The organism is Streptomyces sp. WZ-12 (assembly GCF_028898845.1).
Classification (GTDB): domain Bacteria; phylum Actinomycetota; class Actinomycetes; order Streptomycetales; family Streptomycetaceae; genus Streptomyces.
The window spans coordinates 8,856,863-8,912,141 of sequence record NZ_CP118574.1 but is presented as its reverse complement, the minus strand read 5'-3'; the positions used below and the strand labels follow the sequence as shown (position 1 = coordinate 8,912,141).

At 70.5% G+C, this 55,279-nt stretch carries 56 protein-coding genes and 2 riboswitches (2 of these 58 cut by a window edge); of the genes, 13 read left to right on the top strand and 43 right to left on the bottom strand.

The genetic code is table 11. The features are described from left to right. The 11 genes from PV796_RS39185 to PV796_RS39135 form a co-directional block, all read right to left on the bottom strand. On the bottom strand, positions 1-456 hold the 5' end (the start) of the coding sequence (locus PV796_RS39185) for an ATP-grasp domain-containing protein (protein WP_274918627.1). Its footprint begins 702 nt before the window's first position; the window shows 456 of its 1,158 coding nt (coding positions 1-456); the start codon lies at positions 454-456; its stop codon lies beyond the left edge, outside the window. After that, positions 453-1,115, bottom strand: a complete 663-nt coding sequence (locus PV796_RS39180; RefSeq protein ID WP_274918626.1) for a metallophosphoesterase family protein — start codon at positions 1,113-1,115, stop codon at positions 453-455. The genes PV796_RS39185 and PV796_RS39180 overlap by 4 nt, the downstream gene beginning before the upstream one ends. Positions 1,116-1,118: 3 nt before the next feature. Next, positions 1,119-1,403 (bottom strand): glutaredoxin domain-containing protein, encoded by a 285-nt coding sequence (locus PV796_RS39175; RefSeq protein ID WP_274918625.1) that lies wholly within the window; start codon positions 1,401-1,403, stop codon positions 1,119-1,121. Beyond that, positions 1,403-2,554 carry a pyridoxal-phosphate-dependent aminotransferase family protein gene (locus PV796_RS39170; protein WP_274918623.1) on the bottom strand — a complete coding sequence of 384 codons (1,152 nt, stop codon included), beginning with the start codon at positions 2,552-2,554 and terminating at the stop codon, positions 1,403-1,405. Before PV796_RS39170 ends, PV796_RS39175 begins: the two co-directional genes overlap by 1 nt. After that, positions 2,551-2,979, bottom strand: coding sequence for a YjbQ family protein (locus tag PV796_RS39165; protein ID WP_274918622.1), 429 nt, complete (start codon positions 2,977-2,979; stop codon positions 2,551-2,553). Before PV796_RS39165 ends, PV796_RS39170 begins: the two co-directional genes overlap by 4 nt. Beyond that, complete coding sequence (locus PV796_RS39160) at positions 2,976-4,088, bottom strand: hypothetical protein (protein ID WP_274918621.1); 1,113 nt, start codon at positions 4,086-4,088, stop codon at positions 2,976-2,978. The genes PV796_RS39165 and PV796_RS39160 overlap by 4 nt, the downstream gene beginning before the upstream one ends. After that, positions 4,085-5,014 carry an isocitrate lyase/phosphoenolpyruvate mutase family protein gene (locus PV796_RS39155; protein ID WP_274918620.1) on the bottom strand — a complete coding sequence of 310 codons (930 nt, stop codon included), beginning with the start codon at positions 5,012-5,014 and terminating at the stop codon, positions 4,085-4,087. Before PV796_RS39155 ends, PV796_RS39160 begins: the two co-directional genes overlap by 4 nt. After that, complete coding sequence (locus tag PV796_RS39150; protein WP_274918619.1) at positions 5,011-6,021, bottom strand: hypothetical protein; 1,011 nt, start codon at positions 6,019-6,021, stop codon at positions 5,011-5,013. Before PV796_RS39150 ends, PV796_RS39155 begins: the two co-directional genes overlap by 4 nt. After that, a complete protein-coding gene (locus tag PV796_RS39145) occupies positions 6,018-6,605 on the bottom strand; it encodes a thiamine pyrophosphate-dependent enzyme (protein ID WP_274918618.1) in 588 nt (195 codons plus the stop codon). The genes PV796_RS39150 and PV796_RS39145 overlap by 4 nt, the downstream gene beginning before the upstream one ends. A gap of 2 nt (positions 6,606-6,607) precedes the next feature. Then, complete coding sequence (locus PV796_RS39140) at positions 6,608-7,135, bottom strand: thiamine pyrophosphate-binding protein (RefSeq protein WP_274918617.1); 528 nt, start codon at positions 7,133-7,135, stop codon at positions 6,608-6,610. A 488-nt stretch (positions 7,136-7,623) separates the two neighbouring features. Then, positions 7,624-8,529: an EamA family transporter gene (locus PV796_RS39135; protein WP_274918616.1), complete on the bottom strand. Its 906-nt coding sequence runs from the start codon at positions 8,527-8,529 to the stop codon at positions 7,624-7,626. Between the two features lie 104 nt (positions 8,530-8,633). On the opposite strand from PV796_RS39135, the gene PV796_RS39130 reads away from it, so the two are divergent. The 8 genes from PV796_RS39130 to PV796_RS39095 all read left to right on the top strand — a co-directional run bounded on the left by PV796_RS39130 (position 8,634) and on the right by PV796_RS39095 (position 18,526). Next, positions 8,634-9,563 carry a LysR family transcriptional regulator gene (locus tag PV796_RS39130; protein ID WP_274918615.1) on the top strand — a complete coding sequence of 310 codons (930 nt, stop codon included), beginning with the start codon at positions 8,634-8,636 and terminating at the stop codon, positions 9,561-9,563. 442 nt (positions 9,564-10,005) lie between these two features. Next, positions 10,006-11,532: a PqqD family protein gene (locus tag PV796_RS39125; RefSeq protein WP_274918614.1), complete on the top strand. Its 1,527-nt coding sequence runs from the start codon at positions 10,006-10,008 to the stop codon at positions 11,530-11,532. After that, on the top strand, positions 11,529-12,821 hold the full coding sequence (locus PV796_RS39120; protein ID WP_274918613.1) for an ATP-grasp domain-containing protein: 1,293 nt from the start codon (positions 11,529-11,531) through the stop codon (positions 12,819-12,821). The genes PV796_RS39125 and PV796_RS39120 overlap by 4 nt, the downstream gene beginning before the upstream one ends. A gap of 6 nt (positions 12,822-12,827) precedes the next feature. Continuing rightward, a complete protein-coding gene (locus PV796_RS39115) occupies positions 12,828-13,595 on the top strand; it encodes a class II glutamine amidotransferase (RefSeq protein WP_274918611.1) in 768 nt (255 codons plus the stop codon). Then, on the top strand, positions 13,582-14,391 hold the full coding sequence (locus PV796_RS39110; RefSeq protein ID WP_274918610.1) for a 2OG-Fe(II)-dependent halogenase WelO5 family protein: 810 nt from the start codon (positions 13,582-13,584) through the stop codon (positions 14,389-14,391). Before PV796_RS39115 ends, PV796_RS39110 begins: the two co-directional genes overlap by 14 nt. Further along, a complete protein-coding gene (locus tag PV796_RS39105) occupies positions 14,391-14,960 on the top strand; it encodes a YbaK/EbsC family protein (protein WP_274918608.1) in 570 nt (189 codons plus the stop codon). Before PV796_RS39110 ends, PV796_RS39105 begins: the two co-directional genes overlap by 1 nt. A 410-nt stretch (positions 14,961-15,370) precedes the next feature. Then, positions 15,371-16,150, top strand: a complete 780-nt coding sequence (locus tag PV796_RS39100; protein WP_274918607.1) for an SDR family NAD(P)-dependent oxidoreductase — start codon at positions 15,371-15,373, stop codon at positions 16,148-16,150. A gap of 681 nt (positions 16,151-16,831) precedes the next feature. After that, complete coding sequence (locus tag PV796_RS39095; RefSeq protein WP_274918606.1) at positions 16,832-18,526, top strand: hypothetical protein; 1,695 nt, start codon at positions 16,832-16,834, stop codon at positions 18,524-18,526. A 100-nt stretch (positions 18,527-18,626) separates the two neighbouring features. Here the strand turns inward: PV796_RS39095 and PV796_RS39090 are convergent, their stop codons facing one another. From PV796_RS39090 to PV796_RS39015, 16 genes are all read right to left on the bottom strand, one after another. After that, entirely contained in the window at positions 18,627-20,096 is a 1,470-nt protein-coding gene (locus tag PV796_RS39090; RefSeq protein WP_274918605.1) for a cytochrome P450, read from the bottom strand. Next, positions 20,093-20,716 carry a GTP-binding protein gene (locus PV796_RS39085; RefSeq protein ID WP_274918604.1) on the bottom strand — a complete coding sequence of 208 codons (624 nt, stop codon included), beginning with the start codon at positions 20,714-20,716 and terminating at the stop codon, positions 20,093-20,095. The genes PV796_RS39090 and PV796_RS39085 overlap by 4 nt, the downstream gene beginning before the upstream one ends. Beyond that, positions 20,697-21,068, bottom strand: coding sequence for a DUF742 domain-containing protein (locus tag PV796_RS39080; RefSeq protein WP_274918603.1), 372 nt, complete (start codon positions 21,066-21,068; stop codon positions 20,697-20,699). Before PV796_RS39080 ends, PV796_RS39085 begins: the two co-directional genes overlap by 20 nt. Before the next feature lie 5 nt (positions 21,069-21,073). Beyond that, entirely contained in the window at positions 21,074-21,451 is a 378-nt protein-coding gene (locus tag PV796_RS39075; RefSeq protein ID WP_274919391.1) for a roadblock/LC7 domain-containing protein, read from the bottom strand. 50 nt (positions 21,452-21,501) lie between these two features. Further along, positions 21,502-22,992 carry a sensor histidine kinase gene (locus PV796_RS39070; RefSeq protein WP_274918602.1) on the bottom strand — a complete coding sequence of 497 codons (1,491 nt, stop codon included), beginning with the start codon at positions 22,990-22,992 and terminating at the stop codon, positions 21,502-21,504. Between the two features lie 769 nt (positions 22,993-23,761). Next, positions 23,762-24,214, bottom strand: coding sequence for a Fur family transcriptional regulator (locus tag PV796_RS39065; protein WP_274918601.1), 453 nt, complete (start codon positions 24,212-24,214; stop codon positions 23,762-23,764). Positions 24,215-24,239: 25 nt separating this feature from the next. Continuing rightward, a complete protein-coding gene (locus PV796_RS39060; RefSeq protein ID WP_274918600.1) occupies positions 24,240-25,097 on the bottom strand; it encodes a metal ABC transporter permease in 858 nt (285 codons plus the stop codon). Next, a complete protein-coding gene (locus PV796_RS39055) occupies positions 25,094-25,999 on the bottom strand; it encodes a metal ABC transporter permease (RefSeq protein WP_274918599.1) in 906 nt (301 codons plus the stop codon). Before PV796_RS39055 ends, PV796_RS39060 begins: the two co-directional genes overlap by 4 nt. After that, complete coding sequence (locus tag PV796_RS39050) at positions 25,986-26,927, bottom strand: metal ABC transporter ATP-binding protein (RefSeq protein WP_274918597.1); 942 nt, start codon at positions 26,925-26,927, stop codon at positions 25,986-25,988. The genes PV796_RS39055 and PV796_RS39050 overlap by 14 nt, the downstream gene beginning before the upstream one ends. 9 nt (positions 26,928-26,936) lie before the next feature. Then, complete coding sequence (locus PV796_RS39045; protein WP_274918595.1) at positions 26,937-27,872, bottom strand: metal ABC transporter solute-binding protein, Zn/Mn family; 936 nt, start codon at positions 27,870-27,872, stop codon at positions 26,937-26,939. Positions 27,873-28,247: 375 nt separating this feature from the next. Next, the gene (locus tag PV796_RS39040) at positions 28,248-29,393 is read right to left on the bottom strand and encodes an RNA polymerase sigma factor (RefSeq protein WP_274919390.1); all 1,146 of its coding nucleotides are present in this window, start codon (positions 29,391-29,393) and stop codon (positions 28,248-28,250) included. Positions 29,394-29,413: 20 nt separating this feature from the next. Continuing rightward, on the bottom strand, positions 29,414-29,821 hold the full coding sequence (locus tag PV796_RS39035) for a YciI family protein (RefSeq protein ID WP_274918593.1): 408 nt from the start codon (positions 29,819-29,821) through the stop codon (positions 29,414-29,416). Positions 29,822-30,103: 282 nt separating this feature from the next. After that, positions 30,104-30,481, bottom strand: a complete 378-nt coding sequence (locus PV796_RS39030) for a VOC family protein (protein ID WP_274918591.1) — start codon at positions 30,479-30,481, stop codon at positions 30,104-30,106. A 155-nt stretch (positions 30,482-30,636) separates the two neighbouring features. Then, on the bottom strand, positions 30,637-31,473 hold the full coding sequence (locus PV796_RS39025; RefSeq protein ID WP_274918590.1) for a class I SAM-dependent methyltransferase: 837 nt from the start codon (positions 31,471-31,473) through the stop codon (positions 30,637-30,639). 104 nt (positions 31,474-31,577) lie between these two features. Next, entirely contained in the window at positions 31,578-32,219 is a 642-nt protein-coding gene (locus PV796_RS39020) for a TetR/AcrR family transcriptional regulator (RefSeq protein WP_274918589.1), read from the bottom strand. A gap of 183 nt (positions 32,220-32,402) precedes the next feature. Further along, positions 32,403-33,164: a chitinase gene (locus PV796_RS39015; protein WP_274918588.1), complete on the bottom strand. Its 762-nt coding sequence runs from the start codon at positions 33,162-33,164 to the stop codon at positions 32,403-32,405. 480 nt (positions 33,165-33,644) lie between these two features. Between PV796_RS39015 and PV796_RS39010 the strand changes: the two genes are divergently transcribed. Continuing rightward, complete coding sequence (locus PV796_RS39010) at positions 33,645-34,172, top strand: hypothetical protein (RefSeq protein WP_274918587.1); 528 nt, start codon at positions 33,645-33,647, stop codon at positions 34,170-34,172. 48 nt (positions 34,173-34,220) lie between these two features. Here the strand turns inward: PV796_RS39010 and PV796_RS39005 are convergent, their stop codons facing one another. From PV796_RS39005 to PV796_RS38985, 5 genes are all read right to left on the bottom strand, one after another. Next, a complete protein-coding gene (locus PV796_RS39005) occupies positions 34,221-35,435 on the bottom strand; it encodes a cytochrome P450 (RefSeq protein WP_274918586.1) in 1,215 nt (404 codons plus the stop codon). A 31-nt stretch (positions 35,436-35,466) separates the two neighbouring features. Continuing rightward, entirely contained in the window at positions 35,467-36,837 is a 1,371-nt protein-coding gene (locus PV796_RS39000) for an NAD(P)/FAD-dependent oxidoreductase (protein ID WP_274918584.1), read from the bottom strand. After that, positions 36,827-37,036 (bottom strand): ferredoxin, encoded by a 210-nt coding sequence (locus PV796_RS38995; protein WP_274918582.1) that lies wholly within the window; start codon positions 37,034-37,036, stop codon positions 36,827-36,829. The genes PV796_RS39000 and PV796_RS38995 overlap by 11 nt, the downstream gene beginning before the upstream one ends. A gap of 565 nt (positions 37,037-37,601) precedes the next feature. Further along, a complete protein-coding gene (locus PV796_RS38990; RefSeq protein WP_274918581.1) occupies positions 37,602-38,036 on the bottom strand; it encodes a hypothetical protein in 435 nt (144 codons plus the stop codon). 383 nt (positions 38,037-38,419) lie between these two features. Further along, complete coding sequence (locus tag PV796_RS38985; RefSeq protein ID WP_274918580.1) at positions 38,420-38,710, bottom strand: hypothetical protein; 291 nt, start codon at positions 38,708-38,710, stop codon at positions 38,420-38,422. A gap of 423 nt (positions 38,711-39,133) precedes the next feature. Here PV796_RS38985 and PV796_RS38980 point away from each other — a divergent pair, with 423 nt between their 5' ends. The 3 genes from PV796_RS38980 (at position 39,134) to PV796_RS38970 (ending at position 42,071) form a co-directional block, all read left to right on the top strand. Beyond that, entirely contained in the window at positions 39,134-40,156 is a 1,023-nt protein-coding gene (locus tag PV796_RS38980; protein WP_274918579.1) for an ETX/MTX2 family pore-forming toxin, read from the top strand. A 51-nt stretch (positions 40,157-40,207) separates the two neighbouring features. Next, complete coding sequence (locus PV796_RS38975; protein ID WP_274918578.1) at positions 40,208-41,359, top strand: AAA family ATPase; 1,152 nt, start codon at positions 40,208-40,210, stop codon at positions 41,357-41,359. 97 nt (positions 41,360-41,456) lie between these two features. Continuing rightward, positions 41,457-42,071, top strand: a complete 615-nt coding sequence (locus PV796_RS38970) for a hypothetical protein (RefSeq protein ID WP_274918577.1) — start codon at positions 41,457-41,459, stop codon at positions 42,069-42,071. Between the two features lie 25 nt (positions 42,072-42,096). On the opposite strand, the gene PV796_RS38965 is transcribed toward PV796_RS38970, so the two are convergent. The 9 genes from PV796_RS38965 to PV796_RS38925 all read right to left on the bottom strand — a co-directional run bounded on the left by PV796_RS38965 (position 42,097) and on the right by PV796_RS38925 (position 52,262). Then, on the bottom strand, positions 42,097-43,230 hold the full coding sequence (locus PV796_RS38965) for a carboxylate-amine ligase (RefSeq protein WP_274918576.1): 1,134 nt from the start codon (positions 43,228-43,230) through the stop codon (positions 42,097-42,099). A gap of 344 nt (positions 43,231-43,574) precedes the next feature. Beyond that, positions 43,575-44,369, bottom strand: coding sequence for an enoyl-CoA hydratase (locus tag PV796_RS38960; RefSeq protein WP_274918575.1), 795 nt, complete (start codon positions 44,367-44,369; stop codon positions 43,575-43,577). Next, a complete protein-coding gene (gene mmsB, locus PV796_RS38955) occupies positions 44,366-45,265 on the bottom strand; it encodes a 3-hydroxyisobutyrate dehydrogenase (RefSeq protein ID WP_274918573.1) in 900 nt (299 codons plus the stop codon). Before mmsB ends, PV796_RS38960 begins: the two co-directional genes overlap by 4 nt. After that, the gene (locus PV796_RS38950; RefSeq protein ID WP_274918572.1) at positions 45,262-46,341 is read right to left on the bottom strand and encodes an enoyl-CoA hydratase/isomerase family protein; all 1,080 of its coding nucleotides are present in this window, start codon (positions 46,339-46,341) and stop codon (positions 45,262-45,264) included. Before PV796_RS38950 ends, mmsB begins: the two co-directional genes overlap by 4 nt. Beyond that, positions 46,338-47,486 (bottom strand): acyl-CoA dehydrogenase family protein, encoded by a 1,149-nt coding sequence (locus PV796_RS38945; RefSeq protein ID WP_274918571.1) that lies wholly within the window; start codon positions 47,484-47,486, stop codon positions 46,338-46,340. The genes PV796_RS38950 and PV796_RS38945 overlap by 4 nt, the downstream gene beginning before the upstream one ends. Before the next feature lie 5 nt (positions 47,487-47,491). Next, on the bottom strand, positions 47,492-49,015 hold the full coding sequence (locus PV796_RS38940; protein ID WP_274918570.1) for a CoA-acylating methylmalonate-semialdehyde dehydrogenase: 1,524 nt from the start codon (positions 49,013-49,015) through the stop codon (positions 47,492-47,494). A 215-nt stretch (positions 49,016-49,230) separates the two neighbouring features. Further along, positions 49,231-49,404, bottom strand: a riboswitch (cobalamin riboswitch). An 88-nt stretch (positions 49,405-49,492) separates the two neighbouring features. Then, positions 49,493-50,257: an ABC transporter ATP-binding protein gene (locus PV796_RS38935; protein WP_274918569.1), complete on the bottom strand. Its 765-nt coding sequence runs from the start codon at positions 50,255-50,257 to the stop codon at positions 49,493-49,495. Continuing rightward, positions 50,254-51,279, bottom strand: coding sequence for a FecCD family ABC transporter permease (locus PV796_RS38930; protein WP_274918567.1), 1,026 nt, complete (start codon positions 51,277-51,279; stop codon positions 50,254-50,256). Before PV796_RS38930 ends, PV796_RS38935 begins: the two co-directional genes overlap by 4 nt. Further along, positions 51,276-52,262: an ABC transporter substrate-binding protein gene (locus PV796_RS38925; RefSeq protein ID WP_274918566.1), complete on the bottom strand. Its 987-nt coding sequence runs from the start codon at positions 52,260-52,262 to the stop codon at positions 51,276-51,278. The genes PV796_RS38930 and PV796_RS38925 overlap by 4 nt, the downstream gene beginning before the upstream one ends. 37 nt (positions 52,263-52,299) lie before the next feature. Then, positions 52,300-52,469, bottom strand: a riboswitch (cobalamin riboswitch). A 30-nt stretch (positions 52,470-52,499) separates the two neighbouring features. Here PV796_RS38925 and PV796_RS38920 point away from each other — a divergent pair. Beyond that, positions 52,500-53,216, top strand: coding sequence for a ferric iron reductase (locus PV796_RS38920; RefSeq protein WP_274918564.1), 717 nt, complete (start codon positions 52,500-52,502; stop codon positions 53,214-53,216). A 55-nt stretch (positions 53,217-53,271) separates the two neighbouring features. Here the strand turns inward: PV796_RS38920 and PV796_RS38915 are convergent, their stop codons facing one another. Together PV796_RS38915 and PV796_RS38910 are read right to left on the bottom strand one after the other, a co-directional pair. Beyond that, entirely contained in the window at positions 53,272-54,099 is an 828-nt protein-coding gene (locus PV796_RS38915) for a dioxygenase family protein (RefSeq protein ID WP_274918563.1), read from the bottom strand. Between the two features lie 308 nt (positions 54,100-54,407). Then, a protein-coding gene (locus PV796_RS38910; RefSeq protein WP_274918562.1) for a LysR substrate-binding domain-containing protein crosses the window boundary here: on the bottom strand, positions 54,408-55,279 show its 3' portion. Its footprint extends 100 nt past the window's final position; 872 of the gene's 972 nt are visible here — the last part of the coding sequence; the start codon falls outside the window, past its right edge; its stop codon occupies positions 54,408-54,410.

Below are 55,279 nucleotides of genomic sequence, written 5' to 3'. Positions count from 1 at the left end.
GCCCGATCCCAGTACCGGTTTGGCGACGACCGGCCAGCCGGTGGTGCGCGCCGCGGTCGGTATCTCGTCGACGCTGGTGATCTGGGCGAAGTCCGTGACGGTCAGGCCGGCGGCGCGCAGTCGTTGCTTCATGGCGCGCTTGTGTGCCGACCACAGGGCCTCGTCGAAGGTGGGACCCGGGACACCGAGCAGGGAGCGGATCAGGCCGGCCGGGACGATGCTCTTCTCGGTGGCGGCGATGACGTGGTCGACGGGGGCGCCGCGGGTGAGGTCGTAGGCGGCCCGTTCGACCTGGGCGAGATCCTCGAAGCTGTCGATGCAGACGGTGTCGTGGCCGGCGTAGAGCGGTGCGTAGCTTTCCCGGGTGATCACCCGGACCCGCAGGTCGGGGCGGTGCGCGAGGGCTCGTAGCGCCTCGGGCTTGTCGGAGTTGAGCAGGAGGACCTGCCGGGTCATGCGCGCTCCGTAGGTTGTGGGGCGGGTCGGTGGTAGGTGACGGTCGCCGCCCGCTCGTCGATGACCGCCCAGTTCGGGTCGGCACCCCGGACCTGGCCGACGTTGACCAGGTAGCGGTGGCCGGCGGTGAGGGGCACCGGCTCGCCGTAGCGGAACGGCAAGGTGGTCACGTCCCGCCAGGCGCGCCCGGTGCCGGGCAGCCGGTGCACCGCGCTGCGGTGGTGGTGCCCGTGGACGAGGGCGCGCCCGGCGAACTCGGCGTCCAGCGGGCACCACTTGCCCGGTTCCACCTGCTGCCACGGCAGTGAGTGGCCGTGGCAGTAGGTGGCGAACGGGGTGCGGTGCTCCAGCGGGGCGCCGAGCACGGCGCGGGACCAGGCGGGCAGGGCGTGGTCCGGCACGAGGGAGGCGATCCGTTCCTCTTGGTTGCCGCGGACGACCACGGCCCCGTCGAGCCGTGCGACCAACTCCGGGACCTGGTCGAAGACCTCCGCGACGGACCCGAACGCGTAGTCGGCGCGGTCCCGTTTGCTGATGTGGCACTCGAAGACGTCGCCCAGGCACAGCACTTGGTCGACCTGTTCGCGGGCGACGTCGGCGAGGACCCGGCACAGGGCCGCGAGGTCGCCGTGGAGGTCGGTGACGATGGCGTAACGCAAGGGTCAGGTGGCGCTTCCCGGCTCGGCGGGGGCGTCGGAGTCCGGTGCGCCGAACCGCTTTTCCAGGTAGGCGATCAGGTCGGCGTTCTCCCGCAGCTTGCCCGGGATGACGGTGTCGCCGTCGATGAGTGCGGGGATGAACTTGCTGCCGGTGGCCCGGATCAACTCGTGCCGCTCGTCACGGGGCTTGGGCACGTTGATGTTGAGGTAGGAGACCTGGAGGCGGGTCAGGAGTTCGCGGACCGGCTTGCAGTCGGGGCAGGTCTCACGTTGGAACAGAACGAGCATCAGCTCTCCTCGTGGGGGAAGTCGGCCAGCGCGCGGATGATTTCGCCGGTGCCGGTGCCGGGGGTGAAGCGGTGCCCGAGTTCGAGCAGGGCCATCTCGACGGCGCCGAAGAGGGCGCACAGGTCCAGGGGGTCGGCGGCGCCGACGTGGCCGACCCGGATGAGCTTGCCCTTGAGGTGGGCCTGGCCGCCGGTCATGGTGACGCCGTGCCGGGTGGACAGGGTCTTCAACAGCTCGCCGGTGTCGATGCCTTCGGGCGCGAGCGCCGAGGTGATGACGTGGCTGCGCCGGTGTGGTTCTTGGATGAAGGGCTGGAAGCCGAGGGCCGTCAGGGCCCGGCCGGCGGCCTCGCCGAGTGCGGCGTGCCGGCGTTGGAAGGCCGGGAGTCCCTCCTCGTTGAGCATCTTCAGCGACTCGTGCAGGGCGAGCAGCAGTGAGACGGCCGGGGACGAGGAGGACATCGGGTAGAAGTGGCGCAGCCGCTCGAAGGACCAGTAGTAGGCGGGGCCCGAGCCGCGTTCCACGGCCGTCCACGCCTTGTCGGAGAGGGCGACGAAGGCCAGGCCGGGCGGGAGCATGAAGCCCTTGTGGGAGGCGGCGAGCACGACGTCCAGGCCCCATGCGTCCATCGGGAGGGGGTGGACGAGCAGGCCGCTGATCGCGTCGACGACGACGATGACGTCGGTGTCCCGGAAGATCCGGGCGATGGCCTCGACGTCGTTGAGGGCGCCGGTGGAGGTCTCGCTGTAGACGGTGAACACGCCGCGGATCGCGGGGTGTTCGGCGTAGGCGGCGGCCACCTGAGCGGGGTCGGCGCTGGTGCCCCAGTCGCTGCGCACGGTGTGGACGGTCAGTCCGTAGTCGGTGCAGATCGCCTCGAAGCGCTCGCCGAAGTAGCCGTTGGAGACGACGAGGACCTCGTCGCCGGGCGAGAAGCAGTTGGCGACGGATGCCTCCATCGCGCCGGTGCCGGAGGCGGCGATGGTGTAGACGGGGTGTTCGGTACCGAACAGCGGGGGCAGGCCCTCGTTGATCTCGTGGAGGAGACCGGCCATCTCCGTCGAGCGGTGGTGGATGATCTCGCGGGCGCCGGCGAGCAGCAGTCGCTGCGGGACCTCGGTGGGGCCGGGGGTGGCCAGGCGGAGCTTCATGCGGGGTCCTTCCGGTGCGGGCGGGGCGGGTCGAGGAAGATCCGGCGGGTGGCGGGCTTGAGGTCGAAGTCGAAGAGCACCACGCGGTGGGTCGGTGACATGGCGGGTTCACCGTCCCGGAACGGGACCAGCACGCTGGTGCCGAGCAGCGAGGACTTCAGGTGCGAGAAGCCGTTGGGGTCGCCGGTGGTGAGCTCGTGCAGATAGCGGTTGCCGTCGTCGGGCGCGATCCGCTCCAGGGTCCGCAACAGGTCGGTCACGGCGCCCTGTTCGTAGCGCATGATGGTCAGGCCCACCGTGCTGCCGTGCGCGAAGACGCCGGCCAGTCCGTCGCCGGCGTCGGAGGCGCGCAGGTGTGCGGCGATCTCGTCGGTGAGGTCGTAGTGAGAGTTCAGGCCGGTGCTGTCGACGGTGAGTTCGATCATGCCGCTCCCCCGTGTGCCAGTGGTCCGGGGGTGTTGTCGGGGGTGAGGTCGCCGGGGCCGGTGAGGGTCCAGGCCGGTGCCTTGGCGAGTTCGGCGGCGATGCGGGCGCGGCGTTCGGTGTGCTGGGCCCGGCCGTCGTCGAGGTAGTGGTGCCAGCCGGCGTTGGCGCCGTCGAAGGCCGATTCGATGTTGGCGGCCAGTGCCTCGGTGCGCTCGGCGGGGTCGGTCGGGAAGGGGGCGAGGACGGTGTGGTCGCCGGGGCCGATGTTGGGGTGGATGATGCCGGTGACCGGGACGGCGAGGCCGAGGGGGGCGCTGGGGAAGCGCTCGCGGAAGCCGTAGGGGTCCACGGCGAACTTGCCGATCGGCGAGAACGCCTGGCCGGCCGTGGGTTGGTAGTCGCCCGCGATGCCGGCGATCTCCTTCAGGCCCGGGTACTTGGCGATGGTGCCGTAGCCGAGGTGGGGGTAGTCGGGCCAGCCGGCGGCCAGGGTGGTCCCGTCGGGCTGTTCGTGCACGACGGTCTTGTCGCCGCTCATGATCCGGTAGCCGAAGTGCTCGACCAGTTCCAGCAGGATGGTGCTCTTGCCCGCGCCCTTGGCGCCGGTGACGAGCACGGCGGTGCCGTTCTTGACGGCGGCGGTGGCGTGCAGCACGGCGGCGCCGCGGTTCTCCTGGTCCTTGAGGACCAGGTCGCGGACGAGTTCGACGAGGTCCATGGCGCCGGCCGCGGTCACGGCGACGTCGATGGTGCGGGCGGCGCGGTCGAAGGCGAAGCGGGTGCCGGTCTTGGTGCACTCGACGTAGGTGCGGCCGTCGGCCTGGGCCCGGCGGGCCGGGACGGTGAAGAAGTCGCTGGCGCTCTTGCGGAGGTAGATGTCCTCCCAGTGCGTGCCGTCCGGGGGTGTGTGGCGGTCGTCGGGTGCCGGGGCGGTGCGGAGCGTGGCCAACGGGGGTTCGGCGTCCGCGGGTCGGGGGGCGAAGGCGACGTGGGTGTCGAGGAAGCGCAGGGCCTCGTCGATGGTGGCGCCGGGGGCCGGCTCGATGTCCAGGCAGGTGTCGAGGAAGGACAGGCGCAGTGCGGTGGTGGCACGGGGTGCGGTGGTCATCGGCCGGCCTCCGCGAGCTCGCGGCCCAACGCCTCGTAGTGGGCCTGCTGTTCGAGCATCTGCGGCATGTGCTGGAGGTCGAAGATCTCCTTCAGCGGTGCGATGCCGTCCTCGATGCCGTGTGTGGAGCCGTCCTGGATGATCTTGGTGAGGGTCTCCCGCATGGCGCGCAGCGAGCTGCGCAGTGCCTGGTTGGCGTAGATGGCCATGGCGAAGCCGCGCTGTTGGAGTTCCTCGATGGTCACCTGGTGGTAGGTGGTGGGGACGACGATGACGGGGAGGTCGCCGGTGTATGCCTCGCGGAAGGCGAACACCTCGCCGGGGTCGGAGATCTTGGAGTGGATCAACAGGGCGTCGGCGCCGGCGCGTTCGTAGACCTCGGCGCGGCGGAGCGCCTCGGCCATGCCCCGGCCGGAGATGAGCGCCTCCAGGCGGGCGACGACGACCAGGTCGCGGCGGACCTCGGTGGCGGCCTTGATCTTGGCGGCGAAGTCGTCCAGCGGTGCGAGGTCCTGGTTGCCCTCGATGAAGCTGTTGAGCTTGGGGAACTGCTTGTCCTCGATGCAGACGCCGGCGATGCCGCGGGCCTCGTAGGCGCGCACCATGTGGATCACGTTGTTGACGTTGCCGAAGCCGGAGTCGCAGTCGGCGAGGACCGGGGTGGAGACCGCCTGGGCGAGGGCGGCGGCGGCCTCCAGGCACTGCGGCATGGCCAGGATGTTGGCGTCCGGTACGCCGGCGGTGGCGGAGATCTCCAGGCCGCTGGACCAGATGACCTCGAAGCCGGCCTCCTCTGCGAGGCGGGCGCTGAGCGGGCTGTGGGCGCCCATGGCGCGGGCCGGGCGCTCGGCGTGCAGCGCGGCGCGCAGTGCCTCGGCGGGGGTGGGGCGGGTGCCGCGCGCGGTGGTGCGGTGTTGCTCGGTCATGCGGTGTGTCCTCCGGTCATCTCGTGGCAGACGTCCGCCACCACGTCGTCGAGCACCTTGCGGGGTCGGGTGGCGCCGATGCGGCGGCCGACCTCCCACGGGTCCAGCCCGTAGCGGGCACTGATCTTGTCGATGCGGTCTTGGTAGTAGTAGTGGTGGTCGTTGATGCCGGCGGCGATCTCCTGGCGGCGCACCACCATCGGCCGCGGCAGGACCTGTTCGGCGACGTATTCGGCGGCCTCGCAGACCTGGGCGAGGTCGGTGTGGGTGGCGTACTTGGGCCAGGCGGTGAGGAACGCCGCGGCCTGTTCGGTGGCGAGGTTGCCGGCGCCGCGGGCCATGGCGCACAGCGAGGCGTCCAGCCAGTCCACTCCGGCGTCCAGGCCGGCGAGGGCGTTGGCCGCGGCCAGGCCGAGGTTGTTGTGCGCGTGCAGGCCGATCGGGCAGTCGAGGTGTTCGCGCAGCACCGCGACGCGGGTGCGGACGTCGTCCGGGGTCAGAGCGCCGAAGGAGTCGGCGACGTAGCACACGTCGGGCTGTTCGGCGCGTATGGTGCGGGCGATTTCGGTGAGTTCGGCGGGGTCGGCGTAGCTGACGGCCATCAGGTTCACGCCGGTGCGCAGGCCGAGGTTGCGTGCGGCGCGGACGTACTCCGGTACGCCGGCGATGTTCCACGGGTACGCGGCGATGCGGACCATGCCGATGGGGCTGTCGGGGAGGTCGTCCATGGCCTGCACGGGGCAGACGGTCGGTACGACCATGACGGCCAGTTCGGCGTGGTGGACCTCGGGCAGCGCGGCGAGGAATTCGGGGGTGCAGTGGGCGGTGATGCCAGCGTCGGCGCTGCTGCGACTGCCGGAGCCGCCGCGGTAGCCGACCTCGATGACGTCGATGCGGGCGGCGTCCAGGGTGGTGACGAGGGTCCGCACGTCGGTCGGGGTGAATTCCCAGTTGTTCTGGTTGCCGCCGTCGCGCAGCGTGCAGTCGAGCAGGACGGGCTTCTTCACAGCGGGCTCCCTTCGACGGCGGCCGGCACGGGGGCGGCGGCCTCGGTGCGGAAGCGCGTCACGAGTTCCTGGGGCGTCAACTCGACGCGCCTGCCGGCCTTGTGGGTGCGCGGGTGGCAGCGCAGGTGCAGCAGCGTGGGGCCGGCGTTGCCGCGCGCGGGGTAGGCGGCGGCGAGTCCGTCGAGGGTGTCGGCGGTGTGGGCGGTGGGGTAGCCGGCGGCGCGGGCCAGGGCTGCGGGGTCGCCCAGTGCGGCGGTGCGCTGTCCGCCGGTGCTCTCGTGCGCACCGTTGTCGAGGACGACGTGCAGCAGGTCGGGGCGGTGTTCGGCGATCATCGGCAGGCAGCCGGGGTTCATGGCGAAGGACCCGTCTCCGTCGAGGACCACCACGCGGCGGTCGGGGCGGGCGAGGGCCACGCCGAGGCCGATCGGGGCCGCCATGCCCATCGAGCCCACGAGGTAGAAGTTCCCCGGGCGGTCGTCGATGTTGTAGACGTCGCGGGTGATGTACCCGCAGGTCGACACGTAGAGGGCGGTGGGGTCGCGGTCGAGGAGGGCCGTGATGGCCTCGCGGATGTCCAGCATGGTCACACCCCTTCCCGGACGACGAGGACGGAGGTGCGGCGGCCGCCGTCGTGGTGCGCCAGGCATTCCCGGACCGAGCGGCGGGGTGCCTGTGGGTCGAGCACGGTCCACGGTAGGTCGAAGACGTCCAGCAGGCGGGGCAGTTCGCGGCCGATGACGTCGTGCTCGACCGCGTCGTTGCCGTCGTGGCCGCGCCAGCTCACGACGAGCGGCAGGTGGACGTCGTAGATGAGGTTGAAGGAGGTGAGGACGTTCAGGGAGTAGCCGAGCCCGGAGTTCTGCATCAGGACGACCGGGCGTTCGCCGGCCACGGCCAGCCCGGAGGCGACGCCGAGCGCGCTGTCCTCGCGGGGTGCGGGCAGGTAGGCGGCGGGGCTGGCCGGGCTCTCCAGGTAACGGAAGATGCCCTTGAGCAACGAGCAGGGGACGCCGGTGAAGTGGGTGAACCCCTGGTCGAGGAATTCACGCACCACGGCCTCGGCGGCGTCGGCCGGCGCGGACACCGGCGGCTCGGCGGTCTTTACGGACATGGGTGGATTCCCCTCGATTGATGAGGTGCGAAACACCGGGGAAGAGAAATGTGCGCGGGACCTCGATGTCCCTTCGCGGAAATGCCCCCGTTGGCGCGTGCCGGCAATCGCCGCAGCTACGCCTGACGAGTCGGCAACTGAGGGCCGTGCTCGTCGAATTCCCGTAAGCCTGGCAGTCGGAAAGTCGCGACGTCAAGATCAATCACACCGAGTAATTGCGCCCGTATGCCCGGTTTTCCGGGGGTCAAGAACGGTGTTCCAAGGGCCCGGGAACCGGGCGTGAGACGGTCGTCACAACAACCACACTTCATCATTCACAGAGAGTGAACTCTCGCTAAACAAAAGGTAAATTCACTTCCCGGAAGGAGTCAATCGATTCCATCGAATTACCCAAGGCGGCCGGCCGGGGGCGCACACACGACGAGGACCGCCCCTGCGAAAGGGGCGGTCCTCGTGGTGCGTTGGCGAACTCGTCTGCGGTGGGGACCTCAGGGCGCCGCGACCGGGGCGGCCGTCGGCTCGCTCTCCACCGCTACCGCCCTCTTCGGGCGGCGCAGCATTCCGACCGCAATACCGGCGATGACGAGGCCGGTGGCACAGAAGGTCAGTGCCGTCATGCGCTCCCCCTGGAAAACCCAGGCGGAGGCCAGGCCGAATATCGGGACGAGCAACGAGAACGGCGCCACGGTCGGGGCGTCATAGGTACGCAGCAGATATCCCCATGCGGCGAATCCGAACAGCGTTGCCCCCCACGCCACATAGAGCGCGGCACCCACTCCGCTGACGTTGAGGTGCTGTAGCGCGCGGAGGTCCGCGTCCCAGCCCTCGAAGGGGATGGAGAGGAGCGCGAGCGGGATGGGCGGCACGACGCTCACCCAGACCATGAAGCGGAAGGTGTCCGGCGGACTGGCCCTGCGCATCGCGATGTTCGACAGGCCCCAGCACGCTCCCGCGCCCACGACCAGCAGGAATCCGCCGAGCGTGCCGGCCGTCGAGTCCAGCCCGGCGAGCACGATGCCCGCGGCGGCGATGGCCATGCCGACGATCTGCACCCGTCGGGGGCGCTCCTTGAGCAGGACGGCGGCGAACAACACGGTGAACACCGCCTGCCCCTGGAGCACCAGGGAGGCCAGGCCCGCGGGCAGCCCCTCGTGCATGCCGATGAACAACATGCCGAATTTCATGATGCCGAGCGCGACGCCGACCGCGATGACCCAGCGCCAGGGAACCCTCGGCGGTCCGACGAAGAAGACCGCCGGCAGGGCGGCCAACAGGAATCGCACCGCGGAGAAGAGCAGCGGGGGGAAATCGCGCAACCCCACGTCGATCACGACGAAGTTGACGCCCCATACGGCGGCTACGACCACCGCCAAGGCAACGTGTACGGGCTTCATGCCGATGGCTCCTGTGGACGTGCTCCTTCTGGACGCCCATCTCAACAGTCTTCGCACGTCAGGGCCAGCGAAGGCTGCTGAAGGTGGGGTATTAGCATCGCTTCATGTTCGACCTCAACCGCCTGCGCGCCCTGCGCGCCGTGGCCACCCACGGCACGATGACGGGTGCCGCCTCGGCACTGGGCTACACCCCGTCCGCCATCTCCCAGCAGATCGCCAAGTTGGAGCGCGAGACCGGCTCCGCGCTGCTCGACCGGCAGGGCGGCAAGGTGGAGCTCACCCCCGCGGCATGGCTGCTCGCGGAGGCCACCGATGAGGTCGTGGCGGTGTTGGAGCGGACCCGCTCGCGCCTGGAGGAACAGCGCGATCAGCCCACCGGGCGCCTGGTGCTCGCCGCCTTCCCCACCGCCTGCCGCGGCTTCGTCGCCGCCGCACTCGCCGGCCTGGCCGGGCGCTACCCCGCGCTGGACTGCCGGTTGCTGGAATCCGACCCCAACCGCGCCGTCAGCCTGGTGGTGCGCGGCGAGGCGGATCTCGCGGTGGTGCACGACTGGCACAACACCCCGCTGACGCTGCCGGCCTCGCTGTCGGTCGTCGAACTGGGCGAGGACATCGCCGACGTGGCGCTGCCGGCCGGCCACCCGCTCGCCGACCGGGCCGCGCTCACCCCGTACGACCTGCGGGAAGAGCGGTGGATCGGGCAGGGCTCCGGCGCCATGTGCCATGAGTGGCTGGTGCGTTGTTTCTCCGATCTCGGCATCGAACCGGACATTGCCTATCAGATCGAGGAATACGAGTCCCAAATCGCCCTTCTGACGGCCGGGTTGGGCGTGACGATGCTGCCCCGGTTGGGCCGCGGCGACCTGCCGTCCACCGTTCGCGTCGTCCCGATGCAGCCCCCGCCCCACCGTCGAGTTTCGGCCGTTTGGCGCTCCCAGGCCGGCCGTCGCCCCGCTCTCCACGCCGCATTGGCGGCATTGCGCGGGCGTTGGCCGGGAACTCATTCCGGCCAATCGGCCCGCGACGCCGGGTGAACAACAGGCCAACTCCCGCCGCCCTGTTCACGATTTAACGATTACTCGGACGGTCCACATCCTGAAACGAGATGATTGACAAGGCTGAGATTCGTGATCAAGAGTGGGCCCCGGACAGCAAGTCCGTAAGCACTGAAGTTTCCGGACGGGGGCACATTCCGGATGGCTTTCCTTTTCTCCCGCACACCTGATGGGGCGTCCCTACGGGACCGCACCAGATCCCCCGGTGTGTCATCGGGTGTTTCCCGTGCAGGCACCTGGCCGCGCTGAGCCGAATTCCCTTCTCTCAGCGTCGAGTTGACCGGTGATCCCGCCCGGCCACCTTGCTTTCCTCCCTTCTTCTGGCGCAACCGCCAGGCCATCAGACCAGTTTCTCCCTCACCCGCGCCTGCTCATGGTGCCGGCCCACCGTTAGTCCGGTTGAAAGAGGTGCTTGTCCGTCATGACGACTGACGTGTCCACGACCGCGCCCTCAGCGGCGCCCGACCATGCCACGGCCCTCCGGGAGCTGCGGGCCGTACTGTCCCAGGAGAACTACGAGGGCGCCGTCCGCTGCGCCGCCCGCCTCTACGACGCCCTCCCCGACAAGGCCCAACTCGCCCGCAATGTCGTCCTGGTGGCCTACGGCGGCGGCAAGGACAGCTCCTACACCCTCGCCTTCGTCCGGACCATGCAGCTCATCCTCTCCCAGGAGCACGGCCGGACCTTCACGATGCGGGTCGCCACCAACCGGCACGCGGGCATGCCGCAGGCCGTGATGGACAACATCGACCGGGCCTACCGCTCCCTGCACCTGCTGAACGACCCCGACTGCGAGCTGCTGTTGATCGACGGCCAGCAGGTGCGCCCCTTCGACGCCACGCTGCCGCAGACGGACGACGTCGTGGGCCGCAACCGCCTCGACATCCTGATGACCGGCCACCGCACGGCCGCGGACGCCCGCCCGACGTTCTGCAACGCCTGCAACCTGAGCATGGTCAACTCCTTCGGCCTGGCCGCGGGGTACGACGGCGGCGTCGACCTGATCATCACCGGCGACTCCCAACAGGAGCAGCGGGACTACTACCTGTGGGTCACCCGGCTCGCCCGGCGGTTCGGCCTCCAGCCGCCGCGCGACATGCGCGCCGGATTCCGGGGCTTCCTCGCCTCGCTCAACAACATCTCGCAGGCGTACTTCACCGACATCCACGGCCCCGACGCCCCGGAGGTCATCGCCGAGCACGCCATCACCACCGACGTCCGCACCGGCCTGCAGTTCTTCTCGATCTACGACGACACCGCCTACGCCTCCGGCGACCACTGGGAGCTGCTCACCGAGCACCTCGGCTTCCGCTTCGACGACATCGCCTTCAGCTTCACCGAGTCCGACTGCGGCAACCCCGCGCTGATGGCGCACCTGCGCGCCCTCAAGTGCGAGCACCGCTACGGCCAGTCCTACGCCGAAGGGCTCGCCGGCTACGTCGAGTTCGCCATCTCCCTCATGCACAAGAAGGAGTTCCCGCCGCAGCTCGTCACGCTCATGCGGGAGCGCTACGAGGGCCGGGCCGACCAGATGCGGGCCGCCATGGACGCCTACGCGGCCCAGGCATACGGCCTCACCGAGGAGCAGCTCGTCGCCATGGTCCACGCGCCGTTCACCGAGAAGGGCACGAACCTGGAGGCGTACCTCACCGCCGAGCAGCCGGACCTCCTCCCGCACGCCCCGCTCATCCACGAACTCCTGGGCGGCTCGACCCCGACCACCGGCGTCGCGGCGGCCCAGGTCACCGAACACCTGGAAGAAATCACGGGTTTGACGGTGGATCAGCTCAAGGTCCTGTACACCAGCTCGCTCCGTCTGCCCAGCCCCACCCCCGTCGGCGGCGAACTCATCGACGCCATCCTCGAAGGCGACCCGCACAAGCAGATCGTCCACACCCGGCACAGCGCCGACGGCCCCGTCGTGCCCGAACTGCTCTCCGGCCGGTGACCGTGACGACCGGCAATCCCCCGGGGGACTTCGTACAAGTAGGCGCCACCCGGGACGGCCTGGACCCGTACCTGGACTGCGCGCGCCGCCGCGGCATGCGGGCGGTGCTGGTCGAGACGCCCGCCTATCTGCGCTGGCGACGGCTGCTCGGCCGGCGGGAGTTCGACGTCGAGGTGGCTGTGGCCCGGCCGCAGGACCCGGACGCGATCCGCGCCGCACTCACCGCGGCCGGGGTGGCGCCCGGCCTGGTCCTGACCGGCTTCGAGCGCTACGTCTACGCTGGGTTCGCCCTGGCCGAGGCGTTGCGGGTGGCACCGTGGCCGGGCGCCGGCGTCGACTTCCGGCCGCTGGACAAGCGCGAGCAGCGCGAGGCCCTGCTGCGCGGCGCCCCTCAGGTGGCCCAACCCCGTTTCCTCTCACTGGACTTGGGCGACCAGGGCGCGGCCGATGGGCTCGGCTTCCCGCAGGTCATCAAGCCGGCGGACGGCGGTGGTGGGCTCGGCGTACTTCTCGTGGACGGCGCGGCGCAGCGCCGCCGCGCCCTGGACCGCATCCGCGCGCTGGCCAACTACGGCGGCGGCGCGTTCTCCGGCATCGTGGCGGAGGAGTTCGTCAAGGGCCCCGAACTCTCGCTCCAGGGCGTCGCCCACCAAGGCAGTGCCGTACTGCTGAGCGTCTGCGAGAAACTCACCAGTCTGGAGGAGGTGCCTGGCGAGCCCGGGCTGTCGGGCTTCCGGGAGGTCGGCCACGTGGCCCGGCCAGGCACGGACGCACCGCCCGAGCTGCACGCGCTGGCCCAGGCATGCCTGGACGCCGCCGGCTACCGCGCCGGCCCCTTCCACCTCGATGTCCTCCAGGGCCCGACCGGCCCGGTCTTCGTGGAGATGGGGTTCCGGCTCTCCGGCGGAGGGCTGGTGGCGCTCGTCGAGAAGGCGACCGGCGCCGACTGGGCGGAACTGGCCTTCGCCAGTCACCTCGGCGACGCGACACCGGTAGGACCGTCGTCACCGCCCGTCGGCACCGGTGGCATCGCCGGCCAGATATCGGCCGTGTCCGAAGCCGAACTGGCCGCCGCCGAGGCCCTCCAGGAGCCGGGCATCACGATCGAGATCCACCGCGCCGCTCCCCCGCCGGACCGCTCCGCACTGTCCGCGGACGACCTGCCGGCGCTCGCCTCCGACCTCGCCAGGCACACCGGCTCCGCCGGCCGGGTGGTCGTCAGCGGCGGCCCCGCCGACCGCGTCCCCGCACTGCTGCATTCACTCGTCGCCCACCGATTGCGAGGCTGACCCGCCATGTGCCGACTCATCGTGGCCACAGGGGACTTCCGCGCCGCGGACATCCTGGCCGCCGCCGAGGCGATGAGCTGTGGCCGCACCGCCGACCACGACGGACCCACCGACGTGCACCCCAACGGCTGGGGCGCGGTCTGGCGCCAGCCGGACGCCCCGTTCGGACTGGGGCGCCACCGGGACGTCCGTCCGCTCGCCGAGAGCAGCCACGAATCGCCCGTGCCGCACCTCTCCACCGACTTCCTGGCCGTGCACGCCCGGCACGCCACTCTGGCCAAGAACCACGGGCCGCAGTTCACCCACCCGTTGGAGCGCGCCGGCTCCTTCCCCTGGCTGTTCCTGCACAACGGCTTCCAGCCGACGGTCCACCGCCTGCTCGGCATGGAGGGTTCGGAGTTCGACTCCCGCGAGTACTTCGACTACATCGTCCCCGCCGGCACCCGCCGACTGGACGAGCAGGAGACCCTGGACCGCCTCAACGCCATTCCCCGGGGCGGGAGTTCGGGCAACGCCATCGCGGTGAACCCCTACGGGGCGTACGTCATCCACTGGACCTCGCCGGACACCATGGCGCCGCGCTACTTCGGCATGTTCCGGCTCCAGACCGCACGCTCGCTGGTGATCTCCTCGGAGGTGATCCCCGACCTCGCCCCCGCGGACCACTGGGAGCCGCTGAAGCCCGACAGCGTCACGGAGATCCCGTGGACCACGAGCTCCGGCCCCCGCAACCGTTACGACCTCGAAGGAGCGCCGATCCATGCCCACGACTGACACCTGGACCCGCGTCGTCATCGACACCGCCGCCGAGCGGCCCGACCCCGACCTGCTCCGCCAACTCGCCCACGGCGAGAGCGCGGTGGTCGTACTGCGCAACCTGCTGCCCGCCGAGGCGTTCGCCGACAACCTGACCCGCGTCGGCAAGCTCTTCGCCAACGCCTCCACCACGAGCTACGCCAACGGCGCCCTCACCACCATCGGCCCCTACCTGGCCAAGTACCTCAACGACCTGGACGGTTACTTCCAGGCGGCCGACGAGGCCCGCAACATGCTCGACTCCGCCGACTTCGACCTCGCCGGCCAGGTCCGCACCGGCCTGAAGAACGCCCTCGGCCTGGATGCGGTCTCCGTCGCGCAGGAACCGGACGGCCGCGACTACGCCGCCTCCGTCGTCCGCATCCACGCCGACGGCGTGCGCAACCCGCTGCACAACGACAACATCATGCGGGACGCCCGGGGCACCGGCATCGCCCTCACCGGCCTTGCCTACCAACTGAGTTGCGTGGTCTGCCTCCAGGAGTGCGACGAGGGCGGCGAGCTGCGGATGTACCGCAAGCCCTGGCAGCCCGCGGACGAGACGTACAAGATCCAAGGTGGCCTCGGGTACGACGAGACCGTGGTCGAGGGCCACCCCTGCCACGAGTTCAAGCCGCAGACCGGGGACGTGTACCTGATCAACCCCACGCAGTACCACTCCATCGAGCGGGTCACCGGCACCGACCGCCTCACCATGGGCTTCTTCATGGGCTTCGCCGACGAGTCGCTCAACTCCGCGGTGGTGTGGGGCTGATGGCGACAGACACGTTCTCCCCCGAAACCCACGCACCGGCCGACCCGACCCCGCCGGCGGACGACACCCCCGTCGCCACGTCGGACCGGCTCCTGGCCCTGCTCCAGGACGGCGGGGCCCGCCACCGCCTCATCGAACACGCCCCAGAGGGCCGCACGGACATCGTCAGCGAGCTCCGCGGGCACCCCCTGGACCAGGCGGCCAAGTGCATCGTCATGCGCGTCAAGGTCACCAAGAAGTCCTCGCGGTTCGCCCTCGCCGTCGTCCCCGGCGACCGGCGGGTGGACCTCGACCGGGTCAAGGAACTCTACGAGGCGCGCCACGTGTCCTTCGCCGACCAGGCCACCGCGGAACGCCTCTCCGGCTGCGTCAGCGGCTCCATCGTCCCCTTCTCCTTCGACCCCGAGTTGGAGTTGATCGTCGACCCCGCTCTCCTCGCCCACCGCGAGATCTTCTTCAACGCGGCCGCACTGCACCTGTCCCTCGCCCTGGACACGGAGGACTACCGCCGGCTGGCCCGGCCGCGGGTGGCGCCGGTCGCCGAGCCCCCGACGGGATCGGCACCGTGACCATGGCGCCGGTGGTCCGCCCGCGGTCCCGGGCCGCCCGGCACAGGGTGTACCGGTCTGGTGGGCGTGCCGGATGCCGGCGGCCATCGCCCGGACTCGCTGGGTAACCCTGTTCGTGACGCCCTCGAAGGTCAGCCCGCCATGGTGTTCCAGGTCGAGCTGGCCTTCGAGGGCGTCGCCGTCCGGCTCGATCGACTGCGGGCGTGGGAGGCGCAGGAGCGTAGCCGGCCAGCTATCGCGTTCCCCCGATCCCGTCGCCGGTCCTCACGTACAGTGCGGTCGAGAGGGTGTTCAGACCGGTCGTCACACACTGGCCTTGGACGCCTTCGTCCCTTTGGCAGCGCGGAACTTCGGACGTACGTGAGACCGGTCCCGGATTCGGCCGGGGCGGCACGAGGGGAGAGGCGATCGTGGGGGAACTGGACGGCAGGACGTCACTGGTGACGGGCGGCTCGCGCGGGATCGGGCGCGCGGTCGCCCTGCGGCTCGCCGCCGAGGGGGCGCTGGTCGCGGTCCACTACGGCGGCAACGACGCGGCCGCCGCGGAGACCGTGGCACAGATCGGCGGGGCCGGGGGTCGGGCGTTCGCGGTGCGGGCCAGGTTCGGCGAGAGCGGTGCGGTGGACTCACTGTTCGAGGGGCTCACCGCCGGATTGGCGGACCACGGGGCGGACGGCCTGGACATCCTTGTCAACAATGCGGGTATCCACTCGGTCAGTTCGATCGGGCAGCTCACGGAGGAGGAGTGGGAGCGACTTCTGGCGATCAACGTGAGCACGCCGATCTTCGTGGTCCAGCGGGCGCTGCCCCTGCTGAGGGACGGCGGACGGATCGTCAACGTGGGCTCGGCGGCCGCCAGGATCGCGAATCCACTCCAGATCGGCTACACCGTCACCAAGGCCGCGCTGGCTGCCCTCGGCCCGTCGCTCGCCAACGAACTGGGCCGGCGCGGGATCACGGTGAACACGGTCGAACCCGGGGTGGTGCTGACCGACATGACCGCCGAGTGGACCGGCGTTCCCGAGGCGGTGGCCGGACTTGAGTCGATCACCGCGCTCGGACGGATCGGCGAGCCGGGAGACGTCGCAGAGGTGGTGGGCTTCCTGGCGGGTCCGCGGGGGCGCTGGGTGACCGGGCAGACCATCGATGCCTCCGGCGGCACCTACCTCGGCCCGATCGCGGGCGGGTGATCCGTCGCCCGGGCAGGTACGGGAGCGTTGGCGTCGGGGCGGGGCGGAACCCGGGATCTCCTCGTCCAGGGCACCCGCCCCGCGAGGCGCGTGATGCCGGGTCCGCTCCCGCCCCGCACGGGCGTACCGGCCGTTGGCGACGCCCCGAACTCCCGCCCGGTGCCTCAGAGTAGAGCCGATCCCGGCTGAGCCACGCGGCACCACACCTGCTGCACTCCGCCCCCTCGTGCTCACAAATCGGCCAAAGGCGCGCATCGCTGACGTGCAGTGACTCGGGAAGCCCTCTGTACACCGGTGCGATGCTGCGCGATTCTGTCCCCTCGGACCAGGTGGCCGATTCCCGAGGCAAGTGCGCCAGGTGCTCTACCACGTTCGTGAGGAGCCTTGCTGTGTCGCATACCGCATCCCTGATGCACGTACTGGACGTGGCGCCTCATGATCGGCGCCGTCCGTCCTCGCCCGTGGGCTGCCAGGCGCGTCATGCGCGCGGAGCGGTGCGTCGTGATGTCCGACGCACCTCGCGGTCGGCTACGACCCGGGATCGCCCCCTCTCGGCCACGGCGGTGTTGCAGCCGGGCGGCTGAGGCCGGATCTGTGGGCTTCAGGCTTGTCGACTGTCGCGGACACGGCCTCGGTCCGACGGCAAGGTCTTCCTGTTTCTACGTCAGCGGAGGATTTGCGATGGCACGGAAGGACGCCCTGCGAGCATTGCTGGATGCCCCGGCCTGGCAGACCGACGGCACCCTCGTGCCCGACCGGCTGGCCTACGACCTCAATCTCTGTACGGCAACCCGGTTCGGGAAGGACGCGCCGTACAGCACCCACCCAGTCCGCTCCAACCACTCTGACGGTTGCCTGGTGTGTACGGGCATCCGCTGGATCGCGCGCTCCGGCGAACTTCTTCTGGGCACCGGCCCGGAGGACACCGCCCTCGACTTCGCTCTGCGCGACCTGTACGCGAGACTGCTGGGGAAGTCCCGTCCCACCGGCACCGATGCTTCCTGGTGGGGTGCCGATGACGCCCTGTCCCTCGAAGCCCACGGTGTGGTGCGCGAGGCGCTGGCCCGCAACGGTGACCTCGACGCCTGCCTGCGGCAGGGTCTGGCCGTGTGCGGCCTCGGGTACGCCGAGGGCGAGAGCGCACGCTTCGAGTGGGAGGTGCACAAAGGGGCGTGGTTCGCCACCGCCCTGAACTCGTGCGTCCACATCGCCCATGCACGACCGGACGACGCCCTCGCCCACAGCGACCCCACCCCTTGGAAGGAGACTCCGAGGATGGAGGACGGCAAGCCACGCACCAGCCTGTCCATCCACCTCGGTTGGGGTCTCACGTCACGCCTTGGACGACGGGGAGAGTCCGAGAACGTCCAGCAGCTCGCGACGCTGATCAACCTCTACTACGGCTTCTCCGACTATGGGGAAGGCAACTGGGACCAGGGCCGTGAGCTGCGGAAGCACATCGAGACGCGACTGCACGAGATCCCCGACGACGCCACGCACACCCTCGATGACCTGATCCTGCTGTGCCGGAGGATGCACCTGGTGCGCAACGCCTTGAAGGTCCGGGCCATCACGGATCTGGCTTGGGGGAACGTTCCGTGGTATCAGGTACAACTGCCGCCCGGTGCCCGGGAGTTGGTCAAGGCCACCGGGATGCTGAGCAACGTCATTGAGTGGGGGCCGCTCCCGGCTATGGAGGCGGACATCCCGGCCGTTCGACGCCGGTTACTGTCCAGCGGACACTCCAAAGCGGTCGCGGACATCTACGACCAGTTCATCGAAATGGACGAGACCGGGAACACCGCCCGCTGGATGGGCCCCGGAGTCGCCCTGATCATGGGAGTGCGCGGGCTGATCTGCGCAGCACGGGACTGGCCGCCGCGTCTCGTGCTACTGACCTCCGATATGTACGGATTGGTAGGAGAACGACACCGGTTCGCGGAGAGACTGGCCAGGGCGCAGTCCGCTGCCGGCATGGCAGCAGCTCGGCGCCCGAGCATCCACGCGACCGCGTTCGACGCCTCGGCGACGACCTGGCAGGACATGCTCCGGCAGTTGCACAACTGCCCGGTCCACGAGCCCTGTGCGGCCAGCGCCATCCGTCTGACCGCGAGCCGTGGCGCGGACGGTTCGGGGCTGGACTACGCGGACGGCTGGCACCAGCCCGACGTCATCCACGACATCGCAGGGTGGCTGCTCTCGGCCATAGCCAGCCCCTGCGAGGAGTCCTGTGAGGATGCCGTTGTCGAGCTGGTCTACCAAGGACTCGTGGCGGCGGGAGGGTTGGACAGGATTCTGGCCGCGAACTCCTACAGCACTGTGTACGCACCGCAACCCGCCCCGGCAGGCAAGGCGGGCACCCCACTGAGAGTCTGACGGTCGGGCCTACGGAACCACTGTGGCCGCACCGGTGACGGGAGCAACGGCGCCCCTCACCGTGCCGAGGGGCGCACGCCGCGCGCCCCTCGGCACCGGGCTACTTTCCTGACAGCCACCCCTTCAACCGGCCCCACCAGGACGGACGCACTCCGGGCGCACTCACTGCGGGAGTTGATCCGGGAGCCCCACCCGCGACGAGCGGACCGCCGGGCGCGAGACCCTGAAGGACGTGTTCACTCTGCTCGGCATTCCCCGACGTACCGGCTGGCGCGGGGCGAGTCACGCCGGGGCCCGCGGTGAACTTCACCGGTAGTTCCGTCAGGTGGCGGGCGATCCAGTGGGACACCCACTTCAACTCACCCTCGGGAACGGCCAGTTCGATATCGGGCAACCGCGTCAGCAGGACGTCGATGCCCGTGTCGATGATGGCCCGGCCGATCTCCTGGCCGGGGCACTCGTGCGGCCCGCCGCTGAAGGCGAGGTGGGAGCGGTTGCCTTGCATGGCGACCGAGAGGTCCGGGCGGATCGCGGGGTCGCTGTTGCCGGGGGCCAGGCCGAGGAGGAGCATGTCCCCCTCCTTGATGGACTGACCGCCGAGCTCCGTGTCGCCGGTGGCCCACCTCGCGGGCATCACCGCGGTCGGAGGTTCGTCCCACAGCATCTGTTCCAGCGCGTCGGGCAGGGTCATGCTGCCGCCCGTCAGCGATGCCCGGAAGCGCGGGTCGGTGAGGACCATCCGCAGGGTGTTGGCGGTCAGATTGGTGGTGTTCTCGTTCGCGGCGAGAAGGACGATCCGTAGGTGGTGGGCTACTTCCTCGTCCGTGAGGTGGGCCGGGTGCGCCATCAGCCACGAGGTGAAATCGGGGCCGGACACGGCTCGTTTGGTGGCGACGAGCTGCTCCAGCGACTTCATCAGGTAGGCGTTGCTCTCGACGGCGGTCTCCGTGCCCATCAGCAGGTCTCGGGCCGCCTCGACCAGCCGCGGCCCGTCCTCCTCCGCCATGCCGAGGAGCTGTGCCACCACGCGCAGGGGTAGTTGGACCGCGAACTGGCTTACGAGGTCGGCCTGTCCGTCGCCGATGAAGTCGTCGATCAGCTGGTTGGCGGACCGGGTGACGCAGCGGCGGATGCCGCGGCGGTCGAACCGCCCCATGCTCTCGGTGATCGCGACGCGGAGCCGCTCGTGCTCCTCGCCGTCCATGAAGAGGCAGACGGGCTGCCAGGCGAGGGCTGGCATGAGTGGTGAGTCGGCCGGGACCCGGCCTTCCTTGAAGCAGTGCCAGATGCGCGAGTCGTGGCAGAAACGGGAAGCGGTGCGCAGCACTTCGAGGTTCTCGCGGTAGCCGAGGACGAGCCAGGCCGGCAGGTCGCCGTCCACGAGGACGGGTGCCACGGAGCCGTGTTGGGCCCGCAGCCGTTCGAAGAAGCCCGGTGCGTCGTCGGCGATCTCGGGTCCGAAGAGCCGTGCCAGGCCGTCGGCGTTCCCGGTGCGGGCATGGGCGGGGCACTGCGGCGGCGGTCCGGATGCCGGGGTCGTACTGGGTTGATTGGTGTGAAAGGAGGTCACCGGGGCTCCGAGGCTTGGGTGGTGAGGGTGTACAGGTAGTGCACGAGGGTCAGTAGTGCGTCGCGGCTGGAGGCACGGTCGCGGGCATCGCAGTCGACCATGGGTACGTCATCGGGGAGGTCCATCGCCGCGCGGAGCTCGGCCATGGGGTAGGAGGGGGCGTCCGGGAAGGCGTTGATGGCGACGACGAAGGGCAGGCCGCGCTCCTCAAGCCGCCCCACCACGTCGAAGCTGTCGTCCAGGCGCCGGGAGTCGATCAGGACCACCGCGCCCAACGCGCCCTCGAAAAGGCCGTTCCACAGGAACCAGAAGCGTTGCTGGCCCGGGGTGCCGAAGAGGTACAGCACCATTTCGTTGCTCAGGCTGATCCGACCGAAGTCCATCGCCACGGTCGTCTGGGTCTTGCGCTCGACTCCGGCGAGGTCGTCAACCCCCACACCGGCCTGTGTCATGGTCTCCTCGGTGGTCAGCGGGCGAATCTCGCTGACCGATTCGACCAGGGTGGTCTTCCCCACTCCGAAACCGCCGACGATCACCACCTTGACCGCGGCGGAGACCGTAGCCGGCAGGATGTCCTCGCTCCGGGGGCCGACGACGGGCTCAGAGATTTTGCAGTCCATGCATCACCGCCTCCAACACTTCGACATCGGGCAACGACGCGGTCGGAATCGGTGCCCTGGCTTCGATATGACCGCTCTCCAAGAGATCCGCGAGCAGTACCGTGACCACGCTGACCGGCAGATGGACGTACGCGGAGATCTCGGCGATCGACAGCGGGTAGTCACATATCCGGAGGATGGCGGCCTGTTCTGGCTGCATACTCGAAGAGGCACGGTTCCGGGTCACGATCAGCGTGACCATGTCCAAGGGCGCCGATTCGCCCGGTACGCTCCGGCCTGATGTCAGGACGTAGAGGCGCTCGGGGCCGCCTTCTTCCCAATGCCCGTGCTCTTCTGGTTTCGAGTCGCTCATCGGGCCTACTGGTCGGCCCGCGGCGGGCTGGTGAGGTGTTGGCCGATCCGGGCGACCAGGTCCCGCATTCCCTGTCCCATGAGGCCGGCGTCCACGTCGTCATCGGCCAGCACCGCCAGATATGCCCCGGCGCCGGCTGCCATGAGGTAGAAGAACCCGCCGTTGACCTCGATGACGACCAGCTTCATCTGCCCGTCGCCGTTGGGGAATTCCGTGGCGATGGCCGCGGACAGGCTCTGTAGACCGGCACAGGCCGCGGCGAGGCGATCCGCGGTTTCCTCGTCCGTACCGTGCTGGGCCATGCACAAACCGTCCGAGGACAGCACCACGACATCGCGGGTGTGCGGAACACTGGACGCCAGGCCCTCCAGCATCCAATTCATATTGAGCCGCTGCTGTGTCGCCACTTACTTACTCATCCTTACCTAATGACTCAGTTAGTCTCGGGCTCTTCATCGCTCGGGCCTTCGGGACGGTTGGGGGAATCGACCCGGGACTCACCGGAGATGCCCTCCTGGAAAGCGGCCAGCCACAGTCCGGCCTGCGCGGGCGGACCGGCCGACACCGGGGTGTCGGGTCCGGTGGTGCAGGGCGCGGGCTTCTGCCGCAGGGGTGGGATCACGGCGCGGGTTCGACGCCTGCGCTGCGGGAGCCCGTTGGCGCTGCGCGGAGCGATGGCCGGCATGGCCTCCTCGATCCCCGGCGAGCGGCGCATCGGACCGCCGTGACGTCGCGGTGGCGGCAGGACGGTGGCCTTGGCAATGGCCCCGCCGGGCACCGGAGTCGCGGTGATCAGCTCCGGCGGAACGATCAGCACGACGCGGACGCCGCCGTACGCCGAACTCCGGAAGGAGACCTTGAACTTGTTGGTGCGGGCCAGTCGGCCGACCACGGCCAGGCCGAGTCGTGGCGACTCCCCCAGGTCGTCGAGGTCGAGGCCGGTGGGCGAGTCCTGCGCCAGGGCCCGCTCGGCGCGCGTGCGGGCCTCGTCGGTCAGGCCGATTCCGGCGTCCTCCATCTCGATGGCCACACCGGTCTGGATCTCGGTCGCGGTCAGATGGACCCGGGTCTGGGGCGGTGAGTAACGGGTGGCGTTGTCCAGCAGTTCGGACAGGGCGTGGATCAGCGGCTCGACCCCTCGTCCGAGGATGCCGACCTCGGCCACGGAGTGCAGATCGACGCGCTGGTAGTCGAGGATCCGGGACATCGCGCCGCGGAGCACGTTGAACAGCGGGATGGTCTGCTGCCATTGCCGGCCGGGCCTGGCCCCACCAAGTACGGCGATGCTGTCCGCGAGGCGGCCGATCAGCGCGGTGCGGTGGTCCAGGCGCAGCAAGTCACCGAAGACGTCCGGGTCATGGCCGTGCTTGTCCTCCATTTCCCGTAGTTCCTGGGACTGTTGGTGGACGATCGCCTGGACGCGCCGCGCGATGTTGACGAAGGCCCGCTGTGCGGAGTCGCGCAGGTCCTCCTCGACCTCGACGGCCTCCAGGACGCAGCGCAGCACCGCCCGGTACGCGGCTTCGAACTCGGGGCTGACGGCGGAGACATGGACGATCTTCTGCATCACCTCTTCGGCCCGGTCGCCTTGTTGGAGGCGGGCCAGGGCCGCGGGCAGGGTCTCCTTGGCCATCCGTACGGATTCGGCTTCCTGTTGGGCCAGGTGGCCCTTCAGAACTGCCTCCCGCGCGGCGCTCTCCGCTCGCAGCCTTTCGAGTGCACGTGTTTGACGTGCCGTTTTCCCGGTCGCGACGGCCACCACCAGCGTCGCAACGGCACCGATCGAGATGACCGGGACGAGGGCCACGGCAGGCGTCAACGACGCCGCCACGGACGTACCCACGGCCAGGAGTGTGGATGGCAAGAGCCATATTGGGGTGGGGGCGGGACTCGGCCCTCCGGAGGGCGAACCAGCACGAACCATCGGCTTCCTCAGAGTGCTAAAGGAATGGACAGGGCGCCGTACTTGGGGGATGTAGGCACCACGAGAAGGCCGCCTGCACGAGATCGACGACCGTGGGATCGCGCTCACCAATTGCTTGGCCGCAGCGCATTCCACGGCGGCGTTCCGCACGCAGGGGGCCGGGTCCCAGGACGCCCTAGCCCTCGTGCGATCGGCGGCACCACGACAGCCAGTCACGACGTTTGGTAATCGCCACAACTCGCTGCGCGACAGCGAGCATAGCGGGGGCGGCGTGATCCCGTGGCCTGAGTGCGTATAACACATAAATGCACTCGTGTACGAAATCTCGAAGAATCGTTTTGGGCTGCGGCTTCGACGGAATCGGCAACGGGGCGATCTCCTCCCGAGCCGGCGGGGAGGCGGTGTTGACGCGGGTCAACGCGCCCTTGCACGCGTTGATTTCGCACCTGGTGCACGAGACAGGACGCCGTGGGGTGAGGGAGATCGACCGGCACGGTCGGCGACCGGACGACGGAAGAGATCGCCGGGGATGGAGGAATGTGCAGCTCGGGTGATCCACAGAGCGCATGGAGTTGACGGCGAAGGTTGACCTTCCTGGGGCCCCGCGGCCATGCCCGCCCCATCTTTGCGCTCTTGAGGATGACTTGACGCGTTCTTGAGCCCGAAGGCCCATTCCGCAAAGCGCGTCAGTCGTTGCGTCGGGTCCGTTGTCGGCGACGCGATCGGCGCGGAGACGCCCAGGAATTACCCGGCTGCGGGGCAGGAATTGTCATTGCACCCGTGCCCGCCCCTGTGCGCAGTCCGGGCAGAGGCCGGCGAGTTCGACGGTGTGGCGGACGTCCGCGAAGCCGGAGGTCCGGGCGACCTTGTCGGCCCAGGTCTCCACGGGTTCCGAGTCGACCGCGAGGCTGAGGCCGCATTCGGTGCAGATCAGGTAGTGGCGGTGGTCGGGGCCGGGACGGTAGCGGAAGAGACGTTCGCCGTTGCGGTCGCGGACGACGTCGGCGCGGCCCGCGTCGGCGAAGGCGGTCAGGGTGCGGTAGACCGTGGACAGGCCGACCGGGGTTCCGTCGTCGGTCAGTTGGTTGTGCAGGGCCTGGGCGCCGACGAAGCCTTCCACCGCCACGAGGGCCGCCAGCACGACGGCGCGCTGTTGGGTGAGGCGGCCGATCAGGGCCAGTTCACGCGCCGGCGCGGAGGTGTGCGGTCGGTTGCTCGCCATCACCGTGCTCTCACCGTGCTTTCGGTCATGCCCCCGCGGGGGCCGCGGTGCGGGTGACGGGGCGTCGTATCAGGAAGGTGGCGGAGTAGACGGCGGTGGCGGCGGTCATGATGGCGAAGCTCGGGGGGATCTGCGGCAGCGCGTGGGCGGCGAGGAGTCCCGTCCACATCTCCAGTACGGCGAGCACGGCGGAGAGGGCGAGCGCGCGGTAGGGGCGGTCGGTGAGCCGGATCGCGGCGCCAGCGGGGGCGGCCAACAGACCGAGCAGGAGCAGCGATCCGACGGCCTGGGTGGCCTCGGCGGCGCTGACGCCCGCGATCGTCAGGAAGCCGAGGCCGAGCAGCCGGACGGGCACGCCGCGGGCGGCGGCCACGGCTTCGTCGAGGGTAGCGAAGAGCAGGGGGCGCGCGATGAGCAGCACCGTCAGGCAGATGCCGGCGGCGACCAGGGCGGCCACGACTGCACTGCTCGCGGAGATGCCGAAGATCGAGCCGAACAGGACGCTGACGCCGGCGTTCCCGTTGGTGGTGCTGCGGGAGGTGGTGTACAGGGTGGTGAAGAAGGCGCCGAGGCCCAGGAGCCAGGAGAAGACGCTGCCTATGACCACGTCGTCGGGGCGTGCCGCGCGGCCGAGAGTGCCGAAGAGCAGCGCGATGGCGACGGTGGCGGCGAACAGCCCGAGGCGGAGGTCGTAGCCGAAGGCGAGGGCGGCCATGGCGCCGGTGAAGGCGACGTGGCTGAGGGCGTCGCCGGTGAAGACCTGGGCGCGCAGGACGAGGAAGTAGCCGACGAGCCCCGAGGCGGCGGCGATGGCGGTCCCGGCCAACAGGGCGTGCAGGAAGAAGGGTTGGGCCAGCGGTGAGGCGGCCAGCAGACTGGTCATGCCGTGACCTCCTTGGCCGGCGGGGACGGCCTGAGGCGGCTGCGGACCGCGTGCAGCGCGTGCCCGCCCCGGGCGAGGACGTAGCCGGCGAAGGCGAACGACGTCACGAAGAAGCCCAGCGGGTAGGGCGCGTAGTAGGCGGCGGTCAGGCCGAGCCAGGTGGCCGCGAGGGCCAGGAGCGCGGCGAGCGCGAGGCTCAATCCTGGTCGGGCGGTGAGGGTTTGGGCGGTGGCGGCGGGGATGACCATCAGGGCGAAGACGAGCAGGGTTCCGGTGATCTGGCTGGCCTCGGCGGTCGCCGCGCCGAGCAGGACGAGGAAGAGTACCGAGAGGGCGCGGACCGGGACTCCCCGCCCGGCGGCGACCTGGGGGTCGAGGGACGCGAAGAGCAGGGGACGCCCGATCAGTGCCAGCACCGCGAGCACCCCGATGCCGGCCCCCGCCAGCACGGTCACCTGCGTCGAGGTGATGCCGAGGAACGTGCCGAACAGGATCGTCTGCGGGCCCTCCAACAGCCCTTTGTACAGGGCGATGAAGAGGAAGCCGGCGGCGAGGAGGAAGGCTTGGACGGTTCCGGTGAGCGCGGACTCCTCGCGGTCGCCGCTGCCGCGCAGGGCCGCGATGACCAGTGCGGCGGCCACGCACAGGGCGAAGTAGCCGTAGACCGCGCTGACTCCGAGCAGGACCGCCCCGGCCGCGCCGGGGAAGGCGACCGTGGAGACGGTGTGCGCGGCGAAGGTCTGCCGGCGCAGCACCACGAACCACCCGACCACGGCCGACACCACGGCGGTGATCGCCCCCGCGCGGAAGGCGTTGACCATGAACGGGAACGACCACATCTGTTGGAAGTCGGCGATGAGGTTCCAGGACCAGGCGGGCGCGGCGGCGTCAGCCAGCAGCATGGTCGGCTCCCGGCGTCTCGTGGCGGTCGGTGTGGAGTGCGGGTGCCTCCGGCTGCCCGACCACGACCAACCGCCCACCGGAGGTCCGCAGTACCTCGACCGGGGTGCCGTAGAGCCGGGTCAGCGTCTCGGAGGTGATGACCTCCTGCGGGGTGCCGGTGGCCGCGCCGCCCTCGGCCAGGTACACGACCCGGTCGAGGTGGTGGAGTATCGGGTTCACGTCATGGGCGACCATCACCACCGCCACCCCCTCCTGGTGGCAGATCCGGCCGATCAGTGCGGCCACCGCACTCTGGTTGGGCAGGTCCAGGCTGTCCAACGGCTCGTCCAGCAACAGCAGTTCGGGCCGGCGGACCAGCGCCTGCGCGATCAGCAGCCGCTGCTGCTCGCCGCCGGAACATCGGCCGATCGGCCGGCGCGCGTACCCCGACGCCCCGACCAACTCGATGACCTCGGCGACGCGTTCGCGCTCGGCCCGCCGGCGGGCGGTCGGGAACGGCAGGGGCACGCCCCAGCGGTCGCCGTCCAGGCCCATGCGGACGACGTCGATGCCGCGGACGCGCATCGAGGCGTCGAAGTTGCGGCGCTGCGGCAGGTAACCGATCCGGTCGTTGGCCCGGCCCGGGCGGGCGCCGAGGACGCGGACCTCGCCGGCCGCGGCGGGCAGCGCACCGAGCAGGACCTTGATCATGGTGGATTTGCCGACGCCGTTGGGGCCGAGGACGGCGGTGAACTCGCCGGGCCCGACGCGGAGGTCCGCGCCCGTCCACAGCGTGCGGCCGCCGACGCGCACGGCGGCGTCCCGCAGGACGATCACCTGGCCGCTACCGGTCTCTGCGGCGGGGGCGTGGGTGCGGGGCGCGGGGACGGTGGCGCTGCTGCGGTCGGTTCGGGTGGCGGCTTCGCGCACCTTCGCGGTCGGGTTCATGGCGTCAGTTCACTTCCCGGTCGCCTTGGCCAACGCCTGCTCGATGCCCCGCAGTTGGGTCGTCTGCCACTGCTGGAAGGTGGCGCCCGCGGGGGCGAGGGTCTCGGTCACGGTGGCGACCGGGATGCCCACCGCCTTGGCGGCCTTGACCTGTGCCTGCACGTCCGGGGTGGAGTTCTGGGTGTTGTCGACGTAGACCTTGATCTGCTTGTCCGCGATCTGCCGGTCGATGGAGGCCTTGTCCTTGGCCGTCGGGTCGGAGCCCTCGCTCATCGCGTCCAGGAACGTTGCGGGGGTGAGCATCTTCAGCCCCAGCCCCTCCGAGAGCGGCGTGACGATCGACTCCGAAGCGCCGATCGGGGTGCCCGCGTACTTGGCCTTGATGTCGGCTATGAGCTTGTTGTAGTCGGCGAGGGTCTTGGTCTCGAAGGTCGCCTTCTGACGGTCGAAGGAGGCGGCGTCGGCCGGGTCCAGCTTCTTGTAGTCGGCGGTGATCCGCTCGATCACCTTGTGGACGTCGGCCGGGGAGTACCAACGGTGCGGGTTGCCGCCTGGCTTGATCCCGACCAGGTCCCCGACCTTGACTTCGGCGCGTCCGCTGGCCGGGTTGGCGGCGAGCAGCTTGTCGGCCCAGGCGTCGTAGCCGATGCCGTTGACGATCGCGTACTGGGCACCGGCCACGGTGCGGGCGTCGGCGGCGGTCGCTTCGTAGTCGTGCGGGTCGGTGTTGGGGTTGGTGATGATGCTGGTCACCTTCACGTGACTGCCGCCGAGCTGGCTGGCGATGCTGCCCCAGAAGTTCTCGCCCGCCACCACCTGGATGGTCTTGCCCGGGCCGCCGCCGGTGGCGGCCGCGGTGGTGCCGCCCTTCGCCGACGAGGTCGAGCAGGCCGTGGCCGTCGCGGCGGTCACGACGGCCATCGCGACACCGAGCGCGATGCGCACGGTTCGTCGACCGGAACGCGGAGCGGGAAATGACATGGGGAACATAGGGGACTCCTTCGGGCGGCGCCGGACACGGAGGGGCGCGATCCAGCCACATAGCGACGCACCACACGCTAGGCGGAAACGATTTTCATCTCAATCACAGATGAAAACCATTGCCATCTCTTGCCTGGCTCTTTGCGCGCACGTCGGGCCCGCCCTGCGGTGCGGCTTCGGCTTCGGCTTCGGCTTCGGCTTCGGCTTCGGCTTCGATGCAGGAGGCGGCCGGCTGGTGAGAAGCGGCTCGGCGCTGCTTGCCCCGGCCCGAGACCAACCGATGTGCGGCCAAGGCACCGGGACGCCGCCCCGTGACGACCCGCTTTCCGTGACGACCCGTCAGCGATTCCGACGAGCGTTGAGTCGGGCGGCCTGACGCGTCAGGTGATCGCGTTCGGCGAAGTTGGGCGCCTGGTGCGCGGCCTCCGCGTACAGCCGTGCCGCCTCCCCCAGGTCGCCGGCGCGTTCATGGAGGTATGCCGCCACCGCGACGTAGCGGGGCAGCGAGCCGTCCAGCGCCGCGAGTGCCGCCAGGCCCGCGCGCGGCCCATCGGCCTCGCCCACCGCCACCGCGCGGTTGAGCCGGACGACCGGACTGTCGGTCAGTCGCGCGAGCTCGTCGTACCACTCGACGATCTGCACCCAGTCGGTCTCCCCGGCGGTGGGCGCATCGGCGTGCAGTGCCGCGACGGCGGCCTGGGCCTGGAACTCGCCCAACCGGTCTCGGGCGAGGGCCGTTTGCAAGATCTCGACGCCCTCGGCGATCAACGCCGTGTCCCACCGGCCGCGGTCCTGCTCGGCGAGCGGCACCAGGCTGCCGTCGGGCGCGGTCCGGGCGGCCCGCCGGGCGTGGTGCAGCAGCATCAGGGCGAGCAGCCCCGCCACCTCGGGGTGGTCGATCGCGGCCGTGAGCTGCCTGGTGAGCCGGATGGCCTCGGCGGCGAGGTCGACGTCGCCGGAGTAGCCCTCGTTGAAGACCAGGTAGAGGACGCGCAGCACGGTGCCGACATCGCCGGGCTGGTCGAGCCGCACTCCGGAGACGGTCCGCTTGGCCCGGCTGATGCGCTGGGCCATGGTCGCCTCCGGCACCAGGTACGCCTGGGCGATCTGGCGGGTGGTGAGCCCGCCGACGGCGCGCAGCGTGAGCGCGACCGCGGACGCGGGGGTCAACGACGGGTGCGCGCACAGGAAGTAGAGCTGGAGCGTGTCGTCCACCGCGGGCGCGGGTCCCGGCTCCGGCTCCTCGTCGACGAGGTCCTCACGCCGGCGGCGGGCAACGTCCGCCCTGGTCGCGTCGAGGAACTTGCGCCAGGCAACGGTGACCAGCCAACCCTTCGGGTCCCGCGGAGGGTCGGCCGGCCAGCCGCGGACCGCCTCGATCAGCGCGTCCTGCACGGCGTCCTCGGCCGCCGCGAAGTCGGCTCCGCGGCGGACGAGGATCCCGAGCATGCTCGGGGTGAGGCTCCTCAGCAGGGCCTCGTCCATCTGAGAGGTCACCTGGAGGGTTACTCCGTGATGGTGGGCGGCGCGGCCAGGAACGGGCGCAGCTCCAACCACTCGTGGATCGGCCGCCCGCCCGCCCCGGGGGCCGCCGACAGCTCCCCGGCCAGCTCGATCGCGCGCTCGTAGCTGTCGACGTCGATCACCATCCAGCCGGCGATGAGGTCCTTGGTCTCGGCGAACGGGCCGTCGGTGACCGGCGGACGCCCGGCGCCGCCGTACTGCACCCACGTCCCCTCGGGGGCGAGCGCCTGGCCGTCGACGAACTCTCCGCTCTTCTCCAGCCGGTCCGCGAAGTCCTGCATGTACTGCACGTGCGCCGAGATCTCCTCCGGCGTCCACTTGTCCATGGGCACGTCGTTGACCGGGGCCGGAGCGCCGCGGTAGTGCTTGAGCAGCAGGTACTTGGCCATCGTGGTTCTCCTTGGTGCGGGTGCGACCCATTGTGGTCGCGTTCATCTCGGGGACGGAGCCGGTCACGGGTTCTCGACATCGTCATCGGATTTTTTTGACACGCGTGGCTGAGCCCGAATTCGGGCGAGCCGCCACGCGGGTTCCGGGGCCCGAGCTTGGCGCGGAGGCAGAACCTCGGTCACCCGGCCCGGCCGCAACGTCCAGGACCCGATACGCGCCAGCGGCTCCCGTCCACTGAACCCACAGGCCGGCCATCCGACGGGGACCGCAGAGAAGAGAGGTCAGAACGCAGCGTCCTGCTGAACGATCCAGCCGTTGCCGTCGGGGTCGTCGAAGGACTTCCAACGTCCCCACGGGGCTTGTTGGATTTCCTGCTCGTGGAAGGTGACGCCGCGGTGCGCCAGTTCCCGCAGGGTCGACTCCAGGTCGTCGCAGGACAGTACCGAGCCTTTGAGGGAGCCGGCGGGCATGGTGGGGAACCAGGTGACCAGGGTGATCTTGGTGGAGGCGCCCGGGGGTTGGAGCATCACCCAACGCATGTTCTCGCCCATCGGGTTGTCCATCAGCACCGTGAAACCGAGGACCTCGGCGTAGAAGTGCTTGGCACGGTCCTGGTCGGAGACCGGGACGGAGACGAGGTTGAGGTTGGTCAGAGCCACCGGAGATGCCCTTCTTCGTTGCGAGACGGAGTTGGGGCACATTGTGGTGCTGGTGGGGAGCGGGCAAGGGGCATTGTCCTGCCGGCGCGCCGATCAGCGCGTGCTCGTGGCTCGCCTTGTCGCGCCGTGGCCGCTCCCTACGGCTGCGCTCCTGTTCACAGCGGTGCAGCCCCCGCGCGGCCCAGGAAGAGGCTGGTGATGACCTCCATCTGTGCGCGGCCGCCGTGCGCGTCCACGATGCGGGTGGTCTCGGCGAAGATCCGCTGGCGGGCGTCGGCGGGAAGTGCCCGGTAGCCGCTCAAGGAGGCGAGCAGCTCGATGAGCGCGGGCGTGGAGCGTTCGTGTACGGAGGTGTAGAGGCGGTGTTCCGGGTCGACGAAGCCGTTCGCGGTCATGTCGCGCCACTGGCGGGCGTCGGGGCCGCGACGCGCGGGGCGGGGGCGGGGGGCGAGGAGGGTGTCCGGCGGTATCTCGATGCCGAGGCGGGTGTGGGCGGCCGTCAACTGGTGCGCCAACTCGTCGCTCTGGAGCAGCCAGTGGTTCCAGAAGAGGGCCATCGCCCCGCCGGGAGAGAGCGCGGCCCGCGCCCGGGTCCAGCGCACGGCCGGGTCGACCCAGTGCCATGCCTGGGCGCAGTACAGCAACCCGTAGCGTCGTACCGGCTGCCAGTTCTCGAAGTCGGCTACGGCGAGGGCGACTTGGGGTAGTGACGCGCAGCGGCGACGTAGCACCCGGGCCATCCGGGCGTCCGGTTCGACGCATGTCACCGGTACGCCGGAGCGGGCGAAGGGCAGCGTGGCCTTGCCCGTCCCGGCTCCCACTTCCAGTGCCGCGTCGCCCGCGCCCAGGGCGGAGAAGTCCAGGACGTCCGCGATGAGTTGGTGGGGGTAGTCGGGTCGGCCCGTGTCGTACTGTTCGGCGTCCTCCCCGAAGATGTGGCGGCGTTCCCCTGTCCCCGATGTCGGGTCGTTGCCCGGGGTCCCGTACGGCATGCGTGTCACGGTAGACGAGGCGCCGCTCGGGCGGGAGGGCGCCTGGGGGTGCGAGTTGCTCATCCAGCCACTGGGGGCGGGAGTCAGCGGGGAACGGGCCGGGGTCAGGCGGACCCGTCGCCGCCGGCGAACAGCCGGTACAAGTGCGCGTCGATGGCGGTGAGGGCTTCGGCGGGCTCGACCACGTCCAGTTCGATGAGGGTGGTGAAACCGGTGAGGGCGAGCAGGAGGTTGGTTTCGGCCACCGGGTCGCGGTCGGAGGCGATGTGGCCGTCGGCGATCGCCTGGCGGATCAACTGCTCGACGAGCAGGCGTCCTTGGGCCATCCCCTCGCGCGCCTGGGCGTGGAGGGTGTCGTTGTGCAGCGCCTCCAGGACGTAGGCCGCGCTCATCCGACTGGCCGCGCGGGCGTCGGTGTGCAGGGGGAGCATTTCCGTGAGCATCACCCGCAGTACGTCGCGGGGGTGCGGCTGGTCACCCAGTTCCTTGAGGCCCTGCTTGACGCGCAGCGCGCGCTGCTCGGTCGCGTGCTCCATGGCGAAGGAGAGCATCGCCTCGCGGGACGTGAAGTAGTGCTGCAACGCCCCGTGGGAGATGCCCGCCTCCTTCGCGACCTCGCGCACGGACAACTGCGAGACGCCGCGCCGCTCCACCACCTGCCACAGCGCGCGGGCGATCTCCTCGCGGCGTTCGCGGTGGTCCACCTGTTTCGGCATCTGCCAGCTCTCCACACCCTCGTTTCCCATACGGTCGACATAATACGTGCGACCGGGAACGGTGCCAGCGCGTTTGAAGGGGGAACCCCGGGAGGGTCGGAACGACGCGACTGCGCGCCGGGGCGGGGACCGCGGGTCCGTGGGCCCACCCCGGCGACGGCCTTCGGGTCAACAGCTTCGGGCCAACGTGCCCGAAATGGCGGCCCGTTGGGGTCAGCAGCTCAGGTGGTCGCCCGGCGTGGTGCCGAGGATCTGCGTGAAGCGCTGGTAGTTGTCGATGCGGTTTTGCACCTGGCCGGGGTTGCCGCCGTTGCATTCGATGGAGCCGTTGATGCTGCGGATCGTCTCGCCGAAGCCGGCGCCGTTGACCATGGCGTTGTGCGCGGTCATGGTGCCCGGTCCGTTCTGGGTGTTCCAGTACCAGAGCGCGGTCTTCCAGGAGACGGCGGCGTCCCGCTCCACCAGGTAGGGGTTGTTGAGCAGGTCGATCCCCAATGCGTCGCCCGCGGCCTTGTAGTTGAAGTTCCAGCTCAGCTGTAGCGGCCCGCGTCCGTAGTAGGCGGCCTGGCCGGCCGGGCACCCGTAGGGGCGGGTGGCGTCGCAGTAGTGCGGGTAGTTGCCGGTGTTCTGTTCCACGACGTAGACCAGGCCGCCGGTCTCGTGGCCGACGTTGGCGAGGAAGGCCGCGGCCTCCTGGCGTTTGACGGTGTCGCTGCCGGTGTTCGCGAACGCCGGGTAGGCGCTCAGCGCGGCGACCAGCCCGTTGTAGGTGTAGAACGGGTTCCGGTTCGGGAACATCTGGTTGAACTGCGCCTCGCTGACGACGAATCCCTCGGCCCGGGTACCGGCACCGGACCGGACCGTACAGGAGGAGGCACAACCCGCCGCGGCCACCGCGAGCGAAGCCGGTAAGGAGAGGGCGAGTCCGGCGGCCATGGTGGTGGCGCTCAGGAGGACGGCGAGACGGGGCTTCATGGCGGTGACTCCTTCGTGCGGCCGGGCCCCGCAGACGAGGGGGTCGAGCGACCGCGGTGGGGGATGGCGTGCATGTCCAGTACGGGGCAGGCGAGTTGGCGCCCGGGGGTGACGCAGCGGGCATCGTTGCGACCGGGGGTGGACACGCGACGGCGGTCTAGACCAACGTCACATTACGAGCGGGCGCGCCGGCATGTCCATACCAATGCATGCCCGGGGTGGCGGGCGAAACACCCGGGACAGTCGAACTCGACAACGAGGCGAGGAATCCCTCAGTAGGTCCCAATAGCCTTGTCTAGGCTGGCATTTGGAGATCGCTCGACCGCTCACCAGGCGGTCGAGCCAGGCCCATGCGCCGGACGCCGCGACGACCACCCCACCTCAACTCCCCCGTCCGCACCCTGACGTTGAAGCAAGTCGGCGGACATTGCCGGAAGTTGGCGGATCTTCGTCGGGGCCACCAGGGGCCGTCCTTGCTTCATGAACCCAAATAACTCGACCGGTCGTCATAGTGCCGAACTGGTCTGCCCACCTCGACCTCGATCACGCCGGCGGGCGCACGCCGGACTCGGCGAGCCGTGGTACGGCTTCGACGCCGTCCGGGAACTCGACGGACTGCCGCCGGGGATCCTGCTCGTCCCGCTCGCCGGCCACACCCGCGGCCATGCCGGGGTCGCCGTCGACACCGGCCGCGGCTGGCTACTGCACGCCGGCGACGCCTACTTCCACCCGGGCGAACTCGACCCGGTCCGACCGCACTGCCCGCCCGCTCTGGCCCTGTTCGAGTCGAAGGTGCAGACCGAGAAGCAGGCCCGACTGCACAACCAGCAACGGTCGCGCGAACTGGCCCACGAGCACGGCGAGCACGGTGGACGTGGCGAGCACGGTGGTCACGGCACGCACCGCGATCGCATCCGCGACCAGTTCCGGATCTTCTCCGCACACAGCGCCGTGGAATACCGTCGCCAGGCTGCTTCCCTCAGCCCCCTACCGAAGACCAGCAAGTGATCACGAGACCACCGAGTGATCACGACACGATCGCCCGAACTGCCGTGATCACGCGAACTCCCGCATGGCGAGCGGTAGATGCCGGGGGCCCCGCAGCATCGCGTTCTGGCGATAGGGCGGCGGGTCCTGCAACAGGGTGGTGGTGCCGAGGCTCGGCAACAGTGCTCTGAGTGCGGTCTGGGCCTCGATGCGGGCGAGCGGTGCGCCGTAGCAGAGGTGGATGCCGCTGCCGAAGCCGAGGTGTTGGTTGTCCTGGCGGGCGGGGTCGAAGCGGTCGGGGTCGGGGAACTGCGCGGGGTCACGGTTGCCCGAGGCGAGCGCGAGCACGACCTTGCTGCCCTCGGGGATGATGGTGCCGGCGACCTCCATGTGGGCGAGGGCGATGCGTTGGCGCATGTGGACCGGGGGTTCGTAGCGCAGGAGTTCCTCCACCGCGCTGGGCATGAGGTCGGGTTCGCGGCGCAGCCGGTCGATCGCTTCGGGGTGGCGCAGCAGGGTGAGCACCCCGTTGGTGATGAGGTTGACGGTGGTCTCGTGACCGGCGATGAGCAACAGCACTGCGGTTTGCGCGAGTTCGTCGCGGGTGAGCCGCATGGTCGGGTCCGGTTCGTTGACGAAGGCGGAAAGCAGGTCGTTGCTGGGGTGGCCGCGGCGCCGCTCGCCGAGGTTGGCCAGGTACCCGCCCATCTCGGCCATGGTCTGGAGGGTCGCCTGGTCCGGTTTGTCGGCTTCCTCGCCGGGCTTGATGTCCGCGGCCGCGACCAGCGCGTCGGACCATTCCCGGAACATCGGCTCGTCCTCGCGCGGGACGCCGAGCAGTCGGCAGATGACCGTGACGGGCAGCGGATAGGCGAAGTCGTCGACGAGGTCGATCTCGGAGCGGTCCCGGACCCCGGCGAGCAGTTCCTCGGTGATCGCGTTGATCTCGCCGCGCAACGAGTCGACCGTCCCCGGGCTGTGCGGCGGGCCGAACGGCCGCATGGCCAGGGTGCGCAGCCGGTGGTGTTCGGGGTCGTCGAGTTGCAGGAACGAGGGCTTCACCGGCCCCTGGGACGGCTCCGCGGAGAAGTCGCGACCGCGGACCTCGGCGCTCATGCGCGGGTCGTGGAGCAGGGCGCTGAGGATGTGGTAAGTGCCGATCAGATAGGTGCCGTCCGTCTGCCGTACGACGGGGCCGGCCTCGCGGAGTTCCGCGTACAGCGGGTAGGGGTTGGGGCGGTTGGCGTAGTCGGTGATGCGTGCCAACAGGGTTTCGGCGGGCATGGGATCGGGCTCCTCGGGTTGGCTGATGGGTTCAGCCGTGCTGCACCGTGACCAGCCGGCGGTCCGGCAGGTGGCCGGTGAGTGCCACGGTGGGGCCGTGCGAAAGCCCCTTGGGATCCGGCACGTCGGAGGGGATCGCGATTTCGGCCGCGAGCGGGCGGTCCGCGGCGCCGGGCTCCGGCGGGAACGGGGCGGCGGACTCGATCAGGTTCCGGTAGTGCTCCAGCGCCTTGGCCATGTTGACGGTGACCGCGGCGGTGACCCGTCCGCGATAGCCGTACACAACCGCCAGGCGGCCCGCCTCCAACGTGCCCTGGGCGATGACGACGTGGTCGGAGAAGGTGGGGACGCCCACCGACTTGATGTTGTGGCCGAACTGGGTCGACCAGAACACCGGGACGGCGAGGTGCGGGCGTCGCAGCGGCCCCGGATTGACCATGTTGTGGGCCGCCACCTCGGCCTGTTCGACCGCGTTGCCCCAGTGCTCCAGCGAGAGGAGTTGGTACTCGTAGAGCGGGTGCGGGAAGCGGGAGACGTCGCCGGCCACGAAGATGTCGTCGGTGACGATCCCGTACATGTTGAAGGCTCGGCATCCGGCGTCGCAGGCGAGGCCGCGGGGGCCCGCTGCCAGTCCGGAGTCGGCCAACCACTCGACGTTGCGGATCGCCCCCAGTGCGGCGACACACACGTCCGCGTCGAGGTGGCTGCCGTCGGAGAGGTCAGCGCCGACGAACCGGCCGTCGCCGTCCCCGCGCAGGGCGGTGACCGTCACCCCGCAGCGCAGGTCCACGCCGTGCCCGCGGTGCATGCCGGCCGCCAGCTTGGCCAGGGTGCCGCCGACCGCGCCCACCAGGGGTGCGGGGCCGCGTTCGGCGACCGTCACCTCGATACCGCGCTCCCGGCAGGCCGAGGCGATCTCGGAACCGGTGAACCCGGCCCCGATCACCAACACGCGTTGCGGCCCGGCGGCTAGGTGCGCCGACAGACCCGCCGCTTCGTCGCGGGTGCGCAGCGTGAACACCCCGTCGAGAGCGGCCTCCTCGGGGTTGGGCCAGGGACGTGCCCGGGTCCCGGTGGCGATCAGCAGCCGGTCGTACGGCAGCGCTTCACCGTCCGCCAGGGACACCCGCTTGGCGATGGGATCCAGTCCGGTGGCGCGCACCCCGAGCCGCCAGACGGCTTTCGGGTCGCGGCGCATGGGCAGGCCCGTGGTGTCCGCCGGCACATGGCCGAGCAGCACCTGCTTGGACAACGGTGGCCGGTCGTAGGGCGGATAGGGCTCGTCCCCGACCACGGTCAGTGAGCCGGTGAAACCCTCCTCGCGCAGCTTCTCGGCGGCGCGCAGTCCGGCCAGTGAGGCTCCGATGATGACGATGTGCCCGTCGTGCAGGTCACTGTCCATCGGCCTTCACTCCCTCGCCCATGAGGATGGCCTGGACCGGGCACGCGGCCACGGCCTGGCGCACGCGCTCCTCCTGGTCCTCGGGGATGGACGGGGCGTAGAGCAGCCCTTCCTCCCCGTGCAACTGGAACATCTCCGGCGCGAGAAACACGCACTGTGCATAGCCCTGGCAGCGCGTGAGGTCAACGACGATCTGCATCCCCACCACTCCCTCGGTCGCCACACCCCCTCACTTCCAGAGTGAGGGAAGAGGCGCGGGCTCGCCTGGCAACGGTGTTGGGGGTATGGGGGCTGCCCTCCGCACGTATGCGGTTGTGCGGGTGGCTATCCAGGCTTGGCGGGCTCACCTGCGCATCTGCGGATCCCCCTGGGCTACTGCGGAGCCTTGCCTGGAAGGTGAGGCCGACGAGCCGGACGGTGGGGCGCAAGCGCTCCAGGAGGATGTCGATGTCGGGCGGGAAACTGCCGGCACGGTGGGCTTCCCGCGGGACGCGGGTGATCACCTCGCGGGAGCCGTCGCCCTATTAGGCCACGCGCGGGCGCAGGCCCCGGCGGGTGCGGGTCGCTGTCCTCAACGCCATGACCAGGGTGGCCTGTTGGTGGCGAGCTGCCCCCAACTGGGCGTGAGGCACTGCAGAGTTACTCCATGGCGGCACGACGGTCGACGCCGCACTCGGGAGGGAGATAGGAGGTGGTGTGCGTGCAGATGTGCGGCACGGCACAGCCCCGCCCGGGCCTTGGCCGAACGGGGCTGGTTCACCGGCCTACTTGCAGAACGACGACTTGACGGCTGTGACGATGCGCGCTGCCTGATCGGTCGTCAGCTTCGGCACGGTGCCGGGCCTGGTCCCCGTGAACCGCAGTTGCACCCCCTGCTCCACGTCGGCGTCAGCCTGGCCCGCTTGGATGTCTGCGCAGACGGTCTTGGCCCCGGTAACTGCCCACGCCTCGTTGCCGCCTAGGGCCGGGTCCACGGCTTTGAGCGCGGCCATCAGGGTCCGTGTCTGCTGCGCGTCCGGCGACGGCGCGCCGGCAGGGCCTGACGACTTATCGGCCGAGGAGGGGTCGGCGGCGCTCGTGCTTGCGCCCGTCGTCGGTGGCTTGTCGCTCTGCCCGGAGCTCGTGGAACCGCATGCCGACAGGCTTAGGGCAGCAGCGATTACCGCGATGGCGGCACGTGCGCACTGTTTGTTGATCACGTGCCCCACCATAAATGGATACGCGGAGCCCCGTCCCGCCACTGTGGCCGGAACGGGGCTCATGACGTGTGTCCGTGTTACCGGATCACGTCATCTGGGCCTGGCCCCCGAGCACCACAGACAGGTCGCACACAGCTCGAACACTTCATGAATCCTCACCTTGCGTCGCCGGCCCGAAGACCACTCCAAGGAGGCAAAGCACTCCCGGTAGATCGGCGAGGAGAGGAGTCGAGCGGGCCGCAGGTGGTCGAGGCTTCCGGGTAGGCCGAACTCGGTTGGGCGGCGGGCAACTTCCGAGGCGTTTCCGCCACCGAACAGTCACTGACCACGCCCCAGTAGCGCAGCAGAGGGGAAGGCCCCGCCGCGCGCCCGGGATGGCCGGCTTACCCCTTGCCCCGGCGTCGCTCCCCCGTGGCCAACGCCGCCACCAGGTCGGCGCCGCGTGCCGCCAGGAGGCGTCGTCGCTCCCAGCGGGAGCGCGGTCGAGTGCTGGCCGCTTGGGTGCCCCGCGGTGCGAGCGAGCGTGCGGTGAGGCGCCGCCCGGCGTCCGCGAGGTCGGCCAGGATGCGCTCCCGCTCGCGCTCGTTGCGCGCGCTACGCAACGCGGTGTACAGGCCCTCGATCTGCGCCACCGCCGCGCCGATGCGCAGGTTGGTGCTGCCTGTCCCTGACATCCCGCCCCGTGCCACCTACAGCCTCCTCGATATGCGTAGTCGCCCAGTGCACAACACTTGCCCACGTGCGCAATACCGCAACCTTACCGGGAGGGGGGTCCGCGCGGCTTCACAATTTCGCGTGGTTTCCCGTCAACCGACACGCCAACCGCCTCGTCCACCACGGCGTCAACTACCGTGCGCGCGGGCGGGAGTCACCGCGATGATCCTGCTCGACGCCGGAGCGCGAGCCGCACCATCCGGCCACAGCGTGGGCGCATTTCACGATGGCCATCGCCGGCGGACTCCGCCAACGGTTCCCGACCACGAAGTCGGATGCTTCGGGACCAAAGTCCCTATGCGGGACGGGAGATCACCGATTGCATTGCTGTCCAGGCCGGCCGGCCGCTTTCCCCTTCCACCCCTACCGCATTGGGACCCCCCATGAGCCACGTCTCCAGACGGCGCGTTCTCACCCTCGCCCCGGCCGCCGGCCTCGCCGGAGCACTGCCCAGCTTCCTCGCCGCCCCCAACGCCGCGGCGGCCGCGCCCAGTCGACCGAACGCGGCGCGGAGCGCCCGGAAGACCAAGGCCGCGGCCCGCTCCCTACAGGAGATCACGGACGCCTGGGGCGCGTGGATGGCCAAGGAGCGCTTCCCCGCCTCCAAGGGCTGCCGCTTCACCGCGTCCACCGAGTACGGCAAGCAGAGCGCGCTCAACGACTACCGCCGCTACCAGGTCGGCGCGAAGTACCGCGGCATCACCTACGACCCCAGCGCCCCCTCCCCCGTCCCGGGTCAGGTCAGCTCCGTGACCACCAACTACCGCAACGGCTCCGCGGTCGAGCAGACCGTCACGTACAAACAGAGCAAGACGACCGAGCAGGACCTGCGGATATCGGTGACCGAGTCGTTGAAGATCGGCATCAGCATGGAGGTGTCGGCGGAGATCCCGGCGGTGGCGAAGGTCAGCGAGACCACCTCGATCGAGACCAACCTCTCGTCCACGCAGGAGTACACCCACAAGGAGACGCAGACCTGGAGCGTTGACCTCCCGCTCCGGATTCCGTCAAAGTCGCTCATCGAGGCATCGCTCGTCGTCGGCACCCAGCAGTACGACATCGACTGGTCCGCCACCGTGAACATGACCGGCAACGTGGCGATCTGGTTCGAGGAGAAGGTCGACCTCAATCACGACGGCGACCGCCACTGGCTGTGGTTCGTCCCCATCGAGGAGGTGTTCCGCGACTGCCGTGCCAACGCCATCGTGGACACCACCGGCTACGAGATCACCGCGGACGGCGTGGATGCCTTCGCGAGCGGGACGTTCGGCGGCGGGCAGGGCGTGTCCCTCAATGTCAACGTCGCGCAGAAGGATCTCGACGGGACCAGTCGCGGCACCGTCGCGCGGATGACGCCCGTGCCGCTCAGTCAGAACGGGAAGAAGGTCATCCACGCCGGTCGCTGACGGTCGTTAATTCCGTCGACGCTGCCTCCCGGGCCGGGGATAATCCGGGCCATGGTGCTGCCGGTGCTGTGGATCTGTGGCCCACCAGGGGTCGGGAAGACCACGGTTGCCTGGGAGATGTACTCCCGGGCAACACGTGGCGGGCGCGGCGCGGTCGGGTACGTCGACATCGACCAGCTAGGGATGTGCTACCCCGCCCCCGCGACGGATCCGGGCCGGCACCGGATGAAGGCGCGCAATCTCGGTGCGGTGGCGGCCGGTTTCCGAGCCGCGGGCGTCAGCTCCCTGATCGTCTCCGGCGTCGTCGACCCCGCCGGTGGGGTGCGCCCGGAGGACGTTCCGCAGACCGCGGTGACGGTGTGTCGGTTGCGTGCCGAACGGGAGGTGCTCCGGCTGCGGTTCCTTGGTCGCGGCGGTCCCGCCGGGTTGGTCGATGCCGTGCTGCGGGAGGCCGATGCGCTGGACGCGAGCGACTTCGCGGATGTCCGTGTGGACACCGGCGGTTTGCGGGTGGGCGAGGTGACGCGGTTGGTCGGCGAGCGGCTGGGTGGGTGGCCCGCGCCGGTCGCCGGTCGGTCGGTCGCCGCGGAGGCGCGCCCGGCCCCGCCACTGGCGACCGTCGGCCGTCCTCCCGTCCTGTGGCTGTGCGGGGCGACCGGCGTCGGCAAGTCGACGGTCGGTTTCGAGGTCTACCGGAGGGTGCTGCGCGCCGGAGTGGTCGCGGCCTACCTCGATCTCGATCAGCTCGGCTTCCGCCACCCGGTGCCGGACGACGATCCGGGGAATCACCGGCTCAAGGCCCACAACGTGGCTGCGGTGTGGGGAACTTATCGGGCGGCCGGGGCGCAGTGCCTGATCATGTCCGGACCGGTTGAGGACGAGGCTGCGGCCGCGGTGTACGCGGACGCCCTGGGGAACGCGGAGTTGGCGATCTGCCGCCTGCACGCCGGACCGGAGGAATTGACGCGTCGCGTGATGTCCCGTGCGGACGGCGGGAGTTGGGATCAGCCGGGTGACCCGCTGCGGGGGCGGTCCGAGGCCGAACTGCTGCGGGTGGCCGACCGCGCGGTGGCGTCGGCCGCCACACTGGACGCTACTGGGGTCGGCGGAGTACGCGTCGCCACCGACGGGCGCACCGCGGCGGAGGTGGCCGAGGCCGTCCTCGCCGATGCCGATCTCCTGAGCGGGGTGCTCAATTCGTGAGTGCCGGCGCCCTGCGTGAGTATTCGTCAACTAGCCGGCAATATAGGGGACTTCGGCCACGGCGAAGCCCCGGAGCTGGCAAGGTGACCCCATGGCCATGTCTTCCTCTCCCTCTTCCTCTTCTTCCTCCTCCTCGCCCCTCACCTACGAGCGGGTCGCGGACGTCCTCCAGCTCGCCGGCATGATCACTCACGACGAGGCGCAGGCAGCCCGCAAGGAAATCGGTGCCGACGGGGTGGAATTGACGCCCTATGACGTCGCCCTCACGCTCTCGATGTTCGGGGTGGCGGTGTCGATCCATGCCGACGACATCGATTTCCTGGAGGAGTCCTACGCCTCGCTGTTGGAGCGGGCGGCCGAGGCCACCGGTGGCGCGGTCACCGTCTCTCAGGTGCGTCTGCGCGAGGGGGAGCCCGTGGAGGGGTTCGGTTATCCCGATTTCAACGGGCGGGATGACGTCCTGGAGTTCGAGCGGAACGGTGAGCTGTTTTCCTTCTCTGCCGAGCACTTCTCCGAGGACTACTTCGACACGGCGGCCGCAGTGGAGGCAGTTGCCGCGTGTTCCCCCGACGATGATCCGCGCGCCTTCCATCTGGTGGATTTCGAACGGGAGCCGCACGGCATCTACGACACCGTGCTGGCGCTCGTCTCCCCCGAGCAGGCGCGGGTGTTGGAGGAGGAGTTGGGACTGGAGATACCGGGGTCACGATGAGGCTTCATATTCGCCTTCTGTGGCCTTAGTTGAGGCGGTACGGGGCGCTCCTGGTGGCCTGGATCGCGTAGTCGACGACGTCCGCCGGGTTCTGGCCCGAGCGCTGGTAGACCTCGCGGAGTCGCTGGGCGCCGTTGCCTTGGGTGCGCAGCCATCCGGTGGCCTGCTCGACGAAGGGGAGGTCGCCGGAGTCCAGCAGGGCCGGCCGTATGTGGGCTATCAGCGCGTCGACGGCCTGCCAGGCGGGGACGAGGTTGCCGGTCGCGGCGTCCGGCAGGTCTCCGGTCATTCCGTAGCGGGCCGCGCGCCAGCAGGAGGCGCGGAGCACCTCGCTACGGATCGGTGGTTCGGTGGGCGTGCGGTTCGCCGGGTGCAGGGCGGTCTGGACCAGGCCGCGGCAGAGGGCGGTGAGCAGCAGCTCCTCGTCCACGGTGAGGGAGACGTCGGCGACCCGTAGCTCCACGGTCGGCCATCTGACCGAGGGGCGGATGTACCAGTAGAGCATGCCCTCGTCCAAGCCGGCGGAGGAGCGCACCAGTTGGTCGACGGTGCCGTGGTAAGTGGCGGCGTCGGGGAGGTGCGGGGGTGGTCCCGCGGTCGGCCATCTGGACCAGACCACGGTTCGCCAGCTCGCGTAGCCGGTGTCGGTGCCGTTGTGCACCGGGGAGTTGGCGAACAGGGCGAGCAGGGCGGGGAGCCACGGTCTCATGAGGTTGCAGACGTGCAGGGCCTCGTTGAGACCGTCGACGCCGATGTGGATGTGGGCGCCGCCGACGCAGGAGGTGTGGGCGAGCGAGCCGTAGATCTCCTGTATGTAGGCGTACCGGTCTTTGGGGGTGAAGAGGGGCGGGCTTTCGACCGGTGGCATGCCGACGGCGATGAGTCGGCAGCCGTTCTCCTCGGCGGCCTGGGCGAATCGGTGGCGTCCACAGACCAGTTGGCTTCTCAGTTCTTCCAGGTCGTGGCAGACGCCGGTGACGAGTTCCAGTTGTGCGGCGTGCATTTCGGGCTCGGCGTGCGGGATGGCGGACGACAGCGCCGCATGGACCTCCGGGCCTTTGGGCGCCAGTCGCCTGCTGTGCGGGTCGACGAGGAGGAACTCCTCTTCCACGCCGACGGTGGGTACGGGCCAGGAGCGGTCGGCCGCTTCGGCGGGCATGGATGCCGGCCTCATGAGCGGGGGCCGGTTTCCTGGGCGGGGCGGCCGGGCCCGTCGCCGGTCGGCTGTGCGGGTGCGTCAGGGGACGGCACAGCGGAGGCACTCAGGGAACTGAGAAGCATGATCAAGATCGTATATCCCGATGCCGCCGTCGCGGTGCCCGGATAAGTAGCCAACAATTTGGGGTAGTTAGTGGGACTTCAGGGGAGGGGGTGACGCGAGTGCGTGGGGCGGTGGTGCAGGGTTGAGTGGGAAATGCCCGCAGCACAATCGGGCCGCCTGCCGGGATCCGGGCGTGCTGCGCGGTGATCGGGGCGGGCGGCCCGACGGGGAGTCCGTGCGGGTCAGCGGTGGGTGAAGCGGGGTGGGCGCTTGTCGATGAAGGCGGTCATGCCCTCCTTTTGGTCTGCGGTGGCGAAGACCGCGTGGAAGATTCGGCGTTCGAAGTGGACGCCTTCGGCGAGGGTGGTTTCGAAGGACCGATTGACCGCTTCTTTGGCCATCATTGCGACCGGAAGTGACATGCCCGAAATGGTTTCGGCGACCGCAAGTGCCTCGGTGCGCAATTGGTCGGCGGGCACCACGCGGGAGACGAGGCCGGAGCGTTCGGCCTCCGCGGCGTCCATGGTGCGGCCCGTCAGGCACATCTCCATCGCCTTGGCCTTGCCGATGGCGCGGGTCAGCCGTTGCGAGCCGCCGATGCCGGGCAGTACGCCCAGTTTGATCTCCGGTTGGCCGAAGACGGCGGTGTCTGCGGCGAGCAACACGTCGCAGAGCATGGCCAGTTCACATCCGCCGCCCAGGGCGTAGCCGGCGACGGCGGCGACGGTCGGCGTGCGGAGCCGGCCAAGCCGGTCCCAGGCGCCGAACCAGTCACTCAGGTACATGTCCAGGTAGCCCTGCGGCCGCATCTCCTTGATGTCGGCGCCGGCCGCGAACGCCTTGGCGGAGCCGGTGAGGACGATGCAGCCGCAGTCCGGGTCCCGGTCGAGGGCTTCGGTGGCGGCGACGACCTCGTGCATGAGCTGGAGGTTCAGGGCATTGCGGGCCTCGGGCCGGTTGAGGGTGATCAGGGCGGTGCGGCCGGTGCGTTCGACCAGGATCGTCTCGTAGCTGTCGGTCGGTGGCGTGGTGGTCATGCCGGTCCTCCGTCGCGCTGTTCCCTGATGTCCCGGACGATGCCGGAGAAGTCGGCCTCGACGCCGGCCTCTTGGGCGTAGGCGGCATACAACTGGGCCGCGTGCTGGCCGAGTTCGGCGCGGACGCCAGTGGCCTTGGCCGCGTTGGCGGCCAGGCCGAGGTCCTTGGCCATGAGCGGTGCGGCGAAGCCGGGGCGGTAGTCGTGGTTGGCGGGGCTGGTGGGCACCGGGCCGGGGACGGGGCAGTTGGTGGTCAGGGCCCAGCACTGGCCGGAGGAGGTGGCGGCCACGTCGTAGAGCGCCTGGTGGGAGAGGCCGAGGCGCTCGCCGAGCACGAACGCCTCGCTGACCGCGATCATCGAGATGCCCAGGATCATGTTGTTGCAGATCTTCGCCGCCTGGCCGGCGCTCGGGCCGCCGCAGTGGACGGTCTTGCGGCCCAACACGTCCAGGAACGGCGCGACATGGGCGACGTCGTCCGGCTCGCCGCCCACCATGAAGGTGAGGGTGCCGGCCTCGGCGCCGACGACGCCGCCGGAGACCGGTGCGTCGAGCATCCGCATCCCGGCCGCGGTGGCCTTGTCATGGGCGGCGCGGGCGTCGGCGACGTCGATGGTGGAGCAGTCGACGAAGAGCGTTCCGGGGCGGGCGGCGGCGAGGATGTCGTCGTAGAGGGCGAGTACGTGGCGGCCAGCGGGCAGCATGGTGAAGACCAGGTCGGCGTCGGCGACGGCCTCCGTCGCGGACGCGGCGGGCGTCACGCCGGCGGTGGCGGCCGCGTCCAGGCAGGTGGCCACCTTGTCGTAGCCGCGCACGCGGTGGCCGGCCGCGGCGAGGTTGGCGGCCATCGGCGCGCCCATGTTGCCCAGTCCGATGAAGGCGAGGGTCACGGTCACCAGGGGACCTCCTGTGTCGGGCCGGGTTGGGTGAGTCCCAGCTCGTCGGCGCCCAGGGGGGCGAAGAAGCGCGCGATGTGCGCGTCGGTGACGTCGGCGAGGGCGGGCGGGGACCAGCGCGGGTTGCGGTCCTTGTCGACGATCTGGGCGCGGATGCCCTCGACCAGGTCGGGGGCGGTGAGGGAGGCGCAGGAGACGCGGTATTCCTGGTCGAGTACCGCTTCGAGGGATCCCAGGTGCCGGGCCCGGCGGAGCGCGGTGAGGGTGACCTTGAGGGAGGTGGGTGACTTGGTGAGCAGCGTCTCGGCCGCTTCCTTGGCCGCCGGGTCGCCGTGGGAGGAGAGCCGGTCGATGATCTCCTCGACGGTGTCGGCGGTGTAGCAGGCGTCGATCCACGGCCGTTGGTCGGCGAGTTGGCCGGACGGGGCCGGGCGGACGTGGCGCTCCAGGACCGCGTGGACGGGGCGCTCGGCGAGGTCGTCGCCGAGTGCCGGGAGGGCCTCGGAAGGAACGTAGTGGTCGGCGAGTCCGCACAAGAGGGCGTCGGCCGCACCGATCTGAGCGCCCGTCAGCGCGAGGTGGAGGCCGAGCGATCCGGGTGCGAGGGCGAGGAGGTAGGTGCCGCCGACGTCGGGGATGAAGCCGATGCCGGTCTCGGGCATGGCGATCCGGGAGCGTTCGGTGACGATGCGGACGCTGCCGTGGGCGGAGACGCCGACGCCGCCGCCCATGACGATGCCGTCCATGAGGGCGACATAGGGCTTGCGGTAGCGGGCGATGCGGGCGTTGAGCCGGTACTCGTCGGCCCAGAAGGCGGCGGATGCGGTGCCGTCGCCGTCGCGTGCGTCGTCGTGGACGGCGCGGATGTCGCCGCCCGCGCACAGGCCCCGCTCCCCCGCGCCGGTCAGTACGACGGTCTCGATGCTGGGGTCGTTCTCCCAGGCGGTGAGGGCCCCGTCGATGCGGCGGACCATGGGGTGGGTGAGGGCGTTGAGGGCACGGGGGCGGTTGAGGGTCAGATAGCCGGCCCGGCCGCGGGTCTCCAGCAGGACGGGCTGGTCGTCGGCGCCGGTCACTGGAACGCCTCCGTCAGGCCGCGGGCCACGATGACGCGCATGATCTCGTTGGTTCCTTCCAGGATCTGGTGGACGCGCAGGTCGCGCACGATCTTCTCGATGCCGTATTCGGCCAGGTATCCGTAGCCGCCGTGGAGTTGCAGGGCGCGGTCGGCGACGGAGTAGCCGGTGTCGGTGGCGAAGCGCTTGGCCATCGCGCAGAGTTGGGGTGCCTGGGGGTCGCCCCGGTCGAGTGCCTGGGCGGCCTGGTGGACCAGGGCCCGGGCGGCGGCGAGTTCGGTGGCCATGTCGGCGAGGCGGAAGCGCAGTGCCTGGGCGTCCAGCAGGCGGGTGCCGAACGCCTCGCGGTCGGCGAGGTGGGCCAGGCTGCGGTCCAGCGCGCTGCGGGCGCCGCCGAGGGAGCAGGCGGCGATGCCGAGGCGGCCGCCGTTGAGGGCGTTCATGGCGATCCGGAAGCCCTGGCCCTCGCCGCCGAGCAGCCGGTCGGCGGGGATGCGGACGCCGTCGAGGATGACTTGGCGGGTGGGTTGGGCGTTCCAGCCCATCTTGCGCTCGTTGGCGCCGAAGGAGACGCCGGCGTCGTCCTTGTCGACGAGGAAGGCGGAGATGCCGCGCGGGCCTTCGTCGCCGGTGCGGGCCATGACGACGTAGAGCTGGGCGGCGCCGGCACCGGAGATGAACTGCTTGACGCCGGTCAGGACGTAGTCGTCGCCGTCGCGGACGGCGCGGGTGCGCAGGGCCGCGGCGTCGGAGCCGGCGCCCGGTTCGGTCAGGCAGTAGCTGGCGAGGTCGTCCATCGCGCACAGCCGGGGCAGCCAGCGTTCGCGCTGGTCGGGGCTGCCGTAGTGGTCGATCATCCAGCCGACCATGTTGTGGATGGAGAGGTAGCCGGCGATGGCGGGGCAGCCGGAGGCGAGGGTTTCGAAGATCAGGACGCCGTCGGCGCGGGCGAGGCCGCTGCCGCCGGACTCCTCGCGCACGTAGACGCCGCCGAGTCCCAGGCCGGCGGCCTTGCGGAGCACGTCGAGGGGGAAGTGCTTGTCGCGGTCCCAGTCCAGGGCGTGCGGGGTGAGGTGGTCCTGGGTGAAGTCCAAGGTGGTTTCGACCAGGGCCAGTTGGTCCTCGGTGAGGTAGGTCGTGGTCACCGTGCTCACCTCATGACCGGGATCGTGAAGCTGGCGCCCTCCCTGACGCCGGCGGGCCAGCGGGAGGTGACGGTCTTGGTGCGGGTGTAGAAGCGGATGGCGTCCGGGCCGTGTTGGTTGAGGTCGCCGAAGCCCGAGCGCTTCCAGCCGCCGAAGGTGTAGTAGGAGACCGGGACCGGGATGGGGACGTTGACGCCGACCATGCCGGTGTTGACGCGTCGGGTGAAGTCGCGGGCGGTGTCGCCGTCGCGGGTGAAGAGGGCGACACCGTTGCCGTAGGGGTGTTCGCTGGGCAGGCGCAGCGCCTCTTCGTAGTCGGCGGCGCGCACGACGGACAGGACGGGGCCGAAGATCTCCTCCTGGTAGATCCGCATGTCCGGGGTGACGCGGTCGAAGAGCGAGGGGCCGGCGAAGAAGCCGCCCTCGTGGCCGGGGAGGGTGAAGTCCCGCCCGTCGACGACGAGTTCGGCGCCCTCTTCGACGCCGAGGTCGACGTAGGAGCGCACCCGGTCGACGGCGTCCCGGCCGACCAGCGGCCCGAAGTCGGCGTCCGGGTCGTCGCTGCGGCCGACGCGGAGTTGGGCGATGCGTTCCGTCAGTCGTGCGACCAGGGCGTCGGCAGTGTCCGCGCCGACGGGTACGGCGACCGAGACGGCCATGCAGCGTTCGCCGGCGGAGCCGTAGCCGGCGCCGATGAGGGCGTCCACGGCCTGGTCGAGGTCGGCGTCGGGCATGACGATCAGGTGGTTCTTGGCGCCGCCGAAGCACTGGGCGCGCTTGCCGTGGGCGGCGGCGGTGGCGTAGACGTGGGCGGCGATCGGGGTGGAGCCGACGAAGCCGAGCGCCCCGACGCGGGGGTCGGTCAGCAGGGTGTCGACGGTTTCCTTGCCGCCGTTGACGACGTTGAGCACACCGGGCGGCAGGCCCGCTTCCAGGAACAGTTCGGCGATCCGGTGCGGGACCGAGGGGGCGCGCTCGGAGGGCTTGAGGATGAAGGCGTTTCCGCAGGCCAGGGCGGGGGCGGCCTGCCAAAGGGGGATCATCGCGGGGAAGTTGAAGGGGGTGATCCCGGCGGCCACGCCGATCGGCGAGCGCAGCGAGTGCACGTCGATGCCGGTGCCGGCGTTGTCGCTGAACTCGCCCTTGAGCAGGTGCGGGATGCCGGCTGCGAACTCCACGACGTCCAGGCCGCGTTGGAGGTCGCCGTGGGCGTCGGGGATGGTCTTGCCGTGCTCGGAGGAGAGCAGGCGGGCCAGGGAGTCCTTGTCGCGCTCGGCGAGTTGGAGGAAGCGCAGGAGGACCCGGGCCCGGCGTTGGGGGTTCCACTCGCCCCAGGCGCGTTGGGCCTCGGTCGCGTCGGCGATGACGGCCTCGGTCTCGCCGCGGGTGGCCAGCGGGACGCGTGCCTGGACCTCGCCGGTGTTGGGGTCGTAGACGTCGCCGTGGGCGCCCGAGGTTCCCGGGGTGGGCTTGCCGCCGATGAAGTGGGTGAGTTCGCGGGCGGGTTGGGGAGTGTGTGCACGGACCATGGTTGCCTGCTCTCGTCAGGTGGGATCCGGGGATGGCGCGCCGGGCCGCGCCGCGCGCGGTGGCGGGCGGGCCGTGGGGACGCGGGATCGCGCAAGGCGGAAGGACCGCTCAGGCGGCGGGGGCCGCGGAGGCGGTCCTCCCCGCCCGTCCGGGCGGTTGACCAGGCTCGCGGGTACGCACCGGTGCCATGCGTGTCTGCTCCATCCTCGTGGACAACACGGAACGCCCCACGGCCGGTATCCTGACTTCCGGATCGGCGCGCGCCGCCCGCCTTCCCGACCTCTTACACGTCAGTGGCGTACTGCTCGACGGCGTGCTCCCCGGTAACAGTGGCGGGACCGTGCCGGATTCGCACCGGCTTCCCTGCACCGTGGGCCTCGCTCTCGAATATATAGTTGGACGTCCTAGTAAATCTACCCCTGACCGCACACCGGCCCCCTGCCTGGCCGCGGGCAGGGGGCCGGGGCGGGCGCCCGTCAGGGCAGCACGACGATGTTCGGCTTGCCCTTCACCGGGTGCATGCTGACCTCCGTCCGCACGCCGTAGACCTCGGCGATCAACTCCTCGGTCAGTACGGCCTCCGGGGCGCCGTCGGCGAGCAGTCGGCCCTGGTCGAGGACGCAGACGCGGTCGCAGAAGGCCGCGGCGAGGTTGAGGTCGTGGACCGCAATGACGGCCGTGACGCCGAGCGCCCGGACCAGTCGCAGGGCGTCGAGTTGGTGGCGCAGGTCCAGGTGGTTGGTCGGCTCGTCGAGCACCATGACCGACGGTTGTTGGGCCAATGCCCGGGCGATCAGCACCCGTTGCTTCTCGCCGCCGGAGAGCCGGTCGAAGCGCCGGTCGGCCAGTTCGGCCACGCCCAGCGATGCCAGCGCGGAGCCGACGGCCTCGGTGTCGTTCCGGCCGTCCGCCTGGAACGCCCGGCGGTAGGGGGCGCGCCCCATCGCCACCACGTCCCGGGCGGTCAGGCCGAAGTCGGCGGGCATCTCCTGGAGCACCGCGGCGAGCGTGCGGGCGACTTGGCGGGCCGGCAGGTGTCGGATGTCCGTGCCGTCGAGCAGGACGCGGCCGGAGCTCGGCCGCAGGGCCCGGTAACAGGTGCGCAGCAGGGTGGACTTGCCGGCCCCGTTCGGACCGACCAGCCCGACCACTTCGCCCGGTCCGGCCCGTAGCGAGACGGCGTCGACCAGGGTGCGACCGGCCACCTCGACGGTCACCGACTCGATGCGCAGTTCGCTCACGCCAGCCCCTTTCGGTACATCAGCCACAGGAAGGTGGGACCGCCGGCCAGGGCGGTGACGATGCCGACGGGGATCTCCTCGGGGCTGATCACCGTGCGGGCGAGCAGGTCCGCACCGATCAGGAAGACCGCTCCGAGCAGCGCGGCGACGGGCAGGGCGCGGCGGTGGTTGGCGCCGACCAACAGCCGGGTGATGTGCGGCATCATCAGGCCGACGAAGCCGATCGCTCCGCTGACCGCCACCATGACCCCGGTCAGCAGGGCGCACAGGACGAAGAGCAGGGCCCGGAAGCGCCCGACGTCCAGCCCCAGTGCGGCGGCGGCCTCGTCACCGGCCAGCAGCACGTTCAGGTGCCTGGCGGTGCCCAACAGGGCGACGGTGCCGAGCAGTACGGCGGCGGCCGGCAGCCACAGGGCGTCCCAGCCGGTGCCGCCCAGTCCGCCGAGCATCCACTGGAGCGCCGACTGGGCCTTCTGCGCCTGGTCGGAGGTGACGATCAGGAAGCTGGCGACGGCCGACAGGACCTGTCCGGTGGCGACCCCGGCGAGGATCAGTCGGACCGTGGTCATCCGACCGCCGGCCCGCGCCAGGGCGTAGACGATCAGCAGGGCCGCCAGTCCGCCCAGGAACGCGGCGGCGGAGACCGAGTAGTGCCCGAAGACCGTGACGCCGCAGACCACCACCAGGACGGCACCGACGCCGGCGCCTGAGGAGATGCCCAACAGGCCGGGATCGGCAAGCGGGTTGCGGACCAGTGCCTGGAGCGCCATGCCGCAGACCGACAGTCCGGCGCCCACCGTGGCGCCGAGCAGCACCCTGGGCATCCGGACGTCCAGCACGATGGTCTCCCGCACCCGCGGCCAGTCGGCGTCGACCAGGGACGGCACGACCCGGTGGGCCAGGATGCGCCAGACCTCCCCGGGCGGCACCGCGACCGAGCCGAGGGCGACCGCGCAGGTGGCCGCCGCCAGCAGCAGTACGGCCAGTCCGGCCACCACCGCCGCGTACCGGTATCGGGTCACCGGAAGGAGTCCGGGTGAAGCTGCCGGGCCAATGTCTCGACGGCCGCCGGCACCCGCACGCCCAACACCGTCGAGCTCAACGGCAGTACGGCGAAACGCTGGTGGCGAATGGCCGGCACGTCCTTCAGGGCGGGCTGGGAGAGTAGGAAGTCCTTCTTGGCGGAGACCGGGGTGTCACCGTAGTCGTAGATCACGATGACCTCGGGGGCGCGCTGGGCGACCTGCTCGAAGGAGACGTTGCCGAAGGTCTTTTTGAGGTCGGCGAAGACGTTGCGGCCCCCGGCCCGCTTGACCATGTCGTTGCCGATGCCGGCGCCGCCGGCGGTGAACGCGGTCTGTTCCCCGCTGTCGTAGACGAACGTCTTGACCGGTTGGGTGCCGGCCAGTCGGGACGCGACGCCGTCCAGGGTGTGGTGATGGGAGGCGACCAGTTCCTCGGCCCGGTCCGACACCCCGAAGATCCGGCCGATGGTGCGGATCTCGCGGTCGTCGGTGTCCTGGGTCACCGGCCCGCCGGGGCAGTTCTCGATGTTGAGGTAGGTGTCGATGCCGGCCTTGCCGAGTGTGGGCCGGCCGCGGCCCTGGGACTGCTCGAAGGCGCTGGCGAAACCGCCGTAGACGAAGTCCGGTTCGGCGGACAGCAGCGTCTCCTCGTCGGGGTACCGCTTGGCCAGCACCTTGATCCCGTCGTAGGCGGCCCGGTACTGCGGCAGCACGGCGTCGTCGCGGTAGGCGGTGCCGACCATGGATTTCTTCAGTCCCAACGCCAGCATGATCTCGGTGGCGTGCTGGTTGAGCGTCACCGCCCGGGTCGGTGGGCGCTGGTAGGTGGTGGTGACGCCGCAGTTGTGCACGGTGTAGGGAAAGCCCTTGGCGGCGGGCGCCGAGGAGGTCGAGCCGGACTTGGGGGTGGCGGAGCCACAACCGGCGACCAGCAGCAGGCCGAGGGCCGCGGCCAGGCCGGGAAGCACGCGTATGCGCATGACGAAGGGAAGATCCTCTCACCGGAACCGGGCCGGAGTCGGGGTACGGCAGTGGGCCAGTCTCCTGACTCCCGGATCAACGCTCCCCCCGGCCTTCCCGCCTTGCGGCCGTGGCCTTTTGGTGAGGTTCGCTCCCCGGTCACAGTGGCGCGACCGCGCCGGATTTGCACCGGCTTCCTGGCATCCGCCCACAGTCTACGGGGTCGGTTTTCCCCGCGTGTGACAGGATGTCCGGCCGTGACTGCCTCCCCCGAAACCGACCGCGCCCGGCGGATCCTGCCGCAACTCGCCGGCCTCGGCCGGTTCTTCGACGTCGGTACGGGCGCGGTTCCCGTCGGGGCCCGCCCCTGGGCCGAGTTGGCGACCGACCGCGCCGCGCTCGCCGGCCGGGTCGACGGTGTCGCGCTCCGCCTGGCGCCGGTGGAACGACGGGTGGCGGCCTCGGTGATGTTCCAGGGCCTGGCGGCCCGGGTCTGGTCCCCGCTGATCGGCTCCCACCTCTGCCACGGCGCCCTGCTCGACCTCTCCCCCGACACGCTTGCCTGGCTCCCCGCGCCGGGCGGCGCGGTGCCGCTGCATTACGCCCGGCCCGCCGTACACCGCGATGCCGCACCGACCTTGGTGTACGAACGGGGGCTACGCCTGCTGGAGCCGGTCGCCGCGGCGCTGCGGGAGCTGCTGCCGATCTCCCCGCGGGTGCTGTGGGGCAACTCCGCGTCCACGGTGGCCGAGGCGCTCGGCGCCGTCACCGCGGCCCGCCCCGATCTGACGGAACGGGCCCGGGAGTTGGGCGCGGTGTTGACCGGGCACGGCCGACATGCGGGACTGGGCACCTGGATACCCGGCTCACCTCGACCCAACTTCGGCTACCGACGCTTGAGTTGCTGCCTCTACCACCGCAAGTCCGGCGTTGCGCCGTGCGGGGACTGCGTGCTCCGCAGCCGCGAGCGGTGACGGCTGCCCGGTCGAGCCGTCGACCGCCACGAGCAGCCGGCCTTGCGCACGCTGGTCATTCCCGGCGCCACAGCGCCGTCACGTTGGGCGGCTCCCAGCCAGTCATCGACGTGTGGGCCTGCACACAGCGGTAGCTGCCGCCCTGGTAGGTGACCCGGTCGCCCGCGGGGTAGGAACGGCCGGGCGTCCAGGCGCCGCCCGGCAGGTCGGTGGGGTCGCCCGGACCCGGCGTCCCGTCGACGTCCAGCACGAAGTCGAAGGTGCCCTCTTTGCCGTTCCCGGCCCCGCGGACGTTCATCAGCAGCGCGGGATCGAAGAGCGTGTCGGTGGAGTTGCGCGGTTCGCCGGGGAAGTAGAGCTGGGTGGTCAGTACGGGCTCTCCGGGGGCCTGCACCTTGACGTGAAGGTGCCGCGTGCGGCCCGGGTAGAGGCCCGGGACGACCGTGGTCAGCGAGAACGCTCCACCCCTTTCCGTGAACTGATGGCCGCGCAGCGTGTAGCCGGCCATGTCGTAGTCGCCGGCGTCGTCGGCCTGCCAGAAGTCGAGCAGCACAGCGGAGAGCGGGGCGCAGTGCCGGCCGAAGACGTAGCCGCTGACGGTCAGCGGGGTGCCCGGCATGCCGGAGTCCACCAGGTTCTTCCGCAGCGGGGAGTTGGGCTTGAAGTAGGGGCCCTCGATCTGGTCGTGAGTGGGCCCGTCCCCGTCGTCGCAAGCGGGTGTCACGGAGAGGGGGTGCCCTTGGCCGGCGGAGTCGCGGGCGAGCGCCACCGTGCCCGAGGACAGCAGCGGGACCGCGGCACCGGCGGCGACGGCCGCCTTCAGCAGGCTCTTGCGACTGATCGGCCGGCCGGAGCCGGCGTCGCGGCGTGGAAAGGGTGTCATGGCGATCCTCGGTCTCCTGGGTGGGGAAGGAAGAGGGGCAGGGCGTGCCTGACAGGTGACGGACCGGAGAAAAACGCGGCCGCGTTGACCGTGCACGGCGCGGCGCGCGAGCGGCGCCATGCCCTTCGCAGGGCCGTGCCTGGCGCGGTCACCGTAGGAGACGGTAGGGGCAGCGGTGGCCGTTCGGCGAGATACCGTGCGATCCCTCTGGACAGCGTTATGGACCGGAATGAGCCTGCGGTGGCCTCCGCCCGCCCCGGCTTCAGGCCGGGTCTCCGCGGACGGTCAGACGGCGCCCTCCTCCAGCGCTACGGCACAGCGGGGCGCCGGTCGGGTCGCACGGCCCGTCTGGCGCGCCAGTCCGTGTAGGTGTCGCAGCGCACCGCCGTGCGCGCGTGCGCACGCAGGGCCTGCGCCAACAGCGTTGCCGCGGTGTCGGCCCGCTGGTTCGCCGGGTGCCAGCCCAGCAAGTGCCGCCAGTGCAGCGGCGTACCGGCGAGAGGTCGGGTGGTCAGGCCGGGTGTCGGCGGGAAGGTGGCCCGGCACAGGCCCACCGCGCGCCTCACCTGCACCAGGTGCGCGCAGGAGGCGGTGTCCGTCTCGTACATGCGGCGGGGGCTGAAGCCGGCCCGGGCGCAGGCGACGGTGAAACAGTCCCCGAAACAGCCGTCGCCCGGTACGCACACCCACGCCTCCTTCGCCAGGGCGGCCAGGTCGACCTCCCGGCTGCGGGCGAGCGGGTGGCCGTCGGCGAGCATGACGAAGACCGGGTCGACGGCGATATCTCGCCAGGCGAGGTGCGGGGCGCCGGGCGGTGGCGCGGACCCGCAGGCCCCGGCGAGCGCGAAGTCCAGGCGCCCCTCGGCCAGCAACTCGGCGAGCTCGCGCTCGGACCAGGAGACGTGGGTCGTCACCGTGGTGTCCGGGGCGGCGTCGGCGAGCCGGTCCAGCAGCGCGCCCAGCAGCGGGCCGGGGGTCGCGCCGAGCCGCAGCCGCTCGGCTCCCCGCCCCGCGCAGGTGAACCGGGCGGCCTCCCGCTGGAGTTCGCTCACCGCGGGCAGCACGACCCGCGTGCGCTCCAGAACGAGTTCACCGAGCGCCGTGGCCCGTACGCCGTACCTCCCGCGCTCGAAGAGCGCACCGCCGAAGGCCCGCTCGATCCGTCTGAGCTGCGCGCTGA

What these genes read in the sequence shown, in the direction of transcription:
- PV796_RS38965 (WP_274918576.1), bottom strand. Translation starts at nt 43,230, where the DNA reads ATGCCCGCCGAAGCGGCCGACCGCTCCTGGCCCGTACCCACCGTCGGC.
- PV796_RS39080 (WP_274918603.1), bottom strand. Translation starts at nt 21,068, where the DNA reads ATGAGCGACTCGAAACCAGAAGAGCACGGGCATTGGGAAGAAGGCGGC.
- PV796_RS39035 (WP_274918593.1), bottom strand. Translation starts at nt 29,821, where the DNA reads ATGGCCAAGTACCTGCTGCTCAAGCACTACCGCGGCGCTCCGGCCCCG.
- PV796_RS39075 (WP_274919391.1), bottom strand. Translation starts at nt 21,451, where the DNA reads ATGAATTGGATGCTGGAGGGCCTGGCGTCCAGTGTTCCGCACACCCGC.
- PV796_RS39040 (WP_274919390.1), bottom strand. Translation starts at nt 29,393, where the DNA reads ATGGACGAGGCCCTGCTGAGGAGCCTCACCCCGAGCATGCTCGGGATC.
- PV796_RS39160 (WP_274918621.1), bottom strand. Translation starts at nt 4,088, where the DNA reads ATGACCACCGCACCCCGTGCCACCACCGCACTGCGCCTGTCCTTCCTC.
- PV796_RS39130 (WP_274918615.1), top strand. Translation starts at nt 8,634, where the DNA reads ATGTTCGACCTCAACCGCCTGCGCGCCCTGCGCGCCGTGGCCACCCAC.
- PV796_RS39055 (WP_274918599.1), bottom strand. Translation starts at nt 25,999, where the DNA reads ATGCTGCTGGCTGACGCCGCCGCGCCCGCCTGGTCCTGGAACCTCATC.
- PV796_RS38940 (WP_274918570.1), bottom strand. Translation starts at nt 49,015, where the DNA reads ATGGTCCGTGCACACACTCCCCAACCCGCCCGCGAACTCACCCACTTC.
- PV796_RS39125 (WP_274918614.1), top strand. Translation starts at nt 10,006, where the DNA reads ATGACGACTGACGTGTCCACGACCGCGCCCTCAGCGGCGCCCGACCAT.
- PV796_RS39110 (WP_274918610.1), top strand. Translation starts at nt 13,582, where the DNA reads ATGCCCACGACTGACACCTGGACCCGCGTCGTCATCGACACCGCCGCC.
- PV796_RS39015 (WP_274918588.1), bottom strand. Translation starts at nt 33,164, where the DNA reads ATGAAGCCCCGTCTCGCCGTCCTCCTGAGCGCCACCACCATGGCCGCC.
- PV796_RS39105 (WP_274918608.1), top strand. Translation starts at nt 14,391, where the DNA reads ATGGCGACAGACACGTTCTCCCCCGAAACCCACGCACCGGCCGACCCG.
- PV796_RS39070 (WP_274918602.1), bottom strand. Translation starts at nt 22,992, where the DNA reads ATGGTTCGTGCTGGTTCGCCCTCCGGAGGGCCGAGTCCCGCCCCCACC.
- PV796_RS39165 (WP_274918622.1), bottom strand. Translation starts at nt 2,979, where the DNA reads ATGATCGAACTCACCGTCGACAGCACCGGCCTGAACTCTCACTACGAC.
- PV796_RS39115 (WP_274918611.1), top strand. Translation starts at nt 12,828, where the DNA reads ATGTGCCGACTCATCGTGGCCACAGGGGACTTCCGCGCCGCGGACATC.
- PV796_RS38970 (WP_274918577.1), top strand. Translation starts at nt 41,457, where the DNA reads ATGTCTTCCTCTCCCTCTTCCTCTTCTTCCTCCTCCTCGCCCCTCACC.
- PV796_RS39170 (WP_274918623.1), bottom strand. Translation starts at nt 2,554, where the DNA reads ATGAAGCTCCGCCTGGCCACCCCCGGCCCCACCGAGGTCCCGCAGCGA.
- PV796_RS38980 (WP_274918579.1), top strand. Translation starts at nt 39,134, where the DNA reads ATGAGCCACGTCTCCAGACGGCGCGTTCTCACCCTCGCCCCGGCCGCC.
- PV796_RS39155 (WP_274918620.1), bottom strand. Translation starts at nt 5,014, where the DNA reads ATGACCGAGCAACACCGCACCACCGCGCGCGGCACCCGCCCCACCCCC.
- PV796_RS38995 (WP_274918582.1), bottom strand. Translation starts at nt 37,036, where the DNA reads ATGCAGATCGTCGTTGACCTCACGCGCTGCCAGGGCTATGCACAGTGC.
- PV796_RS39050 (WP_274918597.1), bottom strand. Translation starts at nt 26,927, where the DNA reads ATGAACCCGACCGCGAAGGTGCGCGAAGCCGCCACCCGAACCGACCGC.
- PV796_RS39025 (WP_274918590.1), bottom strand. Translation starts at nt 31,473, where the DNA reads ATGCCGTACGGGACCCCGGGCAACGACCCGACATCGGGGACAGGGGAA.
- PV796_RS39175 (WP_274918625.1), bottom strand. Translation starts at nt 1,403, where the DNA reads ATGCTCGTTCTGTTCCAACGTGAGACCTGCCCCGACTGCAAGCCGGTC.
- PV796_RS38925 (WP_274918566.1), bottom strand. Translation starts at nt 52,262, where the DNA reads ATGCGCATACGCGTGCTTCCCGGCCTGGCCGCGGCCCTCGGCCTGCTG.
- PV796_RS39010 (WP_274918587.1), top strand. Translation starts at nt 33,645, where the DNA reads ATGAACCCAAATAACTCGACCGGTCGTCATAGTGCCGAACTGGTCTGC.
- PV796_RS38960 (WP_274918575.1), bottom strand. Translation starts at nt 44,369, where the DNA reads ATGACCACCACGCCACCGACCGACAGCTACGAGACGATCCTGGTCGAA.
- PV796_RS39145 (WP_274918618.1), bottom strand. Translation starts at nt 6,605, where the DNA reads ATGCTGGACATCCGCGAGGCCATCACGGCCCTCCTCGACCGCGACCCC.
- PV796_RS39135 (WP_274918616.1), bottom strand. Translation starts at nt 8,529, where the DNA reads ATGAAGCCCGTACACGTTGCCTTGGCGGTGGTCGTAGCCGCCGTATGG.
- PV796_RS39085 (WP_274918604.1), bottom strand. Translation starts at nt 20,716, where the DNA reads ATGGACTGCAAAATCTCTGAGCCCGTCGTCGGCCCCCGGAGCGAGGAC.
- PV796_RS38985 (WP_274918580.1), bottom strand. Translation starts at nt 38,710, where the DNA reads ATGTCAGGGACAGGCAGCACCAACCTGCGCATCGGCGCGGCGGTGGCG.
- PV796_RS39140 (WP_274918617.1), bottom strand. Translation starts at nt 7,135, where the DNA reads ATGTCCGTAAAGACCGCCGAGCCGCCGGTGTCCGCGCCGGCCGACGCC.
- PV796_RS38915 (WP_274918563.1), bottom strand. Translation starts at nt 54,099, where the DNA reads ATGACACCCTTTCCACGCCGCGACGCCGGCTCCGGCCGGCCGATCAGT.
- PV796_RS39095 (WP_274918606.1), top strand. Translation starts at nt 16,832, where the DNA reads ATGGCACGGAAGGACGCCCTGCGAGCATTGCTGGATGCCCCGGCCTGG.
- PV796_RS39060 (WP_274918600.1), bottom strand. Translation starts at nt 25,097, where the DNA reads ATGACCAGTCTGCTGGCCGCCTCACCGCTGGCCCAACCCTTCTTCCTG.
- PV796_RS39000 (WP_274918584.1), bottom strand. Translation starts at nt 36,837, where the DNA reads ATGGACAGTGACCTGCACGACGGGCACATCGTCATCATCGGAGCCTCA.
- PV796_RS39005 (WP_274918586.1), bottom strand. Translation starts at nt 35,435, where the DNA reads ATGCCCGCCGAAACCCTGTTGGCACGCATCACCGACTACGCCAACCGC.
- PV796_RS38975 (WP_274918578.1), top strand. Translation starts at nt 40,208, where the DNA reads ATGGTGCTGCCGGTGCTGTGGATCTGTGGCCCACCAGGGGTCGGGAAG.
- PV796_RS39065 (WP_274918601.1), bottom strand. Translation starts at nt 24,214, where the DNA reads ATGGCGAGCAACCGACCGCACACCTCCGCGCCGGCGCGTGAACTGGCC.
- PV796_RS39020 (WP_274918589.1), bottom strand. Translation starts at nt 32,219, where the DNA reads ATGGGAAACGAGGGTGTGGAGAGCTGGCAGATGCCGAAACAGGTGGAC.